The sequence below is a fragment of the Xenorhabdus sp. SGI240 genome (genome assembly GCF_040081915.1).
In the GTDB taxonomy this organism is placed as follows: domain Bacteria; phylum Pseudomonadota; class Gammaproteobacteria; order Enterobacterales; family Enterobacteriaceae; genus Xenorhabdus; species Xenorhabdus bakwenae.
Genome location: NZ_JBEBMB010000029.1, coordinates 1 through 57,671, shown reverse-complemented (window position 1 = coordinate 57,671; position 57,671 = coordinate 1). Strand labels below are relative to the sequence as shown.

Annotated in this window: 54 protein-coding genes, 1 tRNA gene and 1 riboswitch (1 of these 56 running past the window's edge); of the genes, 35 read left to right on the top strand and 20 right to left on the bottom strand. The window is 45.0% G+C overall.

Features of this window, described 5'->3' with window-relative positions:
- On the top strand, positions 1-252 hold the 3' end of the coding sequence (gene apaH, locus ABLA76_RS07900) for a bis(5'-nucleosyl)-tetraphosphatase (symmetrical) ApaH (RefSeq protein WP_348987508.1). The gene continues 567 nt to the left of window position 1, outside the view; the window shows 252 of its 819 coding nt (coding positions 568-819); the start codon falls outside the window, past its left edge; the stop codon is at positions 250-252.
- A 67-nt stretch (positions 253-319) separates the two neighbouring features.
- Here the strand turns inward: apaH and folA are convergent, their stop codons facing one another.
- From folA to nudF, 8 genes are all read right to left on the bottom strand, one after another.
- Positions 320-805, bottom strand: coding sequence for a type 3 dihydrofolate reductase (folA, locus tag ABLA76_RS07895; protein WP_348987507.1), 486 nt, complete (start codon positions 803-805; stop codon positions 320-322).
- Between the two features lie 242 nt (positions 806-1,047).
- Positions 1,048-2,469, bottom strand: coding sequence for a cell division protein FtsP (ftsP, locus tag ABLA76_RS07890; RefSeq protein ID WP_348987506.1), 1,422 nt, complete (start codon positions 2,467-2,469; stop codon positions 1,048-1,050).
- A gap of 260 nt (positions 2,470-2,729) precedes the next feature.
- Complete coding sequence (locus tag ABLA76_RS07885) at positions 2,730-3,461, bottom strand: 1-acylglycerol-3-phosphate O-acyltransferase (protein ID WP_047766622.1); 732 nt, start codon at positions 3,459-3,461, stop codon at positions 2,730-2,732.
- 191 nt (positions 3,462-3,652) lie between these two features.
- On the bottom strand, positions 3,653-5,908 hold the full coding sequence (gene parC / locus ABLA76_RS07880) for a DNA topoisomerase IV subunit A (RefSeq protein WP_348987505.1): 2,256 nt from the start codon (positions 5,906-5,908) through the stop codon (positions 3,653-3,655).
- 39 nt (positions 5,909-5,947) lie between these two features.
- Positions 5,948-7,843, bottom strand: a complete 1,896-nt coding sequence (gene parE, locus ABLA76_RS07875) for a DNA topoisomerase IV subunit B (protein WP_348987504.1) — start codon at positions 7,841-7,843, stop codon at positions 5,948-5,950.
- A 73-nt stretch (positions 7,844-7,916) separates the two neighbouring features.
- On the bottom strand, positions 7,917-8,525 hold the full coding sequence (gene yqiA, locus ABLA76_RS07870; RefSeq protein WP_348987503.1) for an esterase YqiA: 609 nt from the start codon (positions 8,523-8,525) through the stop codon (positions 7,917-7,919).
- On the bottom strand, positions 8,525-9,367 hold the full coding sequence (gene cpdA, locus ABLA76_RS07865) for a 3',5'-cyclic-AMP phosphodiesterase (RefSeq protein ID WP_348987502.1): 843 nt from the start codon (positions 9,365-9,367) through the stop codon (positions 8,525-8,527). The genes yqiA and cpdA overlap by 1 nt, the downstream gene beginning before the upstream one ends.
- 97 nt (positions 9,368-9,464) lie before the next feature.
- Complete coding sequence (nudF, locus tag ABLA76_RS07860) at positions 9,465-10,106, bottom strand: ADP-ribose diphosphatase (RefSeq protein ID WP_047766627.1); 642 nt, start codon at positions 10,104-10,106, stop codon at positions 9,465-9,467.
- A gap of 218 nt (positions 10,107-10,324) precedes the next feature.
- On the opposite strand from nudF, the gene tolC reads away from it, so the two are divergent.
- The 3 genes from tolC (at position 10,325) to ABLA76_RS07845 (ending at position 13,717) form a co-directional block, all read left to right on the top strand.
- Positions 10,325-11,689, top strand: a complete 1,365-nt coding sequence (gene tolC / locus ABLA76_RS07855) for an outer membrane channel protein TolC (RefSeq protein WP_285808591.1) — start codon at positions 10,325-10,327, stop codon at positions 11,687-11,689.
- A 186-nt stretch (positions 11,690-11,875) separates the two neighbouring features.
- Entirely contained in the window at positions 11,876-12,550 is a 675-nt protein-coding gene (locus ABLA76_RS07850) for a DUF1190 family protein (protein ID WP_348987527.1), read from the top strand.
- 6 nt (positions 12,551-12,556) lie between these two features.
- Entirely contained in the window at positions 12,557-13,717 is a 1,161-nt protein-coding gene (locus ABLA76_RS07845) for a glutathionylspermidine synthase family protein (protein ID WP_348987501.1), read from the top strand.
- A gap of 5 nt (positions 13,718-13,722) precedes the next feature.
- On the opposite strand, the gene ygiD is transcribed toward ABLA76_RS07845, so the two are convergent.
- Both ygiD and ribB read right to left on the bottom strand, forming a co-directional pair.
- Positions 13,723-14,499: a 4,5-DOPA dioxygenase extradiol gene (gene ygiD, locus ABLA76_RS07840; RefSeq protein WP_348987500.1), complete on the bottom strand. Its 777-nt coding sequence runs from the start codon at positions 14,497-14,499 to the stop codon at positions 13,723-13,725.
- A gap of 218 nt (positions 14,500-14,717) precedes the next feature.
- Positions 14,718-15,371 (bottom strand): 3,4-dihydroxy-2-butanone-4-phosphate synthase, encoded by a 654-nt coding sequence (gene ribB / locus ABLA76_RS07835; protein WP_348987499.1) that lies wholly within the window; start codon positions 15,369-15,371, stop codon positions 14,718-14,720.
- A gap of 118 nt (positions 15,372-15,489) precedes the next feature.
- A riboswitch (FMN riboswitch) is annotated at positions 15,490-15,675 on the bottom strand.
- Positions 15,676-15,830: 155 nt separating this feature from the next.
- Here ribB and ABLA76_RS07830 point away from each other — a divergent pair.
- Positions 15,831-16,106, top strand: a complete 276-nt coding sequence (locus tag ABLA76_RS07830) for an accessory factor UbiK family protein (protein WP_047766633.1) — start codon at positions 15,831-15,833, stop codon at positions 16,104-16,106.
- 87 nt (positions 16,107-16,193) lie between these two features.
- On the opposite strand, the gene hldE is transcribed toward ABLA76_RS07830, so the two are convergent.
- The 3 genes from hldE to ABLA76_RS07815 all read right to left on the bottom strand — a co-directional run bounded on the left by hldE (position 16,194) and on the right by ABLA76_RS07815 (position 21,562).
- Positions 16,194-17,618, bottom strand: a complete 1,425-nt coding sequence (gene hldE / locus ABLA76_RS07825) for a bifunctional D-glycero-beta-D-manno-heptose-7-phosphate kinase/D-glycero-beta-D-manno-heptose 1-phosphate adenylyltransferase HldE (protein ID WP_348987498.1) — start codon at positions 17,616-17,618, stop codon at positions 16,194-16,196.
- Between the two features lie 85 nt (positions 17,619-17,703).
- Entirely contained in the window at positions 17,704-20,550 is a 2,847-nt protein-coding gene (gene glnE, locus ABLA76_RS07820; RefSeq protein WP_348987497.1) for a bifunctional [glutamate--ammonia ligase]-adenylyl-L-tyrosine phosphorylase/[glutamate--ammonia-ligase] adenylyltransferase, read from the bottom strand.
- Between the two features lie 43 nt (positions 20,551-20,593).
- Entirely contained in the window at positions 20,594-21,562 is a 969-nt protein-coding gene (locus ABLA76_RS07815) for a CYTH domain-containing protein (RefSeq protein ID WP_348987496.1), read from the bottom strand.
- A gap of 287 nt (positions 21,563-21,849) precedes the next feature.
- Here ABLA76_RS07815 and ABLA76_RS07810 point away from each other — a divergent pair, with 287 nt between their 5' ends.
- Both ABLA76_RS07810 and ABLA76_RS07805 read left to right on the top strand, forming a co-directional pair.
- Positions 21,850-22,470 (top strand): TIGR04211 family SH3 domain-containing protein, encoded by a 621-nt coding sequence (locus tag ABLA76_RS07810; RefSeq protein WP_047766637.1) that lies wholly within the window; start codon positions 21,850-21,852, stop codon positions 22,468-22,470.
- Positions 22,471-22,485: 15 nt separating this feature from the next.
- On the top strand, positions 22,486-23,643 hold the full coding sequence (locus tag ABLA76_RS07805; RefSeq protein WP_348987495.1) for a multifunctional CCA addition/repair protein: 1,158 nt from the start codon (positions 22,486-22,488) through the stop codon (positions 23,641-23,643).
- Positions 23,644-23,699: 56 nt separating this feature from the next.
- Here the strand turns inward: ABLA76_RS07805 and folB are convergent, their stop codons facing one another.
- A complete protein-coding gene (gene folB / locus ABLA76_RS07800) occupies positions 23,700-24,053 on the bottom strand; it encodes a bifunctional dihydroneopterin aldolase/7,8-dihydroneopterin epimerase (RefSeq protein ID WP_047766664.1) in 354 nt (117 codons plus the stop codon).
- Positions 24,054-24,162: 109 nt separating this feature from the next.
- Between folB and plsY the strand changes: the two genes are divergently transcribed.
- The gene (gene plsY, locus ABLA76_RS07795; protein ID WP_047766639.1) at positions 24,163-24,822 is read left to right on the top strand and encodes a glycerol-3-phosphate 1-O-acyltransferase PlsY; all 660 of its coding nucleotides are present in this window, start codon (positions 24,163-24,165) and stop codon (positions 24,820-24,822) included.
- 225 nt (positions 24,823-25,047) lie between these two features.
- Here the strand turns inward: plsY and tsaD are convergent, their stop codons facing one another.
- On the bottom strand, positions 25,048-26,085 hold the full coding sequence (gene tsaD / locus ABLA76_RS07790) for a tRNA (adenosine(37)-N6)-threonylcarbamoyltransferase complex transferase subunit TsaD (RefSeq protein ID WP_348987526.1): 1,038 nt from the start codon (positions 26,083-26,085) through the stop codon (positions 25,048-25,050).
- 423 nt (positions 26,086-26,508) lie between these two features.
- Between tsaD and rpsU the strand changes: the two genes are divergently transcribed.
- The 3 genes from rpsU to rpoD all read left to right on the top strand — a co-directional run bounded on the left by rpsU (position 26,509) and on the right by rpoD (position 30,803).
- Complete coding sequence (gene rpsU / locus ABLA76_RS07785) at positions 26,509-26,724, top strand: 30S ribosomal protein S21 (RefSeq protein ID WP_001144069.1); 216 nt, start codon at positions 26,509-26,511, stop codon at positions 26,722-26,724.
- 114 nt (positions 26,725-26,838) lie between these two features.
- Positions 26,839-28,587, top strand: a complete 1,749-nt coding sequence (dnaG, locus tag ABLA76_RS07780; RefSeq protein WP_348987494.1) for a DNA primase — start codon at positions 26,839-26,841, stop codon at positions 28,585-28,587.
- A 365-nt stretch (positions 28,588-28,952) separates the two neighbouring features.
- Positions 28,953-30,803, top strand: coding sequence for an RNA polymerase sigma factor RpoD (rpoD, locus tag ABLA76_RS07775; protein WP_047766642.1), 1,851 nt, complete (start codon positions 28,953-28,955; stop codon positions 30,801-30,803).
- A 55-nt stretch (positions 30,804-30,858) separates the two neighbouring features.
- Here rpoD and ABLA76_RS07770 read toward each other — a convergent pair whose 3' ends face one another.
- Positions 30,859-31,638, bottom strand: coding sequence for a GNAT family N-acetyltransferase (locus tag ABLA76_RS07770; protein ID WP_348987493.1), 780 nt, complete (start codon positions 31,636-31,638; stop codon positions 30,859-30,861).
- A gap of 292 nt (positions 31,639-31,930) precedes the next feature.
- Here ABLA76_RS07770 and ABLA76_RS07765 point away from each other — a divergent pair.
- The 20 genes from ABLA76_RS07765 to ABLA76_RS07670 all read left to right on the top strand — a co-directional run bounded on the left by ABLA76_RS07765 (position 31,931) and on the right by ABLA76_RS07670 (position 48,468).
- Positions 31,931-32,006: transfer RNA gene (locus ABLA76_RS07765), tRNA-Ile, on the top strand.
- Positions 32,007-32,268: 262 nt separating this feature from the next.
- Complete coding sequence (locus tag ABLA76_RS07760; RefSeq protein ID WP_285808661.1) at positions 32,269-32,754, top strand: cupin domain-containing protein; 486 nt, start codon at positions 32,269-32,271, stop codon at positions 32,752-32,754.
- 526 nt (positions 32,755-33,280) lie between these two features.
- The gene (locus tag ABLA76_RS07755) at positions 33,281-33,670 is read left to right on the top strand and encodes a hypothetical protein (RefSeq protein ID WP_348987492.1); all 390 of its coding nucleotides are present in this window, start codon (positions 33,281-33,283) and stop codon (positions 33,668-33,670) included.
- An 89-nt stretch (positions 33,671-33,759) separates the two neighbouring features.
- Positions 33,760-34,833: a class I SAM-dependent methyltransferase gene (locus ABLA76_RS07750; RefSeq protein ID WP_348987491.1), complete on the top strand. Its 1,074-nt coding sequence runs from the start codon at positions 33,760-33,762 to the stop codon at positions 34,831-34,833.
- A 13-nt stretch (positions 34,834-34,846) separates the two neighbouring features.
- Positions 34,847-35,566: a beta-ketoacyl synthase chain length factor gene (locus ABLA76_RS07745; protein ID WP_348987490.1), complete on the top strand. Its 720-nt coding sequence runs from the start codon at positions 34,847-34,849 to the stop codon at positions 35,564-35,566.
- Positions 35,567-35,570: 4 nt separating this feature from the next.
- Entirely contained in the window at positions 35,571-36,359 is a 789-nt protein-coding gene (locus tag ABLA76_RS07740; RefSeq protein ID WP_348987525.1) for a lysophospholipid acyltransferase family protein, read from the top strand.
- Between the two features lie 18 nt (positions 36,360-36,377).
- Positions 36,378-36,635, top strand: coding sequence for a phosphopantetheine-binding protein (locus tag ABLA76_RS07735; protein ID WP_348987524.1), 258 nt, complete (start codon positions 36,378-36,380; stop codon positions 36,633-36,635).
- Between the two features lie 11 nt (positions 36,636-36,646).
- Complete coding sequence (locus ABLA76_RS07730) at positions 36,647-36,898, top strand: acyl carrier protein (RefSeq protein WP_047766650.1); 252 nt, start codon at positions 36,647-36,649, stop codon at positions 36,896-36,898.
- A gap of 55 nt (positions 36,899-36,953) precedes the next feature.
- On the top strand, positions 36,954-37,508 hold the full coding sequence (locus tag ABLA76_RS07725) for a hypothetical protein (RefSeq protein ID WP_285808666.1): 555 nt from the start codon (positions 36,954-36,956) through the stop codon (positions 37,506-37,508).
- Positions 37,505-38,905, top strand: a complete 1,401-nt coding sequence (locus ABLA76_RS07720; RefSeq protein ID WP_348987489.1) for an AMP-binding protein — start codon at positions 37,505-37,507, stop codon at positions 38,903-38,905. Before ABLA76_RS07725 ends, ABLA76_RS07720 begins: the two co-directional genes overlap by 4 nt.
- A complete protein-coding gene (locus ABLA76_RS07715; RefSeq protein WP_348987488.1) occupies positions 38,892-39,251 on the top strand; it encodes a hydroxymyristoyl-ACP dehydratase in 360 nt (119 codons plus the stop codon). The genes ABLA76_RS07720 and ABLA76_RS07715 overlap by 14 nt, the downstream gene beginning before the upstream one ends.
- The gene (locus ABLA76_RS07710) at positions 39,242-40,942 is read left to right on the top strand and encodes a glycosyltransferase (RefSeq protein WP_348987487.1); all 1,701 of its coding nucleotides are present in this window, start codon (positions 39,242-39,244) and stop codon (positions 40,940-40,942) included. The genes ABLA76_RS07715 and ABLA76_RS07710 overlap by 10 nt, the downstream gene beginning before the upstream one ends.
- 3 nt (positions 40,943-40,945) lie before the next feature.
- Complete coding sequence (locus tag ABLA76_RS07705; protein ID WP_047766654.1) at positions 40,946-41,368, top strand: thioesterase family protein; 423 nt, start codon at positions 40,946-40,948, stop codon at positions 41,366-41,368.
- A 41-nt stretch (positions 41,369-41,409) separates the two neighbouring features.
- Positions 41,410-41,988, top strand: a complete 579-nt coding sequence (locus ABLA76_RS07700; protein ID WP_348987523.1) for an outer membrane lipoprotein carrier protein LolA — start codon at positions 41,410-41,412, stop codon at positions 41,986-41,988.
- Positions 41,960-44,284 (top strand): MMPL family transporter, encoded by a 2,325-nt coding sequence (locus ABLA76_RS07695; protein ID WP_348987486.1) that lies wholly within the window; start codon positions 41,960-41,962, stop codon positions 44,282-44,284. Before ABLA76_RS07700 ends, ABLA76_RS07695 begins: the two co-directional genes overlap by 29 nt.
- On the top strand, positions 44,281-44,844 hold the full coding sequence (locus ABLA76_RS07690; protein WP_348987485.1) for a DUF3261 domain-containing protein: 564 nt from the start codon (positions 44,281-44,283) through the stop codon (positions 44,842-44,844). Before ABLA76_RS07695 ends, ABLA76_RS07690 begins: the two co-directional genes overlap by 4 nt.
- Positions 44,845-44,847: 3 nt before the next feature.
- Complete coding sequence (locus ABLA76_RS07685; RefSeq protein WP_348987484.1) at positions 44,848-46,014, top strand: beta-ketoacyl-[acyl-carrier-protein] synthase family protein; 1,167 nt, start codon at positions 44,848-44,850, stop codon at positions 46,012-46,014.
- Entirely contained in the window at positions 46,014-46,493 is a 480-nt protein-coding gene (locus ABLA76_RS07680) for a hotdog family protein (protein WP_348987483.1), read from the top strand. The genes ABLA76_RS07685 and ABLA76_RS07680 overlap by 1 nt, the downstream gene beginning before the upstream one ends.
- Positions 46,490-47,221: a 3-ketoacyl-ACP reductase FabG2 gene (locus ABLA76_RS07675; protein WP_047766659.1), complete on the top strand. Its 732-nt coding sequence runs from the start codon at positions 46,490-46,492 to the stop codon at positions 47,219-47,221. Before ABLA76_RS07680 ends, ABLA76_RS07675 begins: the two co-directional genes overlap by 4 nt.
- Complete coding sequence (locus tag ABLA76_RS07670) at positions 47,218-48,468, top strand: beta-ketoacyl-ACP synthase (RefSeq protein ID WP_348987482.1); 1,251 nt, start codon at positions 47,218-47,220, stop codon at positions 48,466-48,468. The genes ABLA76_RS07675 and ABLA76_RS07670 overlap by 4 nt, the downstream gene beginning before the upstream one ends.
- A gap of 190 nt (positions 48,469-48,658) precedes the next feature.
- Here ABLA76_RS07670 and ABLA76_RS07665 read toward each other — a convergent pair whose 3' ends face one another.
- Complete coding sequence (locus tag ABLA76_RS07665; RefSeq protein ID WP_348987481.1) at positions 48,659-49,117, bottom strand: VapA/VapB family virulence-associated protein; 459 nt, start codon at positions 49,115-49,117, stop codon at positions 48,659-48,661.
- A gap of 325 nt (positions 49,118-49,442) precedes the next feature.
- Positions 49,443-49,709, bottom strand: coding sequence for a hypothetical protein (locus ABLA76_RS07660; RefSeq protein WP_348987480.1), 267 nt, complete (start codon positions 49,707-49,709; stop codon positions 49,443-49,445).
- Between the two features lie 199 nt (positions 49,710-49,908).
- Between ABLA76_RS07660 and ABLA76_RS07655 the strand changes: the two genes are divergently transcribed.
- From ABLA76_RS07655 to ABLA76_RS07645, 3 genes are all read left to right on the top strand, one after another.
- The gene (locus ABLA76_RS07655) at positions 49,909-51,078 is read left to right on the top strand and encodes an MFS transporter (RefSeq protein ID WP_348987479.1); all 1,170 of its coding nucleotides are present in this window, start codon (positions 49,909-49,911) and stop codon (positions 51,076-51,078) included.
- 58 nt (positions 51,079-51,136) lie between these two features.
- Entirely contained in the window at positions 51,137-51,571 is a 435-nt protein-coding gene (locus tag ABLA76_RS07650; RefSeq protein ID WP_348987478.1) for a GNAT family N-acetyltransferase, read from the top strand.
- Positions 51,572-51,964: 393 nt separating this feature from the next.
- Positions 51,965-52,903, top strand: coding sequence for a VirK/YbjX family protein (locus ABLA76_RS07645; protein ID WP_348987477.1), 939 nt, complete (start codon positions 51,965-51,967; stop codon positions 52,901-52,903).
- Positions 52,904-52,929: 26 nt separating this feature from the next.
- Here the strand turns inward: ABLA76_RS07645 and ABLA76_RS07640 are convergent, their stop codons facing one another.
- Entirely contained in the window at positions 52,930-53,526 is a 597-nt protein-coding gene (locus tag ABLA76_RS07640; protein ID WP_047771216.1) for a GNAT family protein, read from the bottom strand.
- Between the two features lie 329 nt (positions 53,527-53,855).
- Here ABLA76_RS07640 and ABLA76_RS07635 point away from each other — a divergent pair, with 329 nt between their 5' ends.
- Entirely contained in the window at positions 53,856-55,877 is a 2,022-nt protein-coding gene (locus tag ABLA76_RS07635; RefSeq protein ID WP_348987476.1) for an NADPH-dependent 2,4-dienoyl-CoA reductase, read from the top strand.
- 70 nt (positions 55,878-55,947) lie between these two features.
- On the opposite strand, the gene sstT is transcribed toward ABLA76_RS07635, so the two are convergent.
- Positions 55,948-57,192 (bottom strand): serine/threonine transporter SstT, encoded by a 1,245-nt coding sequence (gene sstT / locus ABLA76_RS07630; protein WP_348987475.1) that lies wholly within the window; start codon positions 57,190-57,192, stop codon positions 55,948-55,950.
- Positions 57,193-57,671 lie beyond the last annotated feature (479 nt).

Genomic DNA, 57,671 nt, shown 5'->3' with positions numbered 1-57,671 from the left:
GGGCAATTGGATATGAGCTGCAAATCCAAACCGGAAAATGCCCCTGCCCCGCTAAAACCCTGGTTCACATTACCGCGCCGCATTCCTGAGGACTATTCCATCGCCTTTGGTCACTGGGCAGCCCTGGAAGGTCAAGGCACACCCGCTGGCATTTATGCTCTGGATACGGGGTGTTGTTGGGGAGGTAAATTGACCCTGCTTCGTTGGGAAGATAAGCAGTATTTCAGCCAGGATCCATTACCCAAATCATAAGGCTGATAAATAATAAACCTGCCTGTGACACTGGAGTGCCCCAAGGCACTCCGCACGTAAGATTAACTCACTCTCGGCGTTCCAGAATTTCAAAACAATAGCTATGAGAATTGTTTTCATCTGCATCGTGGTATTCGGTAAACGTTGAATTCCATTCATCAGGTTCATAATCAGGGAAATGCGTGTCGCCAATCACTTCTGCATCAATGTGAGTCAGATACATACGATTAGCCAGAGGAATAAATTGTTCATAAATTTGCCCTCCTCCCATCACCATAACTTCGTTAACATCGCCGGCAGCTGATAAAGCAGCTTCGATAGAGTTAACCCAAGTCACCCGATCATCATTTACAGGCTGACTGCTAATCACGATATTCAGGCGCCCTGGCAAAGGACGGCCAATCGATTCATAAGTCACTCGCCCCATTACAACCGGCTTTCCGAGTGTATTGTGTTTAAACCAGGCTAAATCACCCGGCAAAGTCCACGGCATGGTATTTTCCATACCGATAACCCGATCCATAGCCATCGCAGCAATCAAGCTGATAATCATTAAATCACCTTACAGCTAAGTAGTATGAAAATTTTGGACACTATACGGAAAGGGTTACTCTCAGTCGATAAGATTAGCCATTTATCCAAACAAATAGTGTGTTTGCCCGCGAATTGTTAAACAATCCGTTGTTTAACAGATTATTACTTAACAAGCAGGCAGAAAAATAACAACTTCATTCAATTTGACAGAATATCTATCTAAAACAGAGCCAGAAACGAGTAACAGAGCAAAGATTTCATTTAAAAACCAGCAGGATTGACAATTAACTGTCCGGCAACCCCACGATCTGCCATCTCCAATATCTGGCTGTAATACATGAAAGGAAAATGATCATAAGACGGCTGCATCATATTAACCAGCAACTCAGCACGACTATCAATCCAAACGGTATCTTTCCAACCATAATCCTGTGGCTCTGGACGATTACCATTCAGGCTGATGATCTTAAATCTTACCCCTTCAATATGGAAAGGCTGGGGCACTGACGTTGTGACTATCCAACGTTCCCACGCACCTTGTTGGCTTGTGATATCGATTCGATGCTCATTCAGCCGTGAGCCATTAATCCCTTGCGAATAATCGCCCAAATCAATCTGACGACTTTGAATGGTAGAGTTGATCTGCGGATTATCGACGATAAGTTGAGCCGGGAGTTGATCTGTCACCAAAGGAAGTAATCCGCTGGCTTTTAGGGTTAATACCGTCGTTGACAACAGTTTGGTCGAAGGCTCAAACAAGCCTTTCAAACGATCGATGACACCAGCGGACTCTCCCGCCGTAACGGTAACACTCTCTACTTTCGACATATCAATCAAGACTTCTCGCCGTTCTCCCGGTGCAAGTGACAATAACTGTACCGTCACGGGAGCAGGCAGCAAGCCTTGATCAGTGGCAATCATGCAGAAAGGATGCCCATCACTGAGTTGCAATTGATATCGACGGGCATTAGATGCATTCAGGAAACGTAACCTGACCCAACCTCTGGCAACCTCCACAAAAGGATTTTCGACACCATTAACTACCAAGGTATCGCCAAGAAAGCCTTGATTAGCTGACGGGTTATATTGCGGTACACCAAAATTATCCAATCGCTTATCTTGCAAGATAACAGGAAAATCATCGACACCATAATGTCTGGGTAAAGGCAGACTGCGGCTACTTTCATCTTCCACCAGCCACATACCCGCAAGACCGGCATAAACATGCCGTGCCATGCGATTTGGGGTATTGGCATGATACCAACAGGTCGTTGCAACTTGATCTATCGGGATAACCGGCGACCAGCTTTCCCCCGGTGCCATCAAACGCGCTGAACCTCCCATCAAGGTTCCAGGCACCAGTAATCCCCCGACGGTCATTGAGACCGGTTCAGATAATCGATTGCTATAGATCAGTTTAACATCATCCCCGCGGTGAACCCGAATGGTTGGTCCCAAATAATGTCCGTTGATGCCCCAGACTTGAGCTTTATTGTGATTATTAAATGACCAGGTGGCTTTTTGTATGGCTAAAAACAGGGGTTGCCCTCTGCGGGATTCCAGTAAGGGAGGGAGCGGCAATTTGGTTTGTTGATTTTTGTTGGCCCGAACGACAAAAGGAAGCGCCCCTAAACACATAGCCAAACCAGAAGCCTGAATAAATTGGCGCCGACTCAGTGACATACTTTCTCCACAGAAGGTCTCCACAGAAGGAATAGTTTCTTTACGATAAAAATAATTCCCACAACCCGAATCGCAATTCCCAATGATTGCCTGATTCAAATAATTGCAGGGATGAATACCCTGATATTGTGGCTATCAGGATTTATTATTCTATCGATTGCGTTTAATAAAAACGTTAATTTATTAAACGCAATCATATCGTGAACAGGAGAAAATTTCTAAAATTATTGAAAAATTATAGTGATAATCAGCCCAACTGGCTACCCACGCTGATTAAGTACCTCGACTTCTTTATCCAATTCTTCAATTTTCGTTTTCATCATTTGTCGGCAGTGTTCTGCCAATTCACGAACCTGATCTTTGGTATATTTCGTGGTATCAATCGGGGGCAACATTTCAACAATGACGGTGCCATTATCCCAACGATTTAGTTTTATTTTATCGTGTGTTGTCGAAACACAGACCGGTACAATAGGTGCACCGGCTGTAATGGCGGCATGAAAGGCGCCTGTTTTAAAAGGCATCAACCCACGCCCCCGACTGCGCGTTCCTTCTGGAAACATCCAAACCGAAACCCGATTTTTTCTGATCTGATCGACAACCTGTGAAATCGTGCCATGGGCTTTTGTCCGATTATTCCTGTCGATCAAAATATTACCTGTCAGCCAATAAATCAGGCCAAAGAAGGGAATAAAGACCAGGCTTTTTTTGCCCACGGTGACTGTACGTGGCTGCACCGCATTCGACATCGTAACCATGTCGTAATTATTTTGGTGATTGCCGATATAAATGCTGGGTCCATATTCCCGAGCTTCCTTTGGAATACGTTCCTGCAACTTAATGCCAAGCACTTTATGCAATTTGCCAAACGCATGCCCGAAAGTCATAACATGACGTGGGTTGCGTGGGCTGAATAAACAGTAGGTACATCCAAAAATAAAGATCAGTATCACAAACAGAATAACAATAATTCCCCGAATGATTGCTAGCATAGCGGCCTCTTGTTGAAAGGCCAGTGCATTCCATTCATTACACTGGCCTAAAATTACGATTTATACTCGATAAACTTCAAGTTGCCATCCGCAAGACGACGCGAAGCCTTATATTTTCCCGCGCAGCGGGGAAATATAACACGCATCTTGAAGTTGGCTTGGTATATACCTTTTATCCTGCAATTTGCAGCTTAATTGCTTGTATTACAAACCACGTCAATACGTTCAACACGCTGTAACCCACGAGGCAGAGACGCTCCCTTGCGCCCTCTCTCTGCCCTGAATTTCTGTAACTCCTCAGGGCGAAGCAGTAATTTGCGTTTGCCAAAGTAAAGCGTGATAGAAGATTGTGCTGGCAATACCCGTAACCAAGTCAACATATCTTCGCCTGATGCAGCCTGTGCCGCCGGGATGGAAACAATCTTATTGCCCTTACCCTTTGAAAGCTGTGGCAGATCAGACACCGGGAACATCAACATACGACCCGCTTTGGTAAACGCCAGTAACATATCATCCTGTTCGTTGTTAATCTCCAATGGCTGCATTACTTTGGCATTTTCAGGCAAAGTAATCATGGCCTTGCCCGCCCGGTTCTTGGCGATCAATTCATTGAAAGTACAGATAAAACCATACCCCGCATCAGATGCCATCACGAATTTCTGGTCTTCTTTCGCCATCAAAAGATGCTCAACTGATGCCCCTACCGGCAACGCCAGTTTGCCCGTTAATGGTTCTCCCTGCCCTCTGGCTGATGGCAAATCCAGCGGATCAAGGGAATAACTACGCCCGGTGGTATCAATAAAGACCACAGGCTGGTTACTCTTGCCACGCGCCGCACTGCGGAAGCTGTCACCCGATTTGTAATTTAAGCCAGCCGGATCAATCTCGTGTCCTTTCGCACTACGTACCCAGCCCATTTCTGACATAATGACAGTAATCGGCTCAGACGGCAGGATGTCGTGATCACTCATGGCCTTCGCTTCCGTGCGCTCTTTGAGCGGCGAGCGGCGGTCATCACCGTAGCTTTCTGCATCGGCAATAATTTCTTTTTTCAGTAACGTATTTAACTTACGTTCAGAACCCAAAATCGCCTGAAGTTTATCGCGTTCTTTCGCCAACGCATCCTGCTCACCACGGATTTTGACTTCTTCCAGTTTCGCCAAATGACGCAATTTCAGTTCAAGAATGGCTTCTGCCTGCGTTTCGGTTAAGTCAAAACGCTGCATCAATACTGACTTCGGCTCATCTTCATGACGAATAATATGGATGACTTCATCAATATTAAGATAGGCCACCAGCAAACCTTCCAGGATATGCAAACGCTTAAGCACTTTTTCCAGACGGTGATTCAAGCGATTACGCACGGTTTCGCGCCGGAAAACCAGCCATTCACTGAGGATCTCAACCAAACCTTTAACCGCAGGACGGTTATCCAGACCGATCATGTTGAGATTGACGCGATAGCTTTTTTCCAAATCGGTGGTTGCAAACAAGTGGTTCATTACCTGCTCAACATCCACGCGGTTCGTACGGGGAACAATCACCAACCGGGTTGGATTTTCATGATCAGACTCATCACGCAGATCATCTACCATCGGCAACTTCTTCGCCCGCATCTGGCTGGCAATTTGCTCTAATATCTTCGCGCCAGATACCTGATGAGGCAAAGCCGTGATCACGACGTTACTGTCTTCTTTCGACCAAATCGCCCGCATCCGCACCGAACCACGGCCATTTTTGTAGATCTTGCGGATATCTTCTTTTGGCGTGATGATCTCAGCTTCTGTCGGGTAGTCCGGCCCTTTGACATATTCCATCACCTCATCAAGCGATAGATCTGGCTTATCCAGCATGGCAATCAGTGCATTCACGACCTCACGGGCATTGTGTGGCGGGATATCGGTCGCCATACCGACAGCAATCCCCGTGGTGCCATTGAGCAAAATATTGGGCAGACGTGCAGGCAAACACTTAGGCTCCTGCAATGTACCATCAAAGTTTGGCACCCAAGCTACGGTTCCTTGCCCCAACTCAGACAGTAACAATTCGGCATATTTGGACAAACGGGATTCGGTATAACGCATCGCCGCAAAGGATTTTGGATCATCCGGTGCGCCCCAGTTACCTTGTCCATCGACTAACGGATAGCGATATGAGAAAGGCTGTGCCATCAAAACCATGGCTTCATAACAAGCCCCATCGCCATGTGGATGATATTTACCAAGAACATCACCGACAGTACGGGCAGATTTTTTAAATTTGGCGCTGTTGCTCAACCCAAGTTCTGACATCGCATAGACAATACGACGCTGAACAGGCTTTAAGCCATCACCGATAAAAGGCAACGCCCTGTCCATGATGACGTACATGGAGTAATTCAAATAGGCATTTTCAGTGAACGTGTGGAGCGGCTGACGCTCCACACCGTCGTGAGTTATCTCACTCATGTAATAATTTCCTCAGGATCTGTATTGACTATCTTTGCGCTAAACTTCGATATTGATGGAATCGCCCTTCTCTTGCAGCCAATTACGGCGATCTTCTGAACGTTTCTTCGCCAGAAGCATATCCATGACAGAGAGGGTTTCTTGATAATTTTCATCGTCGATAGTCAATTGCACCAGACGGCGAGTGTTAGGATCTAACGTGGTTTCACGCAACTGCATTGGGTTCATTTCACCCAACCCTTTAAAGCGCTGAACGTTCGGCTTGCCCCGCTTGCGGCTCAAACGATCCAAAATGGCGCTTTTTTCCCCTTCATCCAGCGCATAATGTACTTCTTTACCGAGGTCGATGCGATACAGCGGCGGCATTGCCATGTAGACATGCCCACGTTTCACCAATGTCGGAAAATGACGGACAAACAGGGCGCACAGCAATGTAGCAATGTGCAATCCATCAGAGTCTGCATCCGCCAGTATACAAACTTTACCGTAGCGCAGTTGGCTCAAATCTTCGCTGTCTGGATCGATACCAATTGCAACCGAGATATCATGAACTTCCTGCGAAGCCAGCACTTCATCCGAAGAGACTTCCCATGTGTTCAGGATCTTTCCGCGCAGCGGCATGATCGCCTGAAACTCACGATCACGGGCTTGCTTGGCAGAGCCACCCGCAGAATCCCCTTCCACTAAAAACAGTTCAGTAATATTGAGATCTTGCGCAGTACAATCTGCTAATTTACCCGGCAAAGCAGGGCCATTAGTCAGCTTTTTGCGTACCACTTTCTTCGCCGCCCGCATTCTACGCTGCGCACTGGCAATCGCCATTTCAGCGAGTTGCTCTGCATCTTGAATATGCTGGTTCAACCACAAGCTGAATGCATCTTTTACCACACCGGAAACGAAAGCCGCAGATTGGCGGGAAGAGAGGCGCTCTTTGGTTTGGCCGGCAAATTGAGGATCTTGCATTTTAAGGGATAGCACATAAGCACAGCGATCCCAGATATCATCGGCAGAGAGTTTAACCCCACGTGGCAATATATTGCGGAACTCGCAGAATTCACGCATGGCGTCCAACAAACCTTGACGCAAGCCGTTCACATGGGTGCCGCCTTGTACCGTTGGGATCAAGTTGACGTAACTTTCCGTCAATAAATCCCCACCTTCCGGTAGCCAGAGTACTGTCCAGTCAACCGCTTCAGTATCTCCGCTTAATGTGCCGACAAAAGGCGCTTGTGGCAATGTTACCAGCCCGTTGACGGCTTCCAGCAGATAATCTGTCAACCCGTCGGCATAACACCATTTCTGTTCGGTATCGTTGAGTTTGTCTTTAAAAACAATCTCAACCCCCGGACACAGTACCGCCTTGGCCTTCAGCAAATGCGTCAAACGGGTGGCAGAAAAACGGGGCGTGTCGAAATAGCTTTCATCTGGCCAGAAATGGACACTCGTTCCGGTATTGCGTTTGCCACAACTGCCGATGACTTCCAATTCTTGTACTTTCTCACCATTTTCAAAGGCGATTTGGTGTACCTGACTGTTACGGCGAACCGTCACTTCCACGCGCCTGGACAAGGCGTTGACCACCGAGATCCCAACCCCATGCAGGCCACCAGAGAATTGGTAATTTTTATTGGAAAATTTGCCGCCCGCATGCAGGCGGGTCAAAATCAATTCAACAGCAGAAACTTTTTCTTCAGGATGGATATCAACCGGCATACCACGGCCATCATCTATCACTTCCAGAGACTGATCGCTGTGAAGGATTACTTCAATATGCTTCGCGTGACCAGCCAGAGCTTCGTCCACACTGTTATCGATCACTTCCTGTGCCAAATGGTTCGGGCGGGCTGTATCCGTATACATTCCGGGACGGCGACGAACTGGCTCCAGGCCACTGAGGACTTCAATGGCCTCTGCGTTGTAACTAGATTGAGTCATGTTGTAATTCTGTCGGTTGCTTCATTATTAGAGGGCCAATCAGTATTGATCTACTGTTGATAATACCAGTCGTTTACCTATTTTTGGCAATTTTTTTACTATTGCCACTGGTTAGCCCCAAGAAGTCAATGATTTGAGGGAAATAATATTCGAAGCCAATAAAAGCATGATTCCCACCAGATTCAACTGTCTGCCGGCACTGCATCAGGTAAGCAACGGCTTGGCGGTAATCGAGCACTTCATCCCCTGTTTGCTGCAATAACCAAATAAGATCAGGTGATTCCAGCGGGTCAATGTGCATCACTTTGAGATCATGTATATGGCCTGATTCGAGAGTATAGCGCTCTTCGGTATAGGGATTCACGTTTTCCCCAATATAATTCTGAAACAAGTCGAAAGGACGTACCGCAGGATTGACAACCACAGCGGGCAAACTAAAACATTGGGAAAGCCAGATCGCCAGATAACCGCCCAGGGAAGAACCCACCAGCCCGATATTTTCACCGGCGTGCTCCATCACCAGTTCTTCCAGTAAGATGGCTGCATCTTCAGGATACGGGGGTAATTGCGGCACCAACATGTCAATTTCAGGGTGCTGTTGGTGTAACCACGTTTTCAACGCATTCGCTTTCGCTGATTGAGGGGAACTATTGAAACCGTGTAAGTAGAGTAACGTCGACATTAATACCCGTCCGAATTTAAATCCGGGCAAAACTCGTTACTCTTAAGCCTGTGAACCTGTGTCTGCAATTTCGCGTCTTTATTGTTGCCAGCCACAGACAGTTCGAGATAACGCCATCCCGGAGCCACTGTATCAAGCATAAAATTAGTACAATGTGGCTTAAATTGCACACAGGTTGATGGGGTTGCCATAACGCGAATGCCGTTCCACATTTCATCAACTTCTTGGTGGATGTGCCCACACAGCATGGCTTTCACCTGGGTTTTTCCTTTCAAACACTCTGATAATTCGGGAGCATTACGCAAACTGTGCTGATCCAGCCATGTGCATCCAGACGGAATCGGGTGATGGTGAAGCATAATAATTGTGTGGCGATCACTGTGCTCATCCAGGCATTTTTTCATCCACTCAAGCTGATAATCCGTCAATTCACCATGAGGAACACCTTGCACTTGACTGTCCAGCATAATCAACTGCCAATGCTGTCCGATAACTATCTGCTTGGAAGGTGAAATACCTGCTGCTGCCAACGTGTCAACCATTGCGGGTTGATAATCGTGATTACCGGGTAACCAAACACAAGGAGCAGATAAACGGGCAATGCCCTCAGCAAAATGCTGGTAAGCATTGATGGTCTGATCCTGTACCAAGTCACCTGTCGCCACTATCAAATCAATATCGAGATTTTGCTGTAAAATCCTATCTAATACAGCATGATAACTGCGATAGGTATTGACTCCCAGCAATGAGTCTCCCTTATTAGCAAAAAGGTGCGTGTCGGTAATTTGCAGTATTCTGGCTGTGGCACCTTCTGCCACAGGTACTTCAAGCAGGCTTTCCAAAGGGTTTCCTTTTCCTATCGATCATAAGGCTTATTTTAACGTGTCTTGATGCAAAAGATCTGCTGGCTGGGGCACACTTCCCATTTTCCAACATAAATCAGGAATGATTATCCAACCACTTTTTCCTAAGTTTTTCATGGTTCAATGCCAGCCACTGTATTGCAATAACTGAAGCCGCATTATCAATAATGCCCTCTTCTACCCACTGATAGGCTTGATCACGACTCACAACCAGAACGCGAATATCTTCATGTTCACCTTCCAGACCATGAACCCCTGACGCGGTGGTGGCATCAACTTCACCGGCAAAGATATGCATGCGCTCTGTCGTACCACCTGGGCTGGAAAGATAACTTAATGCAGGCTGGCAGCGCTTAACCTCAATGCCTGCTTCTTCCACGGCTTCACGACGGACGACCTGTTCAGCGTCTTCTCCTTCTTCGATCATGCCGGCAATCACTTCCAACAGCCACGGCGTATGACGGGTTTCAATCGCCGGAATACGGATTTGTTCAATCAAAACAACTTCATCGCGCACCGGATCATAAGGCAACAAAACGCCGGCATGACCTCGCTCAAAAACTTCACGTTTAATGATTTCACTCCAACCACCGCGAAATAGGCGATGCTTGAATTGATATTCAGTCATTTTAAAAAAACCGCGATAAAGCGTTTTTTGAGAAATAACTTCGATATCTTGTTTAGTAAAAGTATATGGCGAGGCAAGGTTTTTACTCATAAAATGTCCTGATTAGTTTTTAAAATTTCCTATTATTAAAAGGTATTTTTTCATATTGATCTAAATAAATTCATTTTGATGATACAAACAAGCAGAGAAATGAGGCAATATGGCACAAACAGCCACCCTACCCTGCTGGCATTCTCTGCTAGAATCTGTGGTATCCGTTTTTATGCAGAGGCAACTTAAGCAAAATAGCTGCACAACAAGGAACGCAAATGAAAAAATTGCTCTCTCTTTTTATCGCTATGAATCTGGTAGGTTTTAGTACTTCAAGCCATGCTGCGGATTTACTCCAGATTTATCAGCAGGCGAAAGAAACAAACCCTGAATTGCTTAAGGCACAAGCTGACCGCAATTCAGTAGTTGAAAAGATTAATCAAGCTCGTAGTACTTTATTGCCTCAATTGGGGCTGAATGCGGGTGTCAATTATGGCAAGGGCTTTCGCGATGCCAGAAATTCAGAATCTCATGGCACAAGTGCGAGTCTGCAACTGACGCAAACCATCTTTGATATGGCAAAATGGAATCATCTGAGTCAAGCAGAGAAAAATGCGGGTATTGAAGACATCAAATATCAAGCAGCTCAACAGCAATTAATTCTCAACACTGCACAAGCCTATTTTGACGTTCTGAATAAAATCGATACATTGACATTTACCGAAGCGCAAAAAGCTTCACTGTACCGTCAACTGGATCAAACCACTCAGCGTTTTAATGTCGGTCTGGTTGCCATTACTGACGTGCAGAATGCCCGCGCTCAATATGACTCGATTCTGGCAGCCGAAGTTTCTGATCGCAACAACCTGGAGAATGCGCTGGAAAAACTGCGTATGATTACAGGCACTTACCACCCACAGTTGGCTGCATTAACTATTGATCAGTTCAAAACCAAACAACCAGAATCGGCTGATGAAGTGCTAAAAGAAGCAGAAACCCGTAACCTGAACCTGCTGTCAGCCCGCTTAATGCAAGATCTAAGACGCGAACAAATCAAAGAAATGCAGACAGGCTATATGCCAACGGTTAATTTAAGCGCAGATACAAGTATTTCTAACGATCATACGCGCGGAAATCAACGAATAGATGAGTATAGAGGCGGTAATAGCGTTAAGCTATCTTTGAACTTACCGCTATTCAGTGGCGGAGCTACCTATTCTCAAGTAGAACAAGCGAAATATAATTTTGTCAGCGCCAGTCAGGACTTGGAAAATACGTATCGTAAAGTTACACAAGAAGTGCATTCTTCCACTAATAACATTGCTGCTGCGATCAGTAGTGTTGACGCTAACAAGCAAGCGGTACTCTCTGCGCAAAGTTCATTGGATTCAATGGAAGCCGGTTATCAGGTAGGAACCCGCACAATCGTCGATGTGCTGGATTCGACAACTAAACTTTATCAAGCCAAGCAGAACCTGTCTAAGGCACGTTACGACTATTTGCTTTCCCTGTTACAGAACAGACAGGCGCGCGGCGTTTTGAATGAAAATGATTTGATAGAGTTGAATAAGATGCTAGGCACACAAATCTCAACCTCTGCCAACAGTATCATTAAAGAGATGAAAACGCCGTCAGTTCGCTGAATTAATGCACTATCGTTCTCAATTGAAAAACGTTATATTAAAAACGCTATACTAATAGAAAGCAGCCCGCGATTGCGTGGGCTGCTTTTTAGCACATCCCTGAGAGCCGCTCCCATTGAGCACAATAAAATGGGGTAAGGCTCTTAATCTTAATCAAAGACCTTCAAGATGGATGCCCCTATGACAATGAAACGGACAAAAGAGATAAACCGCGATTCTTTCCGTAAAACGTGGCGAAGCTATCGCCTGACACCTGTAGCGCTTGCTGTCAGTGCTGTTTTTATGCTCTCTGCCTGTGAACAAAACGATGAAACGGTGTCACTCTATACGAATGCCGACGAGTGCTCCCAGGCGAATCCTTCTCAAAGCGAACAATGTAAGACCGCCTACAACAACGCCCTGACAGAAGCGGAAAAAACCGCACCAAAATATGCGACTCGCGAAGAGTGTGTGGCTGAATTCGGTGAACAACAATGTACGCAAACCCCGGCTCAGGCGGGTGTCGGTCAGCAGGCTCAGGCACAAAGCAGTAGCAGCAGTTTCTGGATGCCTTTGATGGCAGGTTATATGATGGGGCGCTTAATGGGCGGCAGCTCTGCACCATCACAACCGCTGTTCACATCACAATCGGCTTCCAGCCCAGCCAATGGCAAGTTTGTTGATGCAACAGGTAAAAGCTATGGCCCGGCCACCGCAGGCGGTCGCAGCATGACCGTGCCAAAAACCGCAATGGCACCAAAACCGGCCACCACAACTACGATTACCCGTGGTGGGTTCGGTGAATCCGTGGCGAAACAATCTGCCATGCAGCGTTCGTCTGCCAGCTCAAGCTCCAGCTCTTCCCGTTCTATGGGTGGTTAATTAAAGATGAAACGCATTAGTATTACCGAGCGCCAGGATTGGCGCGAAAAAGCAGCAGAGTTTGGTTTTAATTTTCACACCATGTATGGTCAACCTTACTGGAGTGAAGATGCTTATTACCAGTTCACCCTGGATCAAATTGAAGAAATTGAAGAGGCAACAGCAGAACTGCACCAAATGTGTTTGCAGGTCGTGGAAAAAGTGGTCGATAGTGAAGAGTTACTGACCAAATTCCAGATCCCAAAACACTGTTGGGAATTTATCCGCTCTTCATGGGTCACCAGTCAACCCTCGCTCTATTCCCGTCTGGATTTAGCCTATGATGGCAAAAATCCCCCCAAATTGCTGGAAAACAATGCCGATACCCCAACGTCACTGTATGAATCGGCTTTCTTTCAGTGGATCTGGCTGGAAGACCAGATAAATGCCGGTAATCTGCCGTCAAATGCTGATCAGTTCAACAGCCTGCAAGAAAAGCTGATTGAGCGTTTTGCACAGTTACGTGAAAAACATGGGTTTGGCCTGCTGCACATGGCCTGCTGTCAGGATACTGAAGAAGATCGTGGTACCATCCAATATTTGCAGGATTGTGCTGCGGAAGCCGATATTCCTACCGAGTTCCTGTTTATTGAGGATATCGGGTTGGGTGAGAAAGGGCAGTTTACTGACTTGCAGGATCAAGTGATCAGTAACCTGTTTAAGCTGTACCCGTGGGAATTTATGCTGCGTGAGATGTTTTCTACCAAGCTGGCTGATGCGGGTGTCCGTTGGCTGGAGCCAGCATGGAAAAGCATTATCTCCAACAAAGCACTGCTACCAATGCTGTGGAAAATGTTCCCAAATCATCCTAACCTGCTGCCTGCCTATTTTGCGGATGAACGCCCTTCAGACATGAACAGCTATGTTATTAAGCCACTGTTCTCCCGCGAAGGGGCCAATATTCGCATCATTGAAAACGGCCGTGAAATTGCCAGTGCGGATGGCCCTTATGGGGAAGAAGGGATGATCATCCAACAGTTCCACGCATTACCGAAATTTGAGGGTAACTATACGCTGGTCGGTAGCTGGTTGGTGGATGATCAATCTGCGGGTATCTGTATCCGTGAAGACCGCGAGTTGATTACTCAAGATTTATCACGCTTCTACCCGCATATTATTTTGGATTGATTCAATCAGCCAATCTGAATCGATAACATACTTAAAGAGCCGTCTTCAATCCCTTCAACTGGCGTTGAAATTGGCTCTTTTTTATTCCATGTCCCCATCACATACAGCAATGGCAGAAAGTGTTCTGGTGTTGGGTTAGACAATTGACCATCTTTCCTGTCCAAAGCATTAAACAGAGGATGAGGCTCTTCCAGGCTGGTTAAACTTTCACGCACACACTGCTCAAAAGAGAGTGCCCAAGAAAAAGGTTCTGCTCCCAATTTTGCGCCTGGCAGGTTATGTACAATATTTCCACTCCCTATGATTAAGACACTTTCATCTCGCAGTAAAGCTAATTTTTCACCTATTTCATAATGAAAAGAAGCAGGTTGATTGCGATCCATGCTCAGTTGGATAACTGGAATATCAGCATCAGGATACATTTTTGCTAATATCCCCCAGGATCCGTGATCCAATCCCCATTCTTCAAAATCAGTCTCGACCTCAATCGGTTCAAGAATATCCTGTACCAATACAGCCAGTTCAGGAAAACCTTTAGCCGGATACTGTTTTTCATGTAATTCTCTGGGAAAGTTACCAAAATCGTGGATAGTTCTGGGCTGTGACATCGCTGTAACGGCTGTACCATTCGTGTACCAGTGCGCAGAAATCACCAGAATCGCCCTTGGTCTGGGTAATTTCTTCCCCAGTTCAAACCAAGCGCGTGAGTAACAGTTATCTTCAATGGCATTCATTGGGCTACCATGACCAATGAATAGAGCAGGCATTCTCAGGAGACTCATTTTCCGCCCCTTATACAACAAATTAAACATTCGAATAGTGAATTCGGATTATGATAGAAAAATTATGACAGGATTAAGACATTCCTTCCTTGAATATCGTCAATCAAAAATGATGAAGTGTCTTAGAAATACTGAAAGGCTACAGGGTGTGGACTGTAGCCTTTCAAAGTACATGCGTGCGCGTGTGTGTCTCTTCCCAGTATTCCTTTTAAAATCCGTTAGCTGGCTACCTTTGCCATTTTTAAGCGGTAATCCACCAAATCTTCAATCGTGACTACCGGCATATTATGCTGTTTTGCAAATTCAATCACTTCAGGGGCGCGGGCCATTGAACCATCATCATTCGTCAATTCACATAACACGCCTGCTGGTTTGAACCCCGCCATTTTGACCAAATCAATGGTCGCTTCGGTATGACCACGGCGGGTTAAAACCCCTCCTGACTGCGCGCGCAGTGGAAAAACGTGTCCGGGTCGGCTCAGATCACTGGGTTGTGCGTCATCTGCAATAGCAGCCCGGATCGTGGTAATGCGATCTGCCGCAGACACACCTGTTGTCACGCCTTGTGCCGCTTCAATGGAGACGGTGAAAGCGGTTTGATATTGGCTGGAATTATTTTCCACCATCATGGGCAGTTTTAACTGCTGACGGCGTTCTTCGGTCAAGCACAGGCAAACAATTCCACTACCGTGGCGGATAGTTAATGCCATTTGTGCTACCGTCATTGTTTCGGCAGCGAAAATCATATCACCTTCATTTTCACGATTTTCGTCATCCAGTACCATCACGCCCTGACCCGCACGCAAAGCAGCAAGCGCACGTTCAACACGTTCAAATGGCGTTCCATATGAGGAAAGTAGCGTCTGATTCATGGTAAAGAAACCTCTTTAAATGTATGGATTACCAGAATCAGGGCAATTTTGAGGAGTTTGTGCTGCACCAAAATACGGCAACAAAAACAACAGACGAGCGCGAACACTCGATTGATGCTGTTATTCTCTCCCATCCGGACTATCACCGTCGGCTCCAGAATCACACTGGATCTGCTGACCTCTGTTCTATCCCCAAAAAACAAAGGGATAATGACAAACAGAGCGCTCGCGGGCTGCATAAAATGATCATTCGATATTTCATGTTACCGCCGGTAGGGACTTTCACCCTGCCCTGAGATAAACAATTTCACTATAGCGCTAATAATCGGCAGGAGCAATCAGCAAAATCAAATATGAAACCTGACTCTCAATCATTTATGCTTTCGCCATAGGGTATTAAAATATTGCTAATACCGTTACGCTATGAAACATTATTACATCATACAAAGGATGATCATCATGCTCGATCCAAAGAAAATTGAACAAATTGCTCGCCAGCTCCACAATGCCATGCCGAAAGGTGTCAAAGAATTTGGCGATGATGTGGAAAAAAAATTGCGGGCTGTTCTGCAATCCCAGTTGAGCAAGTTAGATCTTGTGAACCGCGAAGAATTTGATGTTCAGACACAAGTCTTGTTGCGCACCCGTGAAAAACTGACCGCAATGGAACAACGCTTGAATGAATTGGAAACTCGCCTCGAAGAAGCAGGCAAGAAAACTCAGCAAGCTGAATAATGCGGCAAGAGAGAATGCCATGAAGACAATTGCGTGAGGTAATATGCCGCTATGCGCCAAAAAGCATAACGGCACATAATGCCAAACTTACTGGTTCTTAATGGTTTTGATGATATTGGTTGTGGAAATACCATCTTCGAAGTTTAATACCTTAACTTCGCCACCCGCCGCCCAAACTTCTTCACTACCGGCGATCTCTTCAGGCTTATAATCACCACCTTTGACCAAAATATCTGGCAGGATACCGGCGATTAAGCGCTGCGGTGTATCCTCCTCAAATGCCACAACCCAGTCCACAGATTCCAGCGCTGATAACACTACCATACGTTGTTCCAGCGGATTCACCGGGCGGGTTTCCCCCTTCAGGCGCTTAGTGGATGCATCACTATTGACGGCAACGATCAAACGATCCCCCAATTTACGCGCATTAGACAGATATGAAACGTGTCCCGCATGGAGGATATCAAAACAACCATTCGTCATGACAATCCGTTCGCTACGCTGGCGCGCCTGTGTAACGGCTTCTTTCAGTTTGGCTTCATTCATTGCACCAAATCCAGTTTCTGCGCGTCCACGCACCGCATTTTCCAGCTCAACCGATGACACAGTGGACGTTCCCAATTTGCCAACCACCACACCCGCTGCCGCATTGGCAAGGTAACAGGCTTCGTTTAACGGCTTACCCGCAGCTAATGCCGTTGCCAATACACCGATCACCGTATCTCCTGCGCCAGTGACATCAAAGACTTCCTGTGCCTGAGTCGGCAAATGCAGGGGCGCCTGCCCAACCTGCAATAAACTCATGCCCCGTTCAGAACGTGTGATCAGCAGTGCTTTCAGTGCCAAATCCTGCACCAGTTTCATGCCTTTCTGCACCAAATCATCATCATCCTGGCAGTGTCCTACCACGGCTTCAAACTCTGACATATTTGGCGTCAGCAATGTTGCGCCACGATAGCGACTAAAATCGCTGCCTTTTGGATCGATAAGCACAGGAACATTAGCTTCATTGGCGAGCTTAATCATCGCCTGAATCTGGTTTAGCGCTCCTTTAGCGTAATCCGACAGTACCAACGCGCCAATATGTGGCAAGGATTGCTGAATTTTTTCCAGCATCGGCTGGGCATCTATATTCTGGAAGCCCTCTTCAAAATCCAGACGCAGCAATTGCTGATTACGCGATAAGACACGCAGTTTCGTGATAGTTGGATGAGTTGGGACAGAAACAAAATCACAACGGACTTTCACACTACTGAGTTTTTCATTCAACGCCCGCGCCGCATCATCAATGCCCGTCAAACCTACCAAACGTGAATTCGCCCCCAAGGAAGCAATATTCATGGCGACATTAGCCGCACCACCAGGACGCTCTTCTATGGTTTCAACCTTAACCACCGGGACGGGCGCTTCCGGTGAAATGCGGCTAGTTGGACCATACCAATAGCGATCTAACATAACATCGCCAACAACCAAAACACCTGCGCGGTGAAAATCCGGGAGTGTTACTTTCATCCCATGCTCCAAATATCAAAATAAACTGTTGCGGATATTACCATAACCAAACTTAGTGCCAGCAAACTCAGGAAAAGCGACTGCGTCAGCAGCGATATTCTAACCATTTTTGCCAGCTATCACGTACCAATGCTTGCTGCTGGCTGAAATGTCCAACGGAAACTCGGCTGGATAACGCTTGCAACGCTAAATGATGCAATGCATCACGCATGGTAATGTAAGCCTGCGTCAGCGCCATCGCCTCCTGCTCATCCATAATATTATGCTGCGCCATTAATTCGAAAATTCGTACATTATCAGACCAACGGGTCAGCCTGGCATTTTCTGGTGCATAACGCAGCACCAGATACTGAGCAATAAATTCAATATCCGTGATCCCTCCCGGATCAGCTTTAATATCAAATTGCCCGTGTTGATGGCTGCCCAGGTGCCGATGCATTTTTTCTCGCATCTCACGCACCTGTTGGCGCAAAAGAGCGGGATCACGGGGAAGGCATAAAGTTTCACGGCGAATGCGTTCAAAATCATGGCGTATTTTCTCATCACCGAAAACCATGCGTGCACGAACCAGTGCCTGATGTTCCCAGGTCCACGCCTCATTTTTTTGGTAATCATCAAAGGCTTCAACGGTACTGACCAACATCCCTGACTCACCGGATGGCCGCAAACGAGCATCAACATCATACAATACCCCTGACGCCGTGCGGGTGCTGAACAAATGCAGGATACGTTGGGCAAGACGCAAATAAAATTGGCGGGATTCAATGGAACGGGCGCCGTCTGTCATCATCCCCATCGGGCAATCCAGCAAAAACACCAGATCCAAATCAGAGCCATAACCGAGTTCCCAACCACCCAATTTGCCATAACCAATAATGGCAAAGCCCAATCCCTGCTGTTGGGATAAATGAGCAGGTGCACCATAGCGCTTTACCATTTGGTTCCACGCCAACCGTACAACAGCCTCAATAATGGCTTCCGCCAGATAAGTCAGGTGATCACTCACCTTCATCACAGGCAAAACGCCCGCAATATCTTCTGCCGCGATCCGCAATAACTGCGCCTGCTTAAATTGGCGCAAAGCTTCCAGCAATTGTTCTTCATCATCTTCTGGAATGCGTAACAGATATTGATAAAGTTCATCGCAATATGCGTCTATCGGTAACGGCTGATACAGCGATTTAGGATCGAGCAGCTCATCCAGCAACACGGGGTGACGAGCAAGCTGGCTGGCGATCATCGGAGAAGCAGCACAGAGCCGGATAACATGAATCATGACCTGTTCTGATTCCAGTATCAGCTCCAGATAAGTCGTGCGGCTGACGATACTGAGCAACAAAGAAGTCATCCGCGCCAAAACGATCTCGGTATCTTCCCTGGCTGCAATTTTTGCCAACAAGCGTGGCATCAGCTGGTCAAGCACATCCCTTCCCCGTGGGCCGATGGTGCGCTTACTGACGTCCTGACGGAAAAGCACTATGACATCAAGCATTTTCCGGGCTTTTTCTTTATCAAGATGAGGAATCAATGCGATAAGTTCGTCTGTGTGTAACGCTTCCTGCCATAAGCCCTTGAACGGGATATGGCCGGACTCTTCACTATGCTCTTCTATTTCATCGCCAATCAACTGTTGGAAAATACTTCGCACCGCACTCATTTTGCGCTCGGTTTCTGCCATCAATTCAGCCCAGTTGACAAAATTCATGCCCCAGGAGAGACGGGCACGATCCAACGCGTTATCCGGTAAGGTTTGCGTTTGTTGGTCACGAATAGATTGCAGCAAGTTTTCAAGCCGCCGTAAAAACAGGTAACTTTCCTCAAGCTGCTTTAACGGTTCCGCTGGCAATAAAGCCAAATCATCGATAGCCTTCAATATCGGCAACAAAGAACGAGATTGCAGGCTCGGCTCCCTTCCTCCACGGATAAGCTGAAAAACCTGAGTGATAAACTCAATTTCACGAATTCCGCCTGCGCCTAATTTTATATTGTCTTTTAATCCCCGCCGGCGGACTTCCCGTTCAATCATGCCTTTCATATTGCGCAAGGATTGAATTGCACTAAAATCGATATAACGGCGGAAGACAAACGGTCGCAACATCTGGCGCAGTTCCTGACAATAAACCTGATCATCATGGCCCAAAATGCGCGCTTTCACCAAAGCATAACGCTCCCAGTCACGCCCTTGTTCCTGATAATAATCTTCCAATGCCGGAAAACTGAATACCAAAGGACCACTGTCACCAAATGGACGTAATCGCATATCAACACGATAAACAAATCCATCCACGGTTTGTTGAGCCAGTGCCTTAATTAATTTCTGTCCTAATCGGGTAAAGAACTGGGAATTATCCATTTCCCGACGCCCACCTTGCGTTACGCCATTTTCTGGATACGCAAAAATGAGGTCAATATCAGAAGAAAAATTAAGCTCCCCGCCGCCCAATTTTCCCATGCCCAAGATCAGCAGCGGCTGTACCACTCCATCACTATTGGCAGGCGTTCCCCAATCCTGACAACAACGCAGATAAAGCCAATCACGGGCGGCTATAATCAAGGTTTCGGCCAACATGCTTAATTGCTGTAATGTCTGTTCTGTCGTACTGCTTTGCAATGCCTGTGACCAGGCAATCCTGACCAGTATCCGATGGCGGAAAAGACGTAAACCCCGCATCAAACCATTTTCATCATTTACCGCCAGCAGCGCTTGTCCCAGCCAATGGGAATAATGTTGCCACTCTTGTGGTTGGGGAGGATTTTGGCGAATATCCTCTAGCCATGCAGGATGTGATAACACGTTTTCTGTTACAAATTCACTCAATGACAGCACCGCCTGTTCATCAGGTGTAAAAGGCGTGATTGTTTCCCCTAATGACGGAAGATCCGCAACAATATGCTGTAATTGTTCGGTTAAAAGTGATGAAAGTGGCCGCATAACGGGTTTTTCCTTATGACCGTTTTTTAATAACAAAAGGGAATTATCGGGATTGAGCCAGCAACCACTGCATTAATGCCAGCTTACATTGCAACCAAGAAGCGCTATAACACAACGTTTCTGCCTGTGAATAGTTCATAGATAAAACAACTTTTAATTCCGGCAATAAATCGGCTAATACCCCCAAGAGCGGCAAACGGTCTGTCTGTCTTTCGGTCAGTTTTATCATCCATTGCAGAACCTGCGCTAATCCCGTTTTACCTTCCGGCAAACCCGCCAGCCATCCTTCTTCTTGCGCCTGCCATTGCGCCAAAATTTCAGGCAGAAGCACAGACAATGGCTGCTGCCATTCCAACGCATTCGGTACTTTTGGTAATATCTTACAAGGCAAACCATGAACAAGCGCATAGCCCCGTGCCGCCTTGCTTTTATCGGCTAAACGCAGGCCATTCTGTGATGCCAGTCTGTTTGCCAATGACAGCATATCGATGATATTTCCATTTTTTAGTTCCAGTTCAAACTCACAAATGGGCAAAGTTTGATCTCCTGAATCTTTATTGCCAGAAAAAATGCTCCCCTGATCCAGCACGACTTCAATTTCACTTTCTCCATAGGTCACAAGCCATTTTTCACGGTTAAAGTCAGTGCTGAATAATTCCGTCAATTGTGCCTGTAGAGCGACGAGATCGGTATTTTCAGGCCAGATATGGTCGGGAAACAGTGTCAGGTCTAATTTAGGTTGGTACAAAAGGATATTGAATTCAGGGCGTTGGTGTAACCCACCTATCACTTTACCGGCGGTTTTGATGGTCATCTCATAGTGCCCATCAAACCCACGGATACGCAACCCCATATCCCAACGCCGCAATTGATTATCAGGCGTCTCAAAATAAATATTAGTCAGGTGCTGTGGTGAAGTGTAATCATGAGGAAACTGAAATAACTGCCGGCAAACGGCCGATATCGCATCAGGCTTCACGGACAGTTTCAATTCTATTTCTACAGAACTCATATTTTTTATTCCTCAATGGATATTACAGAATTTTTTCTTAACCTTGTTCACACTTTCTTTCACAGAAGAAAAACTTTTCACAGAAGAGAAAAATAAACCACAATAGGGTGTTATCTCAACAAACATCACTTTTACTTCACCAAAAAAACCTCAAAAGGCGTGTATTCGGCCAGTTGATATCGCATTCATTCTGGTTTACTGATTGCACCCACAAACTTAACTCTTTACTATCTCTTGAGTAGTTTAAATCACGATTGATCCATACACAGAGAACAGTTGAGCACAGAATGCAAAAACTACATCGATTATTTATTTTGTTACTGAGTTTTACTCTTCCATTATCCGTACACGCTGAAGAAAAGCGCTATGTTTCCGATGAGTTATCAGCTTACATTCATAGCGGCCCAAGCACTAAAAACCGCATCATTGGCTCATTGAATGCCGGCGAAGAGGTCACATTAGTCAGCCCTAAATCAGATAATGGTTTCTTGCAAATTCAAGACAGCAAAGGGCGTACAAGCTGGATACTCGCCAATGAACTCAGCGCTATTCCAAGCCTGCGTGAACGCCTTCCTGCAATGGAACAAGAGATCAAAACACTCACTGAAAATCTGGCCACCATTGACGATAAATGGAATAAGCGCACCGCTGAGTTGCAGAACAAAGTGGCAAACAGCGATAAGATCATCCGTGATCTGAAAAAAGAGAATGCCCAGCTCCAGAGCAAATTAACCGTGGCTGAGAAAAAGGTAGAAGTTGCCAATTTGCAGTTAGATGATAAACAAAGAGAGATCATCTTGCAGTGGTTTACCTATGGCGGTGGAGTTGCAGGCATTGGCCTGATTTTGGGGCTTATATTGCCACACATTATCCCTCGCCGAAAAAAGAAAGATCGTTGGATGAGCTGATTTAAGGAAATAAGCGTGAAAGTCTATTTGGTTGGCGGCGCCATTCGCGATCAATTATTGGGTTTGCCCGTCACTGAACGGGACTGGGTTGTCGTTGGCAGCACCCCAGAGGAACTATTGTCTCAGGGGTATCAACAAGTTGGTAAGGATTTTCCTGTCTTCTTGCATCCCAAAACCCATGAAGAGTATGCGCTGGCACGTACGGAAAGGAAATCAGGTCAGGGATATACCGGTTTTAGCTGTTATGCCGCGCCCGATGTGACGCTGGAAGAAGATCTGCTGCGCCGTGATTTAACGATTAACGCTATTGCACAAACTCGTGAAGGTGCATTGATCGATCCCTATCAGGGTGCCAATGATCTCAAAAATCGTATCTTGCGCCATGTCTCTCTTGCGTTCGCCGAAGATCCATTACGTGTGCTGCGTTTGGCTCGTTTTGCTGCCCGTTTTGCCCATCTAGGCTTTGCAATCGCACCAGAGACCCAAACGCTCATTACAGAAATGGTCGCAAGTGGTGAATTATCCTCATTGACCCCTGAACGCGTTTGGCGGGAAACTGAAAAAGCGCTCACTTCACAATCACCACAAGTCTATTTTCAGATTCTGCGTGATTGCGGAGCATTGGCTGTACTCTTTCCTGAAATCGATAATCTGTTTGGCGTTCCTCTGCTTGAACATGATACCGGACTTCATTCATTGCGAGTGTTGCAAATATCCACCCAATTGAGCGAAGAGACAGACATTCGTTTCGCCTCACTATGTAGCCATATCGAAATAATGCCACTAAAACAAATGGGTGAACACCTGCGCATTCCCAACTCGGCACGCGACCTGGCCACGATGGTGACGCAATATCACAATTGGGTACATACCGTAGAACAATTACCGCCAGAAACCTTACTGAGCTTGTTTAATGCCGTGGATGCCTGGCGCAAACCACAACGCATTGAACAGCTGATTACCTGTAGTGAAGCCGACTATCGTGGATACCCGGGAACAGAAACTGCATCTTATCCACAAGCGGATTATTTACGTAAAATGTTTGCCATTGCCAGCCAGGTCAGTGTCCAGGAAGTGATTGCCCGTGGATTTCAGGGAGCCGAGATTCGCACAGAATTGGAACGACAACGACACATTGCCATCGCAGGCTGGAAACAACCATCGATTGATTAAGTTCCCCCATCAATTTAGCGTCCCAGGTCATTAATTAAATTGGGACGCTTTTTCAATTAGCCCGTACTTCGCTCAATCACTACGCCGACACTTTTTGCATGTGCAACTGCACCTGGTTTACTGACTTTAACCTTGACCCAAGGCGAATGAAATTGGTTCAGCAAGATACCCGCAACTTCTTCTGCAACCCGTTCTACCAGCGCAAAACGTTGGCTTGCCACATGATTAATAATCGCCTCACTCACCTTGGCATAATCCAGACAGTGCTCAACATTATCACTGGAAGAGGCGCGTTTGTTATCCCATCCCATTTCGATATCGAACACTAATTTCTGTTTAATTGTTTGTTCCCAATCATAAACACCAATAGTGGTCATCACGGTTAATTCTTCAATAAATACGATATCCATCACGACCTTTTCCCCATTTTTCGGTTCGCCGGATACCACTTCCGACGAAATGTGCGTATTATCCATTGTTAGACTTAAGAAAACGACCCTTATTCATTGGAGATATCTTATGAGTGCAATCGCGCTTGGCATGATCATCTTCGCGTACTTATGTGGCTCTATATCCAGCGCGATATTGATCTGCCGCTTGGCAGGGCTTCCCGATCCCCGTCAGCATGGTTCTGGCAACCCCGGGGCAACAAATGTACTGCGCATTGGTGGTAAATGGGCTGCATTGGCCGTGTTGATTTGTGATGTCCTAAAAGGGCTAATACCGGTCTGGCTGGCATACAAACTCAACGTTTCCCCGTTTTATTTAGGTATTACTGCCATTACTGCCTGTCTCGGGCATATTTATCCCATTTTCTTCCATTTCAAGGGAGGAAAAGGCGTTGCAACCGCTTTCGGTGCCATTGCTGCCATCGGTTGGGATCTGATGGGACTGATCGCGGGGACATGGATGCTAACAGTGCTGTTAAGCGGCTACTCCTCATTGGGCGCCATTGTCAGTGCATTAATTGCCCCTTTCTACGTCTGGTGGTTCAAACCTGAATTCACTTTTCCCGTTGCCATGCTGTCATGTCTGGTACTTGTGCGTCATCACGATAATATTCAACGCCTGTGGCGAGGGCAGGAAAGCCGCATCTGGCAGAAATTGAAAAAGAAACAGGAACTGACCGATAAAGAGAAAACTCAAGCAATTAAAGAGCAAGAGCAGCAAGAGGACTGACGTGGAGAACGCCTATGAGAGTACTTGTTTATCATGGCGTCGGCAAAATACGCGGGGCAGAAAAATAAAACAGCAACTCATTGAGTAATATAACGAAATAGTCCGCCTATATGCGTAAATTGCATTTGGCTTTTTAAACTGCGATGTATTTCACTGATTAACCTGATAATTAAAAGGCTGAGTAGCAAACAGCACTCAGCCCATATCAAGCAACGTCTTGTATTATTACTTTTGCAAAGCAGGAAGATCTGCCAACGGCCAACGTGCTTTCACCGTTACACCCAATTCACCGACAGTCCCCCCTTGCAAACGGATCATGCCAGCCAGTGCGATCATTGCCCCGTTATCAGTACAGAATTCAGGTCGGGCATAGAAGACTTCTCCTCCCAGCTTTTCCATCACTTCCTGCATCTTAGTACGCAAGGTTCGGTTTGCACTCACTCCGCCCGCCATCACCAGACGTTTGAACCCCGCCTGTTCCAACGCTCGTTTGCACTTAATGGCTAGTGTGTCCACGACGGCATCTTCAAATGCACGGGCAATATCCGCCTTAGTTTGCGCATCCTCAGCCATATCATGACCATGAATGTTATTGCGGATGGTATTCGCTGCGAACGTTTTCAGACCAGAGAAACTGAAATCCAACCCAGGACGATCGGTCATCGGCCGGGGAAAAACGAAACGCCCAGCCTTACCCAGCTGTGCCATACGGGAAAGCACTGGCCCGCCGGGGTAATCCAACCCAAGCAGCTTGGCTGTCTTATCAAAAGCCTCGCCGGCAGCATCGTCAATGGATTCACCCAACAGTTTATATTCACCGATACCCGTCACACTGATAAGCTGGGTATGCCCCCCTGAAACCAGTAAGGCGACAAAAGGAAACTCAGGACGGTTTTCTTCCAGCATCGGTGCCAACAAATGGCCTTCCATATGATGCACGGGAATAGCCGGTACATCCCATGCAAATGCCAGTGAACGCCCAATGGTTGCCCCAACCAGCAACGCACCAACCAATCCCGGCCCGGCAGTGTAAGCCACTGCATCGATGTCTTTACTCGTCAGACCCGCTTCCTTCAAAGCTGCCTGAATCAAAGGAACCGTTTTACGAATGTGGTCACGGGACGCCAGTTCAGGCACAACACCACCATAATCAGCATGTAGCTTGACCTGACTGTATAATTGATTGGCTAGCAGACCGGTTTTGTCGTCATAAATTGCGATTCCGGTTTCATCGCAAGACGTTTCTATACCTAAAACTCGCATTGCACTTTTCGTCTCGTCGTCTCGTCGTCTCGTCGTCTCGTGTCTCGTTGTTTGGTCATACATTCGCATTCCTTTCAACGCGCAATAGTGTAACACCATCTATTGTTAAATTCTCTGCCGACACGCTTTCCATATCAACATTCACGCCGCTGAGTCCATTACAGGCTGGCTATTTTTTCTGTTTAGTCTATAATCAATGCCCTACTTGAATATCCTGTGTGGTTAATGTTAATAACGTCGGTATCAGGCTGCATTTTTATATATATACAAAAATGCATCCCACAACCCGTGGCGTTATCGGTTTCAATTTTCCTCGGCACTTTACAAGGCCGTGTTCATTGAAGTAAAATTCCGCACCATTTTAAAGACGGCTGGCACTATCACGCCAGCGACAAACCCGATTTCTATTGAGGTGAGAGGCACATGCCAGTAATTAAAGTACGTGAAAACGAGCCATTTGACGTAGCGCTGCGTCGCTTCAAGCGTTCTTGCGAGAAAGCAGGCGTATTAGCCGAAGTTCGTCGTCGTGAATTCTATGAAAAACCAACGACTGAGCGCAAACGCGCTAAAGCTTCTGCTGTTAAGCGTCATGCTAAGAAGCTAGCTCGCGAAAACGCACGCCGCACTCGTTTGTACTAATCTTCGCGGTCAGTCCGCTTAGTGTTTGTATTAACAAACTACTGCTGTTAAAGGCCGTGCTTTCCCAAAGGAAGCGCGGCTTATTCTCGTTCATCAACAGGCGGAAAAGGGCTTATGGCTGGACGAATTCCACGCGCATTTATCAATGACTTATTAGCAAGAACCGATATCATTGATTTGATCGATGTTAGGGTGCCTTTGAAAAAGAAAGGCAAAAACCATCAAGCGTGCTGTCCTTTTCATAACGAAAAAACCCCTTCATTCACTGTGAATGGTGATAAGCAGTTTTACCATTGCTTCGGTTGCGGGGCACATGGTAATGCCATTGATTTTTTGATGAATTATGACAGGCTGGATTTTGTCGAATCTATCGAAGAACTGGCAGCCATGCATGGGCTGGAAGTTCCCTACGAAGCAGGTTCCGGCATCAGTCAAATCGAACGTCACCAAAGGCAAAATCTTTACCAACTGATGGAAAAGCTCAATAGCTTCTATCAGCATTCACTGAATACCCCCAGTGCCCAATCAGCCCGACAATATTTGGCTCAACGTGGACTCAGTGAAGAGATCATCCAGCGTTTCGCCATTGGTTTTGCGCCTGCGGGATGGGATAATGCCTTAAAACGGTTTGCCCATAATACAGAAGATCGCAAACAGCTAAACGATGCAGGAATGCTGGTCACGAACGACAATGGCCGCACTTATGATCGTTTCCGCGAGCGGGTGATGTTCCCCATTCGTGATCGCCGTGGCCGCGTGATTGCGTTCGGTGGCAGAGTGCTGGGAGATGCACTTCCCAAGTACCTGAACTCACCGGAAACAGAAATTTTTCATAAAGGCCGCCAGTTATATGGCCTTTATGAGGCCCAGCAAAGCCACAATACCCTGACACGGTTACTGGTGGTTGAAGGTTATATGGATGTTGTGGCGCTCGCTCAATTTGGCATTAACTATGCCGTGGCTTCGCTGGGAACGTCCACGACAGCCGAACACGTTCAGTTGCTTTTCAGGACAACCGATAATGTCATTTGTTGCTACGATGGTGACCGTGCCGGTCGTGATGCCGCATGGCGTACATTAGAAACAGCGCTGCCTTATCTGAGTGATGGTCGGCAATTACGTTTTATGTTCTTGCCTGATGGCGAAGATCCTGATTCATTGATTCGCAAAGAAGGGCGGGAAACATTCGAGCAGAGAATGGAAAAGGCATTGACCTTATCGGCATTTTTGTTCGAATCACTCTTGCCACAGGTTGATTTTAGTAACCCGGAAGGAGCGACTAAGCTCAGTTCGCTAGCCATGCCACTGATAAGTCAAATCCCAGGGGAAACACTGCGACTCTACCTGCTTCAAGAGCTTGGAAACCTGTTAGGTACGCCTGATACAACACAATTGGAACGATTTTTGGCAAAACTTGTCAAAAAAGATACAAATACTTATCAGGCGCTAAAACTGAAACCAACAACAATGCGCATACTGATCGCATTACTGGTACAGAATCCACATTTAGCGACATTGGTTCCCCCGTTACAGGGAATGTTTCCTACTCAGATAGCAGGACTGCCATTATTCATAGATCTTGTCGATACGTGCCTTGCGCAACCAGGTTTAACCACGGGACAACTGTTGGAGCAATATCGCGATAATAAGTATGCTAAACAGCTTGAAAAACTCGCTGCATGGAACGATATACAAATAGAAGAGATTGCTGAAAAGACTTTCAGCGATGCACTGAACCATCTTTTTGCGTCAGCACTTGATGAACGTTTTAATTTTCTAATGGCTAAAGAGAGAACTGAAGGCCTGACACCAGAAGAGCGTGAAGAAGTCCGGTTAATTACGGAATCTGGTGCGAGGAAATAAGAATCTGTCTCAGCAAGGCTATATGACTTCAAGATTATATTAACTTGGAGGTTATACTGTTCGGCTTACTTATATAGGCTTATATCCCTAATAGGGTTGGCTGAAACTCTCGTTTAATAAAATATCGTTTGATAAAAATATCACTCGATAAAATATAGCTTGGTGAAACAGGTTCTAAACCAAAATCTGACATCACAGACACAGAATTCACGGCTTAAATGCCGCATTAGGTAGGGCCGGTAACCCTACAATTGCCGTAACTGAGGGCAGCGGCAATGCAATGAAAACGCCCCTAAATATTATTGTTGGCATATTTGTTTCGCCGACCGACACCAACCAATACTCTGAAGTGTGGATACCGTCTTATGGAGCAAAACCCGCAGTCACAGCTAAAGCTACTTGTCACCCGAGGTAAGGAGCAAGGCTATTTGACCTATGCTGAGGTCAATGACCATCTGCCGGAAGATATCGTCGATTCTGATCAGATAGAAGATATCATCCAAATGATCAATGACATGGGCATCCAGGTAATGGAAGAAGCACCTGATGCCGATGATCTCATGTTGGCAGAAAACACAAACGACACAGATGAAGACGCAGTGGAAGCGGCTGCGCAAGTGCTATCTAGTGTTGAGTCAGAAATCGGTCGTACCACTGATCCGGTTCGCATGTACATGCGCGAAATGGGTACGGTTGAACTCTTGACTCGCGAAGGTGAGATTGACATTGCAAAGCGCATTGAAGATGGCATCAACCAAGTACAGTGCTCCGTTGCTGAATACCCTGAAGCGATTACTTATCTGTTAGAACAATACGACCGTGTTGAATCCGGCGAGAGTCGTCTGTCCGATTTGATCACCGGTTTCGTTGATCCGAATGCAGAAGAAGATCTTGCCCCAACCGCCACTCACGTTGGCTCAGAACTTCCCCAGGAAGAACTTGACAACGATGATGAAGATGAAGATGAAGATAGTGATGATGATGCTGACAGCGAAGAGGATAACAGCATCGATCCAGAACTCGCTCGCCAGAAATTTTCGGAACTGCGTGAACAACACGAACTAACTCGTCAGGCGATTAAAACATACGGTCGTAGTCATCCTAATTCCGCAGCAGAAATATTAACTTTATCTGAAGTATTTAAACAGTTCCGCCTGGTACCAAAGCAGTTTGATCATCTGGTCAATAATATGCGTTCCATGATGGATCGCGTGCGTCTTCAAGAGCGCCAGATCATGAAGATGTGTGTTGAACAGTGCAAAATGCCGAAGAAAAACTTCATTACGCTGTTCTCTAGCAATGAAACCACGGATACATGGTTCACCGCTGCAAAAGCAATGAACAAGCCATGGTCTGACAAGTTGCTGGAAGTTGAAGAAGAAGTTATGCGTAGCCTGCAAAAGTTACGCCAGATTGAAGAAGAAACCGGCCTGACCATTGAACAGGTCAAAGACATCAACCGTCGCATGTCAATCGGTGAAGCGAAAGCCCGCCGTGCGAAAAAAGAGATGGTTGAGGCCAACCTGCGTCTGGTTATTTCGATTGCGAAGAAATATACCAACCGTGGCCTGCAATTCCTCGATTTGATCCAGGAAGGTAATATCGGTTTGATGAAAGCGGTTGATAAATTTGAATACCGTCGTGGTTACAAATTCTCAACTTACGCGACCTGGTGGATCCGTCAGGCGATCACACGTTCTATCGCGGATCAGGCACGTACCATCCGTATCCCAGTACATATGATTGAGACTATCAACAAACTCAATCGTATTTCCCGCCAGATGTTGCAGGAAATGGGTCGTGAGCCTTCACCGGAAGAGCTGGCCGAGCGTATGATGATGCCTGAGGACAAGATCCGCAAGGTCCTGAAAATTGCCAAAGAGCCAATCTCCATGGAAACCCCTGTGGGTGATGATGAAGATTCACATCTGGGCGATTTTATCGAGGATACGACTCTGGAACTGCCGCTGGACTCAGCAACGTCAGAAAGCCTGCGCGCAGCAACTCACGATGTGCTGGCCGGTCTGACAGCACGTGAGGCGAAAGTTCTGCGTATGCGTTTTGGTATCGATATGAACACTGACCATACATTGGAAGAAGTGGGTAAACAATTTGATGTAACCCGCGAACGTATTCGTCAGATCGAAGCAAAAGCACTACGTAAACTGCGCCACCCGAGCCGTTCCGAAGTACTGCGCAGCTTCCTTGATGACTAACCAACGGATTTAGTGATAAATCTGAAAAGCGTCTGTCGAAACAGACGCTTTTTTATTATTTTCGGCTAAGTCCCTGGTATTCAAACAACGGCTTAAACCCAATACGCCGGTACAATCCATTACCATCGCGAGAGGCATCCAAATAGCATGCAGTTGCACTATCTTGTTTGGCTTTATTCAGTACATGATTGATCAAGGCAAAAGCATACCCTCTTCTCTGCTTTCCCATCACAGTACTAATGTCATCAAGACGGACAAAATTATTTAATCTCGATAGAGTTAAAGAGCAGACCGGCAGCTCATCAATATACAAGGTATAATGTTGCAAATTTTTTCCGGCATCCAAAGCCGCCTGATGGCATTTTTGGTATTGCTCTGAAATAGCGTCATCTGTCTCAAATGCACTTTCTATCGGGATTGCCCAATCATCTAAACAGAGGTCAACACACCGAACGTCATATTCCATAACCGAAACATTGTGCATCTGCCAATCCACCAAATCAAGTTGCATAGCCGTAGTTATGCTATCAGCATCCAACACAAATCCAGTTTGCTGAATCACTGCTAAAATTTGACTGTCTGGCTCTACGGCAACAATTGCAAAAGGAACATAAGTTTTCTCTTCCAGTAACCGAATTCCCCTTTGTAAATCTCCAGCAGTCTGTTCATTAACATCGATCACCAACAAAAAATTCAATGAATTCGTTTCAACACCTGTCACATAGGCCCGAACACTTTCACTGATATGCTGGGACATTTGGCTGATAGACGAAAAAAAATAATCTTCTATTTGGTGATGGTCCCAAACAGCAGCCGATAGCCGATCTTTTTTCATATTTATTTACCAAAAATTTTTTTAAAAAATAAGGACATAAGAATGATGGAAAATCAATGAAAAACACAAAACTGGACTAACAAGATTTTATTGACCAAATTATGGTCATAGACCAACAAATAATCAGAAATATTTATTATAAAAACAACCAACATCACTAAAAAACAGCCAGATTACTGACAATAGACTGAAATACGTTAAAAGATACTGATTATTGTCTATAAAATGCGCATATGAATTTTGGGGACTAGACCTAGCACCAAACTGTACCGTATAATCCCTCCAGTTCAACGGCCCCTTAGCTCAGTGGTTAGAGCAGGCGACTCATAATCGCTTGGTCGCTGGTTCAAGTCCAGCAGGGGCCACCAGATTTATCAGGGGGTTGCATCAAAAGTGCGACCCCTTAGTTTTTTCTAGGATACCCATAGGATACCTTCTGGCAGTAGCGCGAGGTATAACCGATTAACACCGCTACGGTAATGAACCGTATTCGTATTTCTCCCTGCAATATTTATCACATTCTCTGAACATTACGACGCCTAACTTATTTCCCTAATCGCCACTTAAAATGCAAAAAACATGAAAAATGCGGAATTATAGAAAGATAATCTAACGATACCCGGAGAATTAATGAACCCTATCATCAATCTAAAAAATCTTACCCTTAACTCTTGGAAGCAGGGCGAACTCTATGAGGGATCAGATATTTCCTTTGGGCAACAGCTTGGCCTTAAGCATTTAGGTATCACCTATAACGAAGTGCCGAAAGGTAAAAGTAGCTGCCCGTTTCACAACCATCATAGCGTGGACGAGCTTTTTTTTATTCTTGAAGGTAACGGCACTTACCGTTTTGGCTCCGATGAGTTTTCGATTGGGAAGGGTGATGTTGTAAGTGCTCCGGCGGGAGGGCAAGAGACCGCCCATCAAATAATCAACACCGGTTCAGTTCCATTGCGCTATCTTGCTATTTCAACAAATGTTTCAGCAGATGTGATTGGATATCCGGATTCGGGCAAGTTTCAGTCTGTGTTAAAGCAGCAAGACGGAAAGTTGCTTCATTTTGTTGGGCGGGTCAGCGACGAAGTTGATTATTGGGACGGAGAACCTGGCGCGTAACAACCGGGAGTGGTCTGGAAGACACGCTAAAATATTAGGTAAATGCATCCTTGCCGATAATTCGGGGTGAACGGCATTAATCTGGTGCTGCCACTTGAAATTTATTGAGTACATATTTTCTTTCATGATATCAATAAATTTGTTTCATTGATTATTTATGGAAAAAACAGCAGTACTCATATTTAAATATTAATCCAACAAATAACGACAGTGATTATTATTAACCTTTTTATCACTTACATTACTAAAAAATGCATGCACAAAACCCATTACCATTGATATAAGCATCCGCAAAATCAATATAAAAATCCGATTCGATATTCAACCAACTAATTTTAAATTAACAGAATAAATAAACACACATATTCACAGCCACAGTTAATAAATTCTAAAAATAAATAAAAAGTAGAGATAAAATCTATAATAAAGTGATAGATGTAGCAGTATTGTTGGAATTTATTTAAACTATTCTGCGCAACGTGACTATTTCACAATCTATATTGTCTTATTTACCATGAGAAAAATAATGAAAATTTCATATAAGCTATTAATCAGTCTGGCTTGCATTGTCTCTCTTGCAGGCTGCGCTCGTAACGTACCGATATTAACTCCCCAAACCACCATCGTGACACAAAATTCCCTATCTTCCGTAAAAAAAGCAATATTGGAAGCAGGTAAGAACCGCAAGTGGGTAATGACTGAAGTCTCTCCTGGGGTTATTAATGGCTTACTGAAAAATCGTAAGCATGACGTGCAAATACGCATCAACTATACCGCCAAAAACTACTCTATCAATTATGTCAAGAGCCATGAACTAAGAGAGGGTGACGGAAAAATTCACCGCAACTATAACCGTTGGGTCAATAACCTAGATAGAGACATTCAGTTAAATTTATCCCTGCTGGCTAATAAATAAACACTTACTTTAGAGCCTATCCCAATCAATGAAAACATCCTGATGAGATAGGCTTTTTCTGGCTATAGACCTATTGGATATCTGGATATATGACCGCACCCTATAATTATGAAAAAGATGAATTCAGTGCACTTGAAGCGATTACAGAAGCTCAGCGCATTGCTTTCGCTCCTATGCTATTTCAAACAGCAATCGGACTGCGTGATTGCGGGATTTTATCTTTCCTGGATAAAAACCATAAAAATGGTGTAACTAAAGATGAAATTTGCAGCAATTCCGAATTAGACAGCTACGGTGTGGGTATTTTGTTAGATATGGGGTTGAGTGGCAGAATTATTCTCAAACAAGATGATCGTTATTTCCTCAGTAAGATTGGACATTATTTGCTGCATGACAAGATGACTCGCGTCAATATGGATTTTACGCAAGACGTCTGCTATCAAGGGCTATTTCACCTGAAAGAATCTCTTCTGAAAAATAAGCCAGCTGGATTAAAAGTGTTCGGTGAATGGTCAACTATTTACCCTGCCCTAAGTCAACTACCCGAACCTGCGAAAACAAGTTGGTTTTCATTTGACCATTTTTATTCTGATTCCGCCTTTAATGCAGCATTGAAAACGGTTTTCTCCATGGATCCTAAAGTGATTTATGATGTTGGTGGCAATACAGGAAAATGGGCATTGCGCTGTTGCCAATATGACAGTAAAGTCAGTGTCACTATTCTGGATTTACCCCAGCAAATAAAATTGGCTGAAGAAAATATACGCAGCCAGGGAATGACTGATCGTATTTTCGGCCATCCTGTTGACATGTTATCGGATAACAATTTACCCACAGGCGCAGATATTTGGTGGATGAGCCAATTTCTTGATTGTTTTTCCGAAACACAGATTACAGGCATTTTACGCAAGATCGCCGCAGCGATGAAACCTGATGCTCGAATTTGTATCATGGAGCTGTTTTGGGACTGCCAGCCTTTTGAAGCAGCAGCTTATAGCCTTAATGCTACCTCGCTCTATTTTACTTGTATGGCAAATGGTAATAGTCGTTTTTACAGCATTAATGATTTTACCCAATTCCTCAATAAAGCTGGATTGGTTATAGAAAACCAAATAGATCAGTTAGGTTTGGGCCACACATTACTGATCTGCAAAAAACAGTAACAGACGGTATTTCATGAAATTGACATTGAATATTACAGACTGGCAAGCCATCGCTCCTGGGCTTTCTCATATTGATGAGTGGAAGAAATGGTCTGCAACATTACCCGTCACTATTGATCAATCACGGCCATTAGAGAAATGCACCCAATTACCGATGATGACAGCCCGCCGCTTAAGCTCCGGCAGTCGCCTTGCTGTGGATTGTGGCTTGAGCATCCTACGTCGCAATCAGGTCGATGCCATTGTCTATACCAGCCGTCATGGCGAGTTAGAACGTAATTACCAGATATTGCAGAATCTGGCGCAAAAAGAGAATGTTTCGCCCACCAATTTTACCATGTCAGTTCATAACTCCTCTGTCGGTAATTTAACCATTGTCGCTAAGACGCCTCTGGTTTCCTCTTCCGTTTCGGCAGGTATTGACAGTTTCCAGCAAGGACTATTTGAAGCGTTAACACTGCTTCATACGGGTCATCGTAAAGTTCTGCTTGTCGATTTTGAGGGCGAGATCCCCCGCTTTTATCACAATGTCATCGATGCCAAGACCCCAACCTATCCCTTTGCGGTAGCTCTGCTCCTGGAGCAAGGTACTGGCCTGCATTGTACAAAGCAATTTTCAGTGGAAACAGAACCGAGTCTTCCTCAAAGCCTCCAGTTTCTTCGTAACTGGTTGCAGGGTGAACAGAATTTCATTGTTTCAGGGGATCATTGCCAGTGGAATTGGAGCCGATAGGATGATGAAAAGGATTTCAATCAATATCATTGAACGCACTAACTGGCTCTGGCGTCTGCTCATGACCGGGTTGTGTTTTACCCTTTTTGGCCTGGGTGGGTTACTACTCTCTCTTATTTGGTTTAATTTATTGTTAGTTTTCCAACGCAATGAAGATAAACGCAGCCACCTTGCCCGCCACAGCATTTCATTGAGTTTTCGCCTGTTCCTTTTTTTGACCAAAAAATTAGGGGTACTGGATTATCATTTCAATGGGTTGGATAAAGTCCGTACGGATAAAGGCTGTTTGATTGTTGCTAATCACCCGACTTTGCTGGATTACGTTATTTTGGCATCGGCACTACCAGATATAGATTGCATCGTAAAATCTGCATTACTGCGCAATCCTTTTATCAGTGGCGTCATTCGTTCTGCACGTTACCCGGTAAACAGTGATGCAGAAACTTTGCTTCCTGTCTGTCGCGGGCGACTAGCTTCTGGTCACAATATCTTGATCTTCCCAGAAGGAACCCGCACGACACCGGGTCAGTCAATGACACTGCAACGTGGGGCTGCAAATATCGCGGTGCGATGTGAATGTGATTTACGGATCATACATATCACTTGCAGCCAAAGAATGCTGGATAAAAAAAGCCAGTGGTATCAAATCCCACCGAAAAAACCCATTTATACGATCACGATTGGTGAACAACTCACCAATGAAAATTTCGCTGTTGATACAGAAAACGGGCATGCCATCGCTGCCCGCCAACTTAATCGTCAACTTACTCAATTACTAACACCATCAAATTAATAGATGTCGGATACGATGATGCAAGAGTTACATATTGAAATAAAAAAATTAATTATAGATGTCCTGAATCTGGAAGATATTACACCTGCGGATATTGAAACCGATGCCGCCCTGTTTGGCGACGGTTTAGGTTTAGATTCTATCGATGCTCTGGAACTGGGACTGGCCGTCAAAAATCGTTATGGCATCGTATTATCTTCTGAAAGTGAAGAGATGCGCCAACACTTCACTTCTGTCGCCTCGCTGGCGTCTTACATCCAGTCACAACAAGCATAAGAACAGGTGTCATCATGGAAAAACAAGCGATTCTTCAGGAAGTCTCCCAGCTACTGGTTCAATTGTTTGAGCTATCTCCCGAAGACATTACGCCTGAATCACGGCTCTATGAAGATTTGGAGTTAGATAGCATTGATGCCGTTGATATGGTTGTACATTTGCAAAAGAAAACGGGGCGAAAAATCAAGCCTGAAGCATTCAAGTCTGTTCGCACCGTGCAGGATGTCGTGGATGCCGTGGAACAATTGTTGCAAGAGCAATAATCAGTAATAAACCATCAGAAAAGTAGAAAAAAACGATAAACATGTGGGTAGTTCATTGATTTTATTGCTCCGTATTGCCAATGCCGTAATGTTAATCGCCTGGCCTTTTTTAGGCTGGGCGATGGTTCACTACGGACAATTTCATGCCATATTGATTGTTATTATTCTATTTTTTATTTTGCGATTATTGTCGAACAAACATCTGGCCTACAGTCAGCAGAAAACCAGTTGGGTATTATCCATAGCAGGGCTAACCCTGGGTTTAGCCAGCCTGTTTCTGCGCAACCACCAACTTCTTATGTACTATCCCGTGGTTGTTAATGCTGTTCTACTGATTCTGTTTAGCAACTCATTACGTTGCGGGCCTCCTATCATTGAAAGGATAGCCCGTATCAAAGAGCCTAATTTACCCCCAAAGGGTATTATCTATACACGTAAGGTCACTTACATCTGGTGCTTGTTCTTTATATTCAATGGCACAGTGTCACTTGGAACTTGCCTGTATAACAATATGACCCTGTGGACATTATGGAACGGCGTGGTGAGCTATCTATTAATTGGATTACTCATTTCCATTGAATGGCTGGTACGCCAACGGGTAAAAAAATGATGAAAGCACAACCTCTATCCCAATGGCTATCAGAGGATAATGGTCCCCAGCGGCTGGTCAGTTGGGGCAATCGGGGCAATCATCCTATCAGCCTGAATAAACTTCGGCAGGATGTCACCGTATTATATTTACGCCTGAAAAACCTGCACATAACAGAGCCAAAACGCGCAGCTTCCCGCTGGGCTTTGTGTTTTGAAGATAGCTATGACTTCTGTGTCGCCTTGCTGGCAACACTTCATGCCGGCAAAATCCCTGTTATTCCGGGTCATTGTCGCGAAGCCCAATTACAGGAGCAGCAATCTCTTTTTGATGCAGTATTGACGGATTTACCTCTGAGCTTATCTTGTCCTTGCTGGCAGATTACATCGTCTAATCCAGAAATTGATACGACAGAAAAAACTTCACCTAACATCACATTACCAGCCATCTCACCAGATGCCACTTTGGTGATGTTCACTTCTGGTTCGACAGGCATTCCTCAAGCAGTGATCAAGCCCATTGCCGTCATGGATCTTGAATCCCAATGGCTGGCTTCTCTGTGGGGAGACAAGCTACAATCCTGCATTGTCAGAGCTTCGGTCAGCCACCAGCATTTATATGGTTTAACATTCCGCATCTGGCTACCCATGTCACTGGGCTTAACATTTGATCGCAAGATAGTAGAATTTCCTGAGCAGCTTACCAATAGCCCACGCTGTGCACTGATCAGTAGTCCCGCCTTCCTACAACGGCTTGATGACAAACTCCCCGGCCCTGATTGCACGTTTGTCGTTTCTGCGGGTGGGCTTTTGCATTTCACCGATGCGGAAAAAGCAATGCAGTGGTTCAACACGCCGCCTAATGAAATTTATGGCTGTACCGAAACCGGCATAATGGCCTGGCGAAGCCGTAAAACGGACAATGCAGTCTGGACCACATTTAAAGAAGTGTCATTCCAAGAAGATGAAGAAAAGAATGTGCGTGTCTATTCTCCTCTTCTTCCTGAACCTTTTGGTTTGATTCTGGATGATCAGTTTGCCTTCGATAGCCAGGGTAATTTTGCTCTATTAGGGCGCCGAGATCGTCTGGTGAAAATTGAAGAAAAACGCATTTCCCTGTCAGAAATCGAACGCCGTCTGTGTGACATTTCAGGGATCGCTGACGCAGCGGTATTGCCGATTAATCGAGGTAAACGCAATAGCATTGGTGCGGTAGTCGTTTTAGATCACGAAACCGGCAAACGTTACCAACAGCAAGGAATTCACGAACTGTCACAAGATTGGCGTCATCAGTTAAAACCTTGGCTGGAATCTGTCGCATTGCCACGTTATTGGCGAGTCGTTGAAGCCATTCCCTTAAATGCCCAAAGCAAACGCTCATGGCCTGCATTACAGGAACTATTTAATGAAACCCATTGAAATTCATCGCGAGCAACCTGCCCCCAATGAGGTCATTGTACAACTGTATTTAGATCCCAATTTGGATTGGTTCCGAGGACATTTTCCCATTCAGCCACTTCTGCCGGGCGTGGCTCAAATCGATTGGGTCATGCATTATGCTCAACCCCTGCTGACACCAGACTGGTCTTTCTCTTCGATTGAAATGGTGAAATTCCAGCGTCCTTTGCTACCAGGCAACAAACTGCTATTGAACATCAAATGGGATGAAAAAAAACACCTGCTGGTCTTCCGTTATGACTTAGAAACCCAGAATGGAAACGAAGGCCAGGCTGCAAGCCAGGGAAAAATAAAGCTATGTCGTTGAGCGCCAATACAATTACTCTTTGCGTGGTTATTCCTTGTTATAATCACGGCGCGACCATGCCTGCGGTATTGGAAAGGTTATCCCCTTATCATCTCCACTGTTTTATCGTGGATGATGGCAGTGAAGTCGAGACTCAACATCGCCTCGAAGATTTAGCACAATCCGTTCCTGATGTCACACTTATCCGCCTTGAACATAATCAGGGCAAAGGTGGTGCAGTCATGGCAGGAATGCGGGCAGCGGCGGATTCAGGGTACAGCCATGTTTTACAAGTTGATGCCGATGGTCAACATTGCCTGGAAGATATTCCCCTGTTTTTGGCAAAGGCACATCAGTATCCCGATCACTTGATTTCCGGTAGCCCGCAATATGATGCTTCCGTGCCCAAATCCCGCCTTTATGGACGCTATATCACCCATTTCTGGGTTTGGGTGGAAACCCTGTCTTTGTCTATTAAAGACAGTATGTGTGGCTTTCGTGTCTATCCATTGGCACCTACGCTACAACTGTTGGCTGACAAAGATGTCGGGCATCGCATGGATTTTGATATCGAAATCATGGTGCGGCTTTATTGGCAGGGAACAGAAAATGAATTTGTGCCAACAAAAGTCACTTATCCTGAAAATGGCCTATCCCATTTTGATGCGTTGAAGGATAATCTTAGCATCTCATGGATGCATACCCGCCTATTTTTCGGCATGTTACCCCGCATTCCTTCACTATTATGGCGTAAGCGCTACCATTGGTCAGATATTCAAGAGCGTAAGGGGCTGTCTGGCATGAAGTTCATGCTAGCGGTTTACCGATGGTTTGGACGCAAGCCTTTTGAATGGTTGCTTTATCCTGTTGTTGGTTATTTCTGGCTAACTGGCGGTCTACAACGCCAGGCATCCAGCCAATATCTTGAGAGACTGAAAAAAACCTTGCAACACAGAGGTATTGCTACTCCACAAGGCCTTAATAGTTATCGCCATTATCTGCGTTTTGGCCAGGCCATGCTGGATAAAATCGCCAGCTGGCGGGGTGACTTGAAATGGGGAAAAGATATTGAATTTGCGGAGGGTGCAGAACAAACATTATTGGATGACAATTCAGGCGGGAAATTGTTGTTGGTTTCGCATTTGGGAGATATTGAAGTCTGCCGGGCACTGGCACAACAAGCGGGTAAACAGACTATCAATGCACTGGTTTTTACTGAACATGCTCAACGTTTCAAACAGGTCATTGAAGAAATTTCACCACAAGCGGGGATCAATTTATTGCCAGTCACGGATATAGGGGCTGATACCGCTATCATGCTGAAAGAAAAAATTGACGCTGGCGAATGGGTAGCCATTGTCGGTGATCGGATTGCCGTTAATCCTTCCAGAGGCAACACTCAACGCATCGTATGGAGTCAATTCCTTGGCTATTCTGCCCCCTTCCCGCAAGGGCCATTTATCCTCGCTTCCGTGTTGCACTGCCCTGTGCTGCTGATGTTCGCTCTTCGGCAAAATAACCAATTCAAAATTTATTGTGAGCATTTTGCCAATCCCCTTGAATTGCCACGTAAACAGAGAGAACAAGCTTTGCAGCAAGCGGTGGATCTCTACGCTTCCCGACTGGAACATTATGCCCTGCAATCCCCGCTAGATTGGTTTAATTTTTTCGATTTTTGGCAATTGCCGTCTGCCCGAACCAATAAGGAATAAAAAATGCTGACTGATCCTCGTTTTACTGCCGAGGTTGAATTGACAGTGCCATTTCATGATGCTGATCCCATGGGCGTTGTTTGGCATGGAAATTACTTTCGCTATTTTGAAATTGCCCGTGAAGCCCTGATGAATCAACTCAATTATGGTTATCGAGAAATGCGTGAATCCGGCTACATTTGGCCTGTCGTTGACGCCAAAATCAAGTACCGCGCCCCCGTCCTCTTTGAACAAAAAATACGCATCAGAGCGGCCATCGAAGAATTTGAAAACCGCCTGAAAATTGCCTATCAAGTTTTTGATGCAGCAAGCGGCGAAAAAACCACTGTCGGCTACACCATTCAGGTCGCCGTTTCTCAAGAAACACAGGAAATGGGCTTTATCAGCCCAGATATTCTATTCGAACGTATGGGGATGAAGCCGTGAAAAAATGGCGCTGGATATTGCTGTTCCTGACAACAAGCTTCATGGCAATCAATAATATGGCATATGCCATCACCCTTGAGGAATTACAACAGCGGTTTGCTCACCAACCCGTTGTGCGAGCGCACTTCACACAAGTGCGGCAAATTCAAGGTATGTCTCAACCCCTGTCTTCCAGTGGTCAAATACTGGTTTCACAACATAAAGGGCTATGGTGGCATCAGCAAAAACCGTTTCCACTGACACTGTTGCTGGATGACAACCATATGGTACAAGCCATGTCAGGGCAAACACCCCAAGTGGTCACCGCTGATTCTAATCCACAACTGTTTCAGTTCAACCATCTGATGCGAGCGCTGTTTCAGGCCGATCGTGCTGTGCTGGAAGAAAATTTCAAAATCGAATTCAACGACCTTGGGCAGGAAAAATGGCGCTTGGTACTGACACCCAAAACATCTCCTTTGGATAAGCTTTTCACGGCGATTACGCTAAACGGTCAAACCCACCTTGATGCTATTTTACTGACTGATCGCCAGGGAGATCGTACAGAACTCTCTTTTACCCAACACCAATTAACACCAGAGACGCTGAGTCATGAAGAAAAGCAATACTTCAAATTCTGAGCCACGTCGGTGGGCACTACTCTGGTTGTTAACATGCACTATCCTGCTGATATGGCTGGCCATCTTGTTACCTCAATCTCGCCTGTCCACCAGCGTATTGGCATTATTGCCGGCGCAAAATGCGGGAAACATGCCTCTCGCCTTGCAAGAAGAGTTCATGCAACGTCTTGATCGCCAATTGGTGTGGATGGTCAGTCCGGGAAAAAATGAGGAGACTGCCCCTGCACAATACTGGCTGGAGCATTTGCAAAAAACGCCGTTTCTGACCAATGTCAAAGGGCCAATGACGGCAGAGCAACAACAAGCATGGGGGCGTTTTTACTATGAACACCGTAATGCAATGCTCGATCCTGCTACCCGTGACAGACTGAAAGATGATGGTAATCAGCAAGCAAACTGGATCTTATCTCAGATTTATTCCGCCTTTTCTGGTGTCAGTGGAAAAGAACTCAATAATGATCCCTTCATGCTGGTCAGAGGCTCACAACTGGCACTCCAGCAGACATCCAGTCAATTACGGCTTCAAAGTGGCTGGTTAGTTGCCAAAGATAATTCGGGAAGAAGCTGGTACTTACTTCATGGTGAGCTAAAAAGCGCTTCCTTTGATATGCAGCAAAGCCATCATGCTGTCACTGAGTTGAGTCAGATACAGCAGTCTCTGGAAGCTCAATTTCCTGATGCTAAAGTGATTTCACGGGGAACCCTGTTTTACAGCGATTACGCCACCCAACAAGCAAAACACGATATTTCAACATTGGGCAGCGCCACAGTGCTCGGTGTATTGCTACTCATCTACACTGTTTTTCGCTCCCTGAAACCTTTATTGCTGTGCGTTCTCTCCATCAGTATCGGTGCTTTGGCTGGTACTGTCGTAACGCTAGGGATCTTTGGCGAACTGCATTTCATGACGTTGGTGATGAGCATCAGTATTATCGGCATTTCCGCTGACTACGCTATTTACTATCTAACAGAACGCATGGTACATGGTCAGGAAATGACGTCATGGCAAAGTATGCAGAAAGTCTTGCCTGCCTTATTAATGGCATTGGCAACCACTGTCATTGCCTATCTAATCATGATGTTTGCACCTTTTCCCGGTCTACGCCAATTGGCGGTGTTTGCTGCTGCGGGGTTAACCGCTTCCTGCTTAACCGTCATTTGTTGGTATCCCCGACTTGCTAAAAACCTGCCCGTACGCCCCATTCCGTCCATGATCATGTTAATGCGTTGGCTGGCATCATGGAGACGCAATCGGCTGTTTTATATGGGATTACCTATAATGTTGGCGATTTTTGCCGTACTGGGAATTTCCCGTTTGCAGATCAATGATGACATTGCCCAATTACAGGCGCTACCACAAGATATCCATCAACAGGAAAAACACATTTCCGCGTTAACCGGACAGCGCAGTGATCAGAAGTGGTTCGTTATTTATGGTGATAATGCAGAGCAAACATTGCAACGGCTGGAATCCTTTATTCCCAAATTGGATACAGAAAAACAGCAAGGTAATATCAGCCATTACCAACGGTTTCCTCTCTCCTCTCTTGCTCAACAACATCAAGATCTTGCGCTGATCAAGGCGGCTACACCCAATATCGTAGCTCGGTTGACAGAAGCAGGATTAACAGTGAAACAACCAGATACTCACGCTATGACTGTGACGCCGAATGACTGGCTTAACAGTGCAGTTAGTGAAGGTTGGAGGTTGATGTGGATAACCCTGCCAAATGGCCACAGCGGCGTTCTGCTCCCGGTCACTGGCGTTAAAAACAGTGTCTTGATGCGTCAATTGGCAGAACAACAGGAAGGGATCAGTTGGGTTGATCGCAAGCTGGCTTTCGATGAGATGTTTCAATTCTATCGAACCATACTTGGCTGGCTGTTAGCAGGTTCAATCATCCTGATCGCTACCAGTTACATAGCACGGCTTGGCCTGCGTCGTGGCGTCATCAGCATATTACCATCACTGCTGTCCCTCGGCTGTGGGCTGGCGGTTCTCGGTTTTAGTGGTCATAGCCTTAACTTATTTTCAATATTAGCTCTGGTTCTGGTGCTGGGTATTGGCATCAACTACACCCTGTTTTTCAGCAATCCTCGTGGCACTCCGCTAACCTCTCTATTGGCGATCAGCGTAGCAATGTGTACTTCATTGCTCACGCTGGGCATGTTGATGTTCAGCAACACCCAGGCAATCAGTAGTTTTGGCATCGTGTTATGCAGTGGGATCTTTACGGCTTTCCTGCTATCACCACTGGCAATAGCGAAACACCAAAAAAGGGAGAAGCAATCATGACACGGTTACTCATCCTGTCTTTGACCTGCCTGTTGGCAGCCTGTACGAACGCGCCACAAAACGGCCCCCCCAGTGCATGGCTGAAACCGGGTGTCCGTGTTTTATTACCGGAGCCAACCATAACGCCTGCCATTAATGAACAGCAATTGTTAACAGCTACCGTAAAAGGCAAACAACAATCATTGATTGTGCTGCTTAATGCTGATAAGCAACACTTGTCACTGGCAGGGTTGTCTTCGTTAGGTATCCGGTTATTCAAATTAGATTACGACAAAAATGGCGTTCATACCGAACAATCTATTGTCTTGCCGGAACTTCCCCCTGCCAACCAAGTCTTGGCCGATATTATGCTCAGTTACTGGCCAGCTTCCGCTTGGCAAAATCGATTGCCTGATGGCTGGAGGCTCAAAGAGAGCGGCAACATCCGACAACTCTATGATAAAAAAGAAAAATTAATCACAGAAATTTATTATGATACCCAAAATGGCAAACGACGCCCGATTCGCGTCCAGCAATTCGTTTTCGGCTATGACATCGCCATTCAGCATTTAGAAGAGTAAGACATGATTTATATTTCCGCCGTAGGTATGCTCAATGCCTTAGGCAATAATGTGGATGAGATTGCACAGAATCTCGTGCTTAATCAGGCGCCGGGAATGTATGAGCGTTCAGGCTGGTTACAACCCGACAAAACCTGCTGCTTGGGCGGCGTTGACGCTGAATTACCCGTCATTCCTGACAGCCTGTTTCAGCACAACAGCCGCAATAATCGCTTGTTACTGGCTGCCTTGATGCAAATAAAACCACAAGTGGACGAAGCCATCGCCCACTATGGTCGGGAACGCATCGCGGTGATTATGGGAACCAGCACATCCGGTCTCGACGAAGGTGATCAGCATGTCAGTCGCACAATGCATCAGCAACCCAATGAGCATTACCATTATTACCAACAAGAATTGGGCGATCCTTCCCGCTTTCTTGCCAGCTACCTGAACATTAATGGGCCTGCATTTACTCTCTCCACAGCCTGTTCATCCAGTTCACGCGCGATTATCAGCGGTCAACGCCTGATTGAAATGGGGCTGGCGGATGTCGCCATTGTTGGTGGTGCGGACACATTGAGCCGTATGCCAATCAATGGCTTCAATAGCCTGGAATCCATTTCTCCCACCTTGTGTGCCCCCTTTTGTGAGGATCGCCGGGGCATTACTATTGGAGAGGCCTCTGCATTGCTGCTGCTAACGCGAGAACCCCAACCGATAGCCTTACTCGGCGTAGGAGAATCAAGTGATGCATGGCATATGTCAGCCCCTCATCCTGAAGGAAAAGGGGCCATTGAAGCTATCAATATGGCACTGAGAAATGCCGGACTCTCTCCAGCCGAAGTCGGTTACATTAACCTGCACGGAACAGGCACGAAATTGAATGATCAGATGGAGTCGATTGTCATCAATCACATTTTTGGTGAAAACACGCCATGCAGCTCCACCAAGTATTTAACCGGTCATACTCTTGGTGCCGCAGGTGCCTGTGAAGCGGGGCTTTGCTGGTTACTGCTCACACGTCACTTACCACTGCCTGCACAGGATTTTTCACGCTCAGGCAGAGATACCTCTCTGCCTGCTTGTGGTTTGCTAACCCAATCACAAGCACTGAAAAAACCGATTGTCATGTCAAATTCTTTTGCTTTTGGTGGCAACAATACCAGCCTGATTTTGGGAGCTGCATAATGCCTGATTATTTACCAGTGGATCGTTATCTCCCACATGAATCCCCCATGGTGTTACTGGAAAACGTGCTCAACGTATCCAGCAATTATGTCCATTGTCAGGTCACAGTCAGCCAAGAGGGTGTTTTATCCCCTTTCCTCAATGAGGAAGGCCATCTGCCGGGTTGGTTTGCCATTGAAATCATGGCCCAAACCATTGGGGTCTGGTCTGGCTGGCATCGCAAGGAAAGAAAAGAGGAAGATTCCGCCCTGGGCATGTTACTGGGCGGACGTGCAGTACGATGCCAAGTACCCGCTTTCACACCAAACAGTGTTTTGGATATTCAGATGAATTTAATACTGCAAGATGAAAAAATTGGCAGTTTTGAAGGTGAAATCAGTTGCAATGGCACCGTACTGGTGACAGGCCGTCTGAACACCTATCAACCTAACAAAACAGAACTCATACAACTCACAAATAAACAGGATGGAGTAGCATAATGCGTTCAGTTTTAGTGACCGGTGCCAGCAAAGGGATAGGCCGATCAATTGCCTGCCGACTGGCGGCAGAGGGTTTTACTGTCATCGTACATTATCACCGCGATGCTAAAGGTGCGGAAGAGACACTGGAACACATTCAGGCAAACGGAGGCAGTGGCCGTATTCTGCCTTTTGATGTTTCGGATCGAATGACCTGCCGTGAAAAACTGGAAAAGGACATCGAAACTCACGGCGCTTACTATGGCATCATCTGCAATGCAGGGATCGCCAAAGATGGTGCTTTCCCAACACTGGAAGGCAATGACTGGGATAGTGTCATTCATACCAATTTAGATGGCTTCTACAATGTTATCCATCCTTGCGTCATGCCGATGATCGGCTTACGGCAAGGAGGACGCATCATCACCTTATCGTCGGTCTCTGGTTTGATGGGCAATCGCGGACAAGTCAATTACAGCGCAGCTAAAGCCGGGATTATCGGCGCAACAAAAGCGCTGGCAATCGAATTGGCGAAAAGAAAAATCACCGTGAACTGTATTGCACCTGGCCTGATTGGGACAGACATGATTCAAATGGAAGAAATGGCTTTGAAAGAAGCGATGAATATGATCCCAATGAAACGCATGGGACAAGTGGAAGAAGTGGCTGGTCTTGCTAGCTACTTGATGTCTGATATTGCGGGATATGTAACCCGTCAAGTCATCTCAATCAACGGGGGGATGCTATGAACCGCAATGCTATATTCCAGCCCCGCAGGGTCGTGATTACGGGAATGGGCGGCATTACCGCATTGGGGCACAATTGGCAATCTGTTTCCGCAGAATTGAAAGCTGGCATTAATGCCGTTCAACAGATGCCTGCGTGGGCAGAATATGATGGGCTTAATACCCATCTTGGGGCACCGGTTACGGATTTTATTTTACCCGAACATTATACCCGCAAACGCATTCGTTCTATGGGGCGTGTTTCCCTGATGTCAACGCGCGCCACAGAACTGGCTTTAGAGAGGGCAGGTTTACTCAATGATCCAATACTGACCCATGGAGAAACAGGTATTGCCTATGGTTCTTCTACGGGCAGTACCAAGCCCGTTAGCGAATTTGCCACCATGCTGACTGAAAAGCATACCAATAACATCACAGGCACAACCTATGTGCAAATGATGCCTCATACGACAGCCGTCAACACGGGTTTGTTCTTTGGCTTACGTGGCCGAGTGATCCCAACCTCAAGTGCCTGTACATCTGGCAGTCAGGCGATTGGGTACGCGTGGGAAGCTATCCGCCACGGCTATCAAACCGTGATGGTCGCAGGTGGGGCTGAAGAGTTGTGTCCATCCGAAGCGGCAGTATTTGATACGCTGTTCGCCACCAGCCAGAAAAATGAAGCACCGAAAACCACACCGTCTCCCTTTGATGTTAACCGTGATGGACTGGTGATTGGTGAAGGTGCAGGCACCTTGATCCTTGAAGACTTGGAGCACGCCAAAGCACGTGGTGCCAAGATTTACGGTGAAATCATCGGATTTGCCACTAACTGTGATGCTTCTCATATCACCCAACCAAAATCCGAAACCATGCAGATATGCATTGAAATGGCACTGAAATCAGCGGGATTACAGCCAGCTGATATCGGTTACATCAGCGCCCACGGTACTGCAACCGATCGGGGAGATGTGGCAGAGAGCCAAGCGACTACCCATATTTTTGGCAATCAAACACCTATTTCTTCACTGAAAAGTTATTTCGGTCATACGCTAGGGGCTTGTGGTGCCCTTGAAGCATGGTTAAGCCTGGAAATGATGAACGAAGGCTGGTTTGCCCCAACAATCAATCTCAATGAGATTGATCCCGCCTGTGGGGAGTTGGATTACATTATGCATCAACCGCGTAAAATCCAAACCGAGTTTATCCAAAGCAATAACTTTGCCTTTGGTGGAATCAATACCTCGATTGTGATCCGTCGTTGGAATTAATGATGATGGTCAGATTTACCGAGAAAACGCGGCGGAAAATATCGCGCTATTGAGACCTTAAATAGACCGAGACAGGAAGATAGGCTTCATTACGACGTGGTTTTGATTTATGCTTTGGCAATCATTATCAATTCACAAATGAAGCCTTTTTTATATTAAAATAAAGTGTTATCACTTAAAACCCTGTATATTATTCCCAATAACCACCACCTGTTAATGAGGAAGATATTGTTCCTAATCCAGTGCCATTAAATTGTGCATATTTTTCTAAATATGAATTTACAAAACCTACGGAAATAGTGAGAGGTGTTACAAGTGCGGCAAAGATTTTCGCTTGCTGATAAATTATATTAATATCATCCACACTGAAAAAAAACTCACCAGAAAATTCTCCTTTTCCTGGAAATCCCAATCCTCCTCCTTTTCCGTGAAAAGTTTTCGCCCCATCAACTTCCAGGGTAAATGTATAATAAAAAAAGTAACTAGTTAAGTACAAAGTAGCCTTATATATATGTTTCTTAAGTTCCGATGGCTTTATGATCGGATCACCTGTCGTTTTGCCCTTTAACATATCGGTTGTGTCTTCAGACAAAGATTCGATAATTTTTAATCCCTTTTCAACAAACAAAGAAGATTCTGATTTGTTCATAATATCCCCCGGGTTTATAAATCGAGAAAGATTAATTGAAAACTTAAAATTATTTTCTGATTATACGTCAAACAGAATAGTAATTAAGTCAGTTTTAATATAGCAACAAACATTGTTTTTTCTTTTCATTACGAAATTTTACACCCCCCCCAGATAACAGTTTATTAATAAATTAGAATGTTTTATTAATTTGTTTTGCCTAAGACTTACTTTAGAAAACAACAGCCTCATAAGCACTCAATATTCTTCACGAAAAGAATGTAATTATATTTTTCCCATAAAAAAAGCATAGTACAGAACCAGATATTTTCAACAAGAAATTAATTTAGTGAAATAAACCTATTTCAAAAACATTAATCGCAAGTGGATGGAATATTTTCACATCCAACAGAATCTCAATAAAATCAGCAAGTTTATAGTACTTATGATTGTTTTTGCTAATGACAGATTTATCTCCACATTCAGGAGAAATAATTTTTAATACTCGCATATTGCTTATTTTAAAGAGATTTTTATTTTGATGATTTTGACTTCTTGCGTACTTTACCCTCGCATTTACATAACCCTTTTCTCCATAAATCTTTTCATTCATAAGTATCAGTTTTTCTCGTTGTATCTCTTTGTGATAAAGGGCTATAGTCCGCATCACTCAAGGTTATAGAGTGACTTTCCTACTGCTTAAATCATCAAGATATATTCCAGTCCCTGGCCTATATCGTGACCACCATTCGGCAAAAACTTGATGAGAAGCAGCACATTTCTGGCTGATTTTTTATGTGGAGACGACAGTAGTGAAACTGCTGCGCAAGAATGACAGTGCATTTGTACCTGTCGCCGGCTTGACTGTTTTTGCCATTGCTTCTGGTTACCTAATGAGCTTAATTCCTCTGTCGATGGCAAGTTTCAGCATTGATACGGTTTATGCGAGTTGGTTAGCTAGTGCTTATTATGTCGGTTTATTAATCGGTTCAATGATGATTGAACCTGTTATCGCCAGAATAGGTCACCGTCTTTCATTTATTATTTTTTTGTTGCTTTTGTCAGCGACTGTCATTACATTGCCTTTTTTTCCAAATAAAGAAATTTGGTTATTTGTACGGTGTATTGCCGGCGTTGCCGTAGCCGGTGTCTTTGTCGTGATCGAATCTTGGCTGTTGATCTGCGACAACGCCAAAGAACGCGCCAGACGCCTGAGCTTTTATATGACTTCTCTTTATGGTGGGACAACTTTAGGGCAATTATTGATTGGACCTATTGGCACTCAAGGGACGATCCCCTTTATGGTGATTTCGACACTGCTGTTTGTCGCAATTTTGCCCCCATTATTCGTGCGTCATGGTCAACCTCCTGCGCTCCACCACCAAAGTATGTCGCTGAGAAAAATGACTGAATTCAGTAAACCAGCAATCGTTGGCTGCATGACATCAGGTATTATTATGGGCACCATCTATGGTTTGATGCCTTTATCACTCAGTCAAAGTCATTTCAGCACCGATCAAGTTGGTGCATTGATGGCAGCCACTATTCTGGGCGGAATGATCATACAACCGATTATCAGCAAGCTGTCCGTCATCATGAGCAAAACTGTTCTATTGGTAATGATTTCATTACTGGGGGTATTCGCCGTAGGAATGGCCTATCTCTTCGAACATTACATTGTCATGATAGTGTCACTGGCTTTGTTGGGAATGTCGTCTTTTGCACTGTACCCCATTGCGATCACGCTTGCCTGTGACAAGCTGGATGCGTCCTATATTGTAGTGGCAAGCCAGGTCATGTTGTTAAGTTACAGTATTGGTTCTGTCGTTGGGCCACTGGTAGCAGGGCATTTTATGCTACATCACTACTTTAAGGTTCAGTACCATGGGCTGATGAGTTTCTTTTTCATCGTGTTATTGGCTACCGCGATTTATATGCTGCTGGCGAGTTTGTACCGCAAAGACCGTGTACTGGCACGCTAGATAGCCTAAAAAACATTCAGACTGAAACCACAAACAACAGAAAAATTGAGGGGATAAAATGCAAATACAACAAGCCAGCAAAGCTGATTTTTCAGTATTGATTCAGATTTGGGAAGCCTCTGTACTTGCTACTCATGATTTTTTGCCTAAGTCAATGATTGAAGTTTTACGCCCACAGATCCTTAACGATTATTTGCCCAATCTCACTGTTTATAAAGCGGTAGATGAACAAGATAATATCGTAGGGTTTATTAGTACCGATCAACATCGAGTAGAAATGTTGTTTATTGCGCCACAAGCACGGAGAACAGGGATCGGTAAGATGTTACTGCAATTTGCTATTAATGAATTACAGATCAAAGAATTAGATGTAAACGAGCAAAATACACAAGGCGTCGGCTTCTACCAATATATGGGATTTCAGATATTTTCTCGTTCAGAGCTTGATGGTCAAGGGAATCCATTTCCTCTATTACACATGAAACTGGCTTGAAAACGGGAGAATGTTAAAAATGAATAATACATAAATAAGATAAATATATAAAATAAAAATATCATTTAAGGAATAATTTGTTAAATAAAAATAGGCATTATTTTAAAAAAATAATAATAGCGTAATATTCTTTACTAGAAAAAATAAATAAATTTAAAGTAAAGGCATATTTTGTAAACATATGAGTAGAATTTGATAAATCAATGATATAATGAAGTCTCTCTATTCCCATCACCTTTCAAGTTACAGCTTTGCTGGCTACGTCCACATCCCTTAGTCACGTAGTTATAAACACAGAGTTCGCTCTGCTCGGGGATTTACCCTTTTGCCACTGTGCTGCAACTTGAAATCGAGTGAGTATAAATATTTTTTACTTTTGTTGAGCTTGAATTAATGAGTTATTTACAACAACCTACGTCTTCAGGAATGAAGCTATTTGCTGATCTTGTCGGAAAACGTATTATCCCAGGGGAATTCTGGTATTCTTCCGCTACCCGTACTAAATTTGCACTACGCAGCCTTCTGACCCCCATTTCAACATTAAAATTGTTGAATGGTATTACCAAAACGCCTCATTATCTGGATATTTTGAAAAAACAACCCAGTTGGCCTTGCAAATTACATCGCCCTTACTTAAGCATTAATTTTAAACGTAACCAGATTGTCGGCGCTCTGAATGAGCATTATCAAATATTATTCAAACAGTTAGAATCTACTATTATTAATCGGATTTTTTCAGTTCATGCTTATTTACTGACAACCATCCAAGGGAAAAATGAAACATTTCTGATATATATTGACGCACTGGACAACCTGAATAAAGAAGGTGAACTCTCTTTCTATATTACTACCGCAGAGAACGTCATTCTGGCCAAGTGTGCTTTCACTTTATTAACGATTGATGGCAAACAGACACTATTTATTGGTGCACTACAAGGGCCAACTAAAGGGGATAATTCTCTGGAGATTATCCGCCATGCAACTAAAGAGTGTTATGGGTTATTCCCCAAACGCCTGTTGACTGAGGCTATTTGCCGTTTTGCCGATCATATGAATTGTGAACAGATCCTGGCAGCCAGTAACGAGACTCATATCTACCGTAGCATTCGTTATTGGCATAAAAAGAAAAATAAGATGGTAGCCGATTACAATTCTTTCTGGGAATCGCTAAATGGTGTCAGAAATGAAAATAATGATTTCCATTTACCATCATGCATAGAAAGAAAATCTTTGGATGAGATCCCCAGTAAAAAACGCGCCGAATATCGCCGTCGCTATCAATTACTGGATGATCTGGAAAATGATATCATGGCATCCCTGAAAGCCGCCTGACCTCCTGCCAGAAAGAAATAGTTCACTCAACGTGGCTTCGTCATTAACCATGTAAGATGCGTTTTAATGGCGGGCCATTCATTGAACAGAATGCTATAAACGCAAGTATCCCTTATCGAACCCTCTTTGGCCCGCATGTGATGACGTAAAATACCATCCAGCTTTGCCCCCAATCGTTCTATCGCCTTGCGGCTTTGGTGATTTAAAAAATGGGTACGAAGTTCCACCGCGACACATTCCAGTTCCTCAAATGCATACTGTAACAATAAAAATTTTGCTTCCGTATTAATTGCAGTGCGTTGGACAGAATGCGCATACCATGTAGAACCAATTTCCAGTCTGGGAATATTCGCATCAATATTCATATAAGTTGTCATACCAACTGCCATCCCCGTGGCATTATTGATGACAGCAAAAGGCAACATATTGCCCTTGGCATGCAGGGTTAAACGACGTTCAATTTCCGCCTGGACATTGACAGGTTCAGGCACACTGGCATACCACAGCTTATGTAACTGCCCATCCTCAATAGCACGAACAAATTCATCATGTCTATCATGTGACAAAGGCATTAAAGTTACACTTTTTCCGGTTAACGTAACCCAATCTGTTATTTTTCCCATAATTACATTCCCCTACACTTATTTCTATCACACTTAACTTTCTATCAAGGCTTAATTATTCATCATTCCGTAAGAATATATTCACAGTATGCACAGTTAAAAACATGCGGCAACCATAAATAAGAGGAATTTCTCGCCTCAATAGATTTTCATTAAGGAGCGATTGAAGCTCTATTTCATGATATTTGTCACAATCAATTAACAAAGTGGTTCCAATAATGCCGGAACTGTCTAAATTTAATTATCATCTCATCCGACCACTTAGCTGTTTAGCTTCATACGGAAAACAATAATATTCTTGAGCTACCAAATATTTGATGGAGAATGCAATGAGCAATTACCCTCACCTGCTTGCACCGCTGGATTTGGGCTTTACCACACTAAAAAACCGTGTATTGATGGGTTCAATGCACACGGGGCTTGAAGAACATCCCGACGGTGCCCAACGTTTGGCCCAATTTTATGCAGAACGGGCAGCGGGAGGCGTCGCACTGATTGTGACCGGCGGTATCGCACCAAACCCACAGGGCGTTGTTGCGGCAGGAGCAAGCATCCTGAATAGTGAAGCTCACCTGCCCCACCACAAGCTTATTACAGAGGCGGTACATCAGGCTGGGGGAAAGATTGCTTTACAAATCCTGCATGCCGGACGCTACAGCTATCAGAAAAATTCCGTTGCGCCTTCGGCCATTCAAGCTCCGATTAACCCCTTTATGCCGAGAGAAATGTCTGAGGATGACATCCGGCAGACAATCAAGGATTTTGCCCACTGTGCCCAGCTGGCACAACAAGCTGGCTATGATGGCGTGGAAATCATGGGTTCAGAAGGTTATCTCATCAATCAGTTTCTGGTCACACGCACCAATCATCGACAGGATAAATGGGGGGGAACTTTCGAAAACCGCATACGCTTTGCGCTGGAAATTGTCAAAGCAGTCCGCGCTATCACGGGGGAGCGTTTTATCATCATCTACCGCCTTTCTATGCTGGATTTAGTGGAAGATGGCTCCAATTGGCAAGAGATCGAACAACTGGCACGGGAGATTGAAAAAGCAGGGGCATCCATTATCAATACCGGTATCGGCTGGCATGAAGCCAATATCCCAACGATTGCAACGATGGTGCCCAGAGCCGGATTTAGCTGGGTTACGCAAAAATTGATGGGAAAAGTCAGCATCCCTTTGATTACAACCAACCGCATCAACACCCCCCGGGTTGCCGAACAAATTCTCAGTGAAGGCTGTGCCGATATGGTTTCTATGGCACGCCCGTTTCTCGCTGATGCCGAGTTTGTATTGAAAACCGAACAGGAGCGTGCTGATGAAATCAATACCTGCATAGGCTGCAACCAAGCCTGTCTGGACAGAGTTTTTGTCGGCAAGCTGACGTCTTGTCTGGTCAATCCACGCGCCTGCCATGAAACCGAATTTATTGCCGCGCCTGCCATAGCCCCCAAAATCATTGCGGTTATTGGTGCCGGACCGGCGGGATTATCCTTTGCGGTCACAGCAGCCAGCCGAGGACACCATGTCACGCTGTTTGAACGAGAAAACCACATTGGTGGACAGTTTAATATCGCTAAACAGATCCCCGGCAAAGAAGAATTCCATGAAACTTTACGCTATTTTGAACGCCAATTAGCCTTGAACGGCGTCGAAGTATGCCTCAACCATACGGCAACTACCGACCAACTTTTATCGTTTGATGAAATTGTCATAGCGACAGGGATCATGCCACGCATCCCCAATATTGATGGTATTGAACATGAAAAGGTACTGACTTACCTTGATGTTTTAAAACATAAGCAGCCCGTCGGAATGCGTGTCGCTATTATTGGTGCTGGAGGTATTGGTTTTGATACTGCTGAGTATCTGAGTCAAAACGGACAAAGTTCCAGTTTGAGTAGCCATGCTTTTAGCCATGAGTGGGGAATTGATCGAACAATTATGCATAGGGGAGGATTACGACCAGAAGGTGCGCAGGTCGAGCATTCCCCGCGTAAAATTTATCTGCTGCAACGCAAAGATTCCAGGGTCGGGGATGGCTTAGGAAAAACCACAGGTTGGGTGCATAAAACCAGCCTGTTAATGCGGGGCGTAACCATGTTAAACAGTGTCCAGTACTTGAAGATTGATGATCAGGGATTGCATATCCGTCGTGGCGATGAACAACAATGTCTGGAAGTGGATAATGTAATTATTTGCGCAGGACAGGAGCCATTGAAAACACTCTATCAACCGTTACAGGCAATGGGAAAAAGTGTACATATCATTGGTGGAGCAGATATCGCGGCCGAATTGGACGCACGTAGGGCAATCGATCAAGGCACCCGATTGGCACTTAAAGTGTAATAAATGGAGCCACTAAAGGCAAAGGCGGTGATAATTTGTACTCAACCAATTATCACCGTTCTTATTCTGATTAACGCTGCGCCAGCCGATCAGCCGAGATACGAGACTCTTCGGCCTGACACGCGGCGGCAGTAAACAGCACATCGGTGGAAGAGTTCAACGCAGTTTCAGCAGAATCTTGCACTACACCTATAATCATACCTATTGCAACAACCTGCATGGCTATTTCATTGGAAATTCCAAACATACTGCATCCCAACGGAATCAACAATAAAGAACCCCCAACAACCCCCGAAGCACCACATGCAGCAACAGCAGAGACTATACTCAACAAAATGGCTGTCGGTATATCAACATTAATTCCCAATGTATTCACAGCGGCTAATGTCAATATGGTTATAGTCACTGCTGCTCCCCCCATATTAATGATCGCCCCCAAAGGAATAGAAATAGAATAGGTATCTTCATTTAAATTCATGCGACGACACATTGCCATATTAACTGGAATATTTGCCGCAGAACTGCGAGTGAAGAACGCAGTTATTCCACTTTCACGCAAGCAAACGAAAACTAACGGGTAAGGATTACGGCGAATTTTCCAAAAAACAATTAATGGATTAATTACTAAAGCAATGAAAACCATACACCCTAACAATACAGACAATAATTGCACATAATCTAATAAAACATTAAACCCTGTTGTTGCAATCGTTGAAGATACCAATCCAAAAATACCAATCGGTGCAAAACGAATAATCACACGCAAAACTTGCATTACGGCTTCGGCTAGATCATGAACTATAAATTTAGTTGATTCTTTTCCATGACGTAAAGCAACACCTATTCCTGTTGACCAGGCCAATATACTAATATAGTTGGCATTTATAAGAGCATCAATAGGATTCGCTACTATATTAAGTAATATCCCTTTCAAAACTTCAATAATGTTTTCTGGTGGTAATACCTGAATATCATTCGTCACTAACGTCAACGTCGATGGAAACAGCAGACTACCAATTACAGCTACAATCGCTGCCAGAAAGGTTCCTAACAAATATAGGAACAGTATGGGACCAATGTTAGTTTTTTGACCTGCTTTATAATTTGCAATCGAGGACATAACCAATACCCATACTAAAAAAGGTGCTGCCGCTTTTAATGCTCCTACAAAAAGTGTTCCTAACAATTCGGATGATTTAGCCACAGAAGGAGCCAACCATGCCAGTAATATACCTGCCATTAAACCGATAGATATTTGTGTAACGAGGCTTCCCTGCATAATATATTTTACAAACCCTTTTTGTTTTTTTTCCATAGCCTTTCCAATTGATATTTATACTTAATGAATCTGCCTGTTTTAATTTATATTTACTTTTTCAAGACAAGAAAATTTGGAAAGCTATAATCAACCCAACAAACAAAAATATCAACATTTAGTAACAAATTGATCACATTTGTGTGATCAAAACAACAATTTTCACCCTTTCAAATACATTACACAATGAATCACTACAATACGATTTCTATACCAATCCAACTTCAAGATACGTGTTATATTTCCTCGCGCAGCGGGGAAATATAAGGCCTCGTATCGTCTTGCGTAGTTAAATTAACGCGATGCTCGACTTTCGTGGTGAGTTGAAATGACATAGCCGCTCCTTTATAACTTTAAGTCGCCAAACTGAGAGAAATAAAGGAACAAAGGCTATGTCACAGCAAGATTTTATCATTTGGGTGTTTTGTTGTGTAGATGACAATTTAACGCATTTACAACAAGGTATGCGATTCAGAAGT

Bases quoted from the DNA above. Each gene is read 5' to 3' on its own strand.
- tolC (WP_285808591.1), top strand. From the start codon at position 10,325: ATGAAAAAATTGCTCTCTCTTTTTATCGCTATGAATCTGGTAGGTTTT.
- rpoD (WP_047766642.1), top strand. From the start codon at position 28,953: ATGGAGCAAAACCCGCAGTCACAGCTAAAGCTACTTGTCACCCGAGGT.
- ABLA76_RS07755 (WP_348987492.1), top strand. From the start codon at position 33,281: ATGAAAATTTCATATAAGCTATTAATCAGTCTGGCTTGCATTGTCTCT.
- ABLA76_RS07750 (WP_348987491.1), top strand. From the start codon at position 33,760: ATGACCGCACCCTATAATTATGAAAAAGATGAATTCAGTGCACTTGAA.
- parC (WP_348987505.1), bottom strand. From the start codon at position 5,908: ATGAGTGAGATAACTCACGACGGTGTGGAGCGTCAGCCGCTCCACACG.
- ABLA76_RS07740 (WP_348987525.1), top strand. From the start codon at position 35,571: ATGAAAAGGATTTCAATCAATATCATTGAACGCACTAACTGGCTCTGG.
- ABLA76_RS07710 (WP_348987487.1), top strand. From the start codon at position 39,242: ATGTCGTTGAGCGCCAATACAATTACTCTTTGCGTGGTTATTCCTTGT.
- ABLA76_RS07650 (WP_348987478.1), top strand. From the start codon at position 51,137: ATGCAAATACAACAAGCCAGCAAAGCTGATTTTTCAGTATTGATTCAG.
- ABLA76_RS07745 (WP_348987490.1), top strand. From the start codon at position 34,847: ATGAAATTGACATTGAATATTACAGACTGGCAAGCCATCGCTCCTGGG.
- folB (WP_047766664.1), bottom strand. From the start codon at position 24,053: ATGGATATCGTATTTATTGAAGAATTAACCGTGATGACCACTATTGGT.
- ABLA76_RS07685 (WP_348987484.1), top strand. From the start codon at position 44,848: ATGATTTATATTTCCGCCGTAGGTATGCTCAATGCCTTAGGCAATAAT.
- ABLA76_RS07665 (WP_348987481.1), bottom strand. From the start codon at position 49,117: ATGAACAAATCAGAATCTTCTTTGTTTGTTGAAAAGGGATTAAAAATT.
- ABLA76_RS07670 (WP_348987482.1), top strand. From the start codon at position 47,218: ATGAACCGCAATGCTATATTCCAGCCCCGCAGGGTCGTGATTACGGGA.
- ABLA76_RS07850 (WP_348987527.1), top strand. From the start codon at position 11,876: ATGAAACGGACAAAAGAGATAAACCGCGATTCTTTCCGTAAAACGTGG.
- ABLA76_RS07705 (WP_047766654.1), top strand. From the start codon at position 40,946: ATGCTGACTGATCCTCGTTTTACTGCCGAGGTTGAATTGACAGTGCCA.
- dnaG (WP_348987494.1), top strand. From the start codon at position 26,839: ATGGCTGGACGAATTCCACGCGCATTTATCAATGACTTATTAGCAAGA.
- sstT (WP_348987475.1), bottom strand. From the start codon at position 57,192: ATGGAAAAAAAACAAAAAGGGTTTGTAAAATATATTATGCAGGGAAGC.
- plsY (WP_047766639.1), top strand. From the start codon at position 24,163: ATGAGTGCAATCGCGCTTGGCATGATCATCTTCGCGTACTTATGTGGC.
- ABLA76_RS07715 (WP_348987488.1), top strand. From the start codon at position 38,892: ATGAAACCCATTGAAATTCATCGCGAGCAACCTGCCCCCAATGAGGTC.
- ABLA76_RS07635 (WP_348987476.1), top strand. From the start codon at position 53,856: ATGAGCAATTACCCTCACCTGCTTGCACCGCTGGATTTGGGCTTTACC.
- ABLA76_RS07770 (WP_348987493.1), bottom strand. From the start codon at position 31,638: ATGAAAAAAGATCGGCTATCGGCTGCTGTTTGGGACCATCACCAAATA.
- ABLA76_RS07845 (WP_348987501.1), top strand. From the start codon at position 12,557: ATGAAACGCATTAGTATTACCGAGCGCCAGGATTGGCGCGAAAAAGCA.
- ABLA76_RS07735 (WP_348987524.1), top strand. From the start codon at position 36,378: ATGCAAGAGTTACATATTGAAATAAAAAAATTAATTATAGATGTCCTG.
- ABLA76_RS07810 (WP_047766637.1), top strand. From the start codon at position 21,850: ATGCAAAAACTACATCGATTATTTATTTTGTTACTGAGTTTTACTCTT.
- ABLA76_RS07760 (WP_285808661.1), top strand. From the start codon at position 32,269: ATGAACCCTATCATCAATCTAAAAAATCTTACCCTTAACTCTTGGAAG.
- ABLA76_RS07640 (WP_047771216.1), bottom strand. From the start codon at position 53,526: ATGGGAAAAATAACAGATTGGGTTACGTTAACCGGAAAAAGTGTAACT.
- hldE (WP_348987498.1), bottom strand. From the start codon at position 17,618: ATGAAAGTAACACTCCCGGATTTTCACCGCGCAGGTGTTTTGGTTGTT.
- tsaD (WP_348987526.1), bottom strand. From the start codon at position 26,085: ATGCGAGTTTTAGGTATAGAAACGTCTTGCGATGAAACCGGAATCGCA.
- ABLA76_RS07645 (WP_348987477.1), top strand. From the start codon at position 51,965: ATGAGTTATTTACAACAACCTACGTCTTCAGGAATGAAGCTATTTGCT.
- ribB (WP_348987499.1), bottom strand. From the start codon at position 15,371: ATGAATCAGACGCTACTTTCCTCATATGGAACGCCATTTGAACGTGTT.
- glnE (WP_348987497.1), bottom strand. From the start codon at position 20,550: ATGCGGCCACTTTCATCACTTTTAACCGAACAATTACAGCATATTGTT.
- folA (WP_348987507.1), bottom strand. From the start codon at position 805: ATGATTATCAGCTTGATTGCTGCGATGGCTATGGATCGGGTTATCGGT.
- parE (WP_348987504.1), bottom strand. From the start codon at position 7,843: ATGACTCAATCTAGTTACAACGCAGAGGCCATTGAAGTCCTCAGTGGC.
- ABLA76_RS07815 (WP_348987496.1), bottom strand. From the start codon at position 21,562: ATGAGTTCTGTAGAAATAGAATTGAAACTGTCCGTGAAGCCTGATGCG.
- ABLA76_RS07885 (WP_047766622.1), bottom strand. From the start codon at position 3,461: ATGCTAGCAATCATTCGGGGAATTATTGTTATTCTGTTTGTGATACTG.
- yqiA (WP_348987503.1), bottom strand. From the start codon at position 8,525: ATGTCGACGTTACTCTACTTACACGGTTTCAATAGTTCCCCTCAATCA.
- nudF (WP_047766627.1), bottom strand. From the start codon at position 10,106: ATGAGTAAAAACCTTGCCTCGCCATATACTTTTACTAAACAAGATATC.
- ygiD (WP_348987500.1), bottom strand. From the start codon at position 14,499: ATGAGTCTCCTGAGAATGCCTGCTCTATTCATTGGTCATGGTAGCCCA.
- ABLA76_RS07680 (WP_348987483.1), top strand. From the start codon at position 46,014: ATGCCTGATTATTTACCAGTGGATCGTTATCTCCCACATGAATCCCCC.
- rpsU (WP_001144069.1), top strand. From the start codon at position 26,509: ATGCCAGTAATTAAAGTACGTGAAAACGAGCCATTTGACGTAGCGCTG.
- ftsP (WP_348987506.1), bottom strand. From the start codon at position 2,469: ATGTCACTGAGTCGGCGCCAATTTATTCAGGCTTCTGGTTTGGCTATG.
- ABLA76_RS07695 (WP_348987486.1), top strand. From the start codon at position 41,960: ATGAAGAAAAGCAATACTTCAAATTCTGAGCCACGTCGGTGGGCACTA.
- ABLA76_RS07690 (WP_348987485.1), top strand. From the start codon at position 44,281: ATGACACGGTTACTCATCCTGTCTTTGACCTGCCTGTTGGCAGCCTGT.
- ABLA76_RS07660 (WP_348987480.1), bottom strand. From the start codon at position 49,709: ATGAATGAAAAGATTTATGGAGAAAAGGGTTATGTAAATGCGAGGGTA.
- ABLA76_RS07720 (WP_348987489.1), top strand. From the start codon at position 37,505: ATGATGAAAGCACAACCTCTATCCCAATGGCTATCAGAGGATAATGGT.
- ABLA76_RS07830 (WP_047766633.1), top strand. From the start codon at position 15,831: ATGCTCGATCCAAAGAAAATTGAACAAATTGCTCGCCAGCTCCACAAT.
- ABLA76_RS07700 (WP_348987523.1), top strand. From the start codon at position 41,410: ATGGCAATCAATAATATGGCATATGCCATCACCCTTGAGGAATTACAA.